52 protein-coding genes, 2 rRNA genes and 1 riboswitch (1 of these 55 running past the window's edge) are annotated in these 57671 nt (G+C 46.3%); of the genes, 34 read left to right on the plus strand and 20 right to left on the minus strand.

Going from position 1 to position 57671, the window contains the following annotated elements; all coding sequences use genetic code 11:
- The 3 genes from QL234_RS06105 to QL234_RS06115 form a co-directional block, all read left to right on the plus strand.
- Nucleotides 1–768: ribosomal RNA gene (locus QL234_RS06105) — 23S ribosomal RNA — on the plus strand; the annotation flags it as partial.
- Nucleotides 769–868: 100 nt separating this feature from the next.
- A 5S ribosomal RNA gene (gene rrf / locus QL234_RS06110) occupies nt 869–983 on the plus strand.
- A 366-nt stretch (nt 984–1349) separates the two neighbouring features.
- Nucleotides 1350–1646: a SymE family type I addiction module toxin gene (locus tag QL234_RS06115; RefSeq protein WP_281556964.1), complete on the plus strand. Its 297-nt coding sequence runs from the start codon at nt 1350–1352 to the stop codon at nt 1644–1646.
- 253 nt (nt 1647–1899) lie between these two features.
- Here QL234_RS06115 and QL234_RS06120 read toward each other — a convergent pair whose 3' ends face one another.
- Nucleotides 1900–2883 (minus strand): pentapeptide repeat-containing protein, encoded by a 984-nt coding sequence (locus tag QL234_RS06120; protein ID WP_281556965.1) that lies wholly within the window; start codon nt 2881–2883, stop codon nt 1900–1902.
- Nucleotides 2884–2987: 104 nt separating this feature from the next.
- Here QL234_RS06120 and QL234_RS06125 point away from each other — a divergent pair, with 104 nt between their 5' ends.
- Nucleotides 2988–3476 carry a GNAT family N-acetyltransferase gene (locus QL234_RS06125; protein WP_281556966.1) on the plus strand — a complete coding sequence of 163 codons (489 nt, stop codon included), beginning with the start codon at nt 2988–2990 and terminating at the stop codon, nt 3474–3476.
- A gap of 119 nt (nt 3477–3595) precedes the next feature.
- Here the strand turns inward: QL234_RS06125 and QL234_RS06130 are convergent, their stop codons facing one another.
- Nucleotides 3596–3979: an RNA-binding S4 domain-containing protein gene (locus tag QL234_RS06130; protein WP_281556967.1), complete on the minus strand. Its 384-nt coding sequence runs from the start codon at nt 3977–3979 to the stop codon at nt 3596–3598.
- A gap of 190 nt (nt 3980–4169) precedes the next feature.
- Nucleotides 4170–4254: riboswitch (cyclic di-GMP riboswitch) on the plus strand.
- Between the two features lie 64 nt (nt 4255–4318).
- On the opposite strand from QL234_RS06130, the gene QL234_RS06135 reads away from it, so the two are divergent.
- From QL234_RS06135 to QL234_RS06145, 3 genes are all read left to right on the plus strand, one after another.
- Nucleotides 4319–4663 (plus strand): DUF3718 domain-containing protein, encoded by a 345-nt coding sequence (locus QL234_RS06135; RefSeq protein WP_281556968.1) that lies wholly within the window; start codon nt 4319–4321, stop codon nt 4661–4663.
- 181 nt (nt 4664–4844) lie between these two features.
- On the plus strand, nt 4845–5678 hold the full coding sequence (locus tag QL234_RS06140) for a PEP-CTERM sorting domain-containing protein (RefSeq protein ID WP_281556969.1): 834 nt from the start codon (nt 4845–4847) through the stop codon (nt 5676–5678).
- 40 nt (nt 5679–5718) lie between these two features.
- Complete coding sequence (locus tag QL234_RS06145; RefSeq protein WP_281556970.1) at nt 5719–6123, plus strand: hypothetical protein; 405 nt, start codon at nt 5719–5721, stop codon at nt 6121–6123.
- A gap of 73 nt (nt 6124–6196) precedes the next feature.
- Here the strand turns inward: QL234_RS06145 and QL234_RS06150 are convergent, their stop codons facing one another.
- Nucleotides 6197–7009, minus strand: coding sequence for a DUF4886 domain-containing protein (locus QL234_RS06150; protein WP_281556971.1), 813 nt, complete (start codon nt 7007–7009; stop codon nt 6197–6199).
- 876 nt (nt 7010–7885) lie between these two features.
- On the opposite strand from QL234_RS06150, the gene QL234_RS06155 reads away from it, so the two are divergent.
- Both QL234_RS06155 and QL234_RS06160 read left to right on the plus strand, forming a co-directional pair.
- Nucleotides 7886–8758 carry an alpha/beta fold hydrolase gene (locus tag QL234_RS06155; protein ID WP_281556972.1) on the plus strand — a complete coding sequence of 291 codons (873 nt, stop codon included), beginning with the start codon at nt 7886–7888 and terminating at the stop codon, nt 8756–8758.
- 222 nt (nt 8759–8980) lie between these two features.
- Nucleotides 8981–9688 carry a hypothetical protein gene (locus tag QL234_RS06160; protein WP_281556973.1) on the plus strand — a complete coding sequence of 236 codons (708 nt, stop codon included), beginning with the start codon at nt 8981–8983 and terminating at the stop codon, nt 9686–9688.
- 40 nt (nt 9689–9728) lie between these two features.
- On the opposite strand, the gene QL234_RS06165 is transcribed toward QL234_RS06160, so the two are convergent.
- Nucleotides 9729–11480 carry a flagellinolysin gene (locus QL234_RS06165; protein ID WP_281556974.1) on the minus strand — a complete coding sequence of 584 codons (1752 nt, stop codon included), beginning with the start codon at nt 11478–11480 and terminating at the stop codon, nt 9729–9731.
- A gap of 439 nt (nt 11481–11919) precedes the next feature.
- On the opposite strand from QL234_RS06165, the gene QL234_RS06170 reads away from it, so the two are divergent.
- On the plus strand, nt 11920–12303 hold the full coding sequence (locus QL234_RS06170) for an STAS/SEC14 domain-containing protein (RefSeq protein WP_337993184.1): 384 nt from the start codon (nt 11920–11922) through the stop codon (nt 12301–12303).
- Nucleotides 12304–12442: 139 nt separating this feature from the next.
- Here QL234_RS06170 and QL234_RS06175 read toward each other — a convergent pair whose 3' ends face one another.
- Nucleotides 12443–13405, minus strand: a complete 963-nt coding sequence (locus QL234_RS06175; protein WP_281556975.1) for an adenosylmethionine decarboxylase — start codon at nt 13403–13405, stop codon at nt 12443–12445.
- Between QL234_RS06175 and QL234_RS06180 the strand changes: the two genes are divergently transcribed.
- Nucleotides 13293–13631, plus strand: coding sequence for a hypothetical protein (locus QL234_RS06180; RefSeq protein WP_281557785.1), 339 nt, complete (start codon nt 13293–13295; stop codon nt 13629–13631). The genes QL234_RS06175 and QL234_RS06180 overlap by 113 nt on opposite strands.
- 699 nt (nt 13632–14330) lie before the next feature.
- Entirely contained in the window at nt 14331–15122 is a 792-nt protein-coding gene (locus QL234_RS06185) for a PEP-CTERM sorting domain-containing protein (RefSeq protein ID WP_281556976.1), read from the plus strand.
- 338 nt (nt 15123–15460) lie between these two features.
- Here QL234_RS06185 and trpA read toward each other — a convergent pair whose 3' ends face one another.
- The 7 genes from trpA to aroF are packed head-to-tail and all read right to left on the minus strand — an operon-like array spanning nt 15461 to nt 23383.
- Nucleotides 15461–16276 (minus strand): tryptophan synthase subunit alpha, encoded by an 816-nt coding sequence (trpA, locus tag QL234_RS06190; protein ID WP_281556977.1) that lies wholly within the window; start codon nt 16274–16276, stop codon nt 15461–15463.
- On the minus strand, nt 16276–17532 hold the full coding sequence (gene trpB / locus QL234_RS06195; RefSeq protein WP_281557768.1) for a tryptophan synthase subunit beta: 1257 nt from the start codon (nt 17530–17532) through the stop codon (nt 16276–16278). The genes trpA and trpB overlap by 1 nt, the downstream gene beginning before the upstream one ends.
- Before the next feature lie 16 nt (nt 17533–17548).
- Nucleotides 17549–18937, minus strand: a complete 1389-nt coding sequence (gene trpCF / locus QL234_RS06200; RefSeq protein ID WP_281556978.1) for a bifunctional indole-3-glycerol-phosphate synthase TrpC/phosphoribosylanthranilate isomerase TrpF — start codon at nt 18935–18937, stop codon at nt 17549–17551.
- Nucleotides 18930–20015, minus strand: a complete 1086-nt coding sequence (trpD, locus tag QL234_RS06205) for an anthranilate phosphoribosyltransferase (protein ID WP_281556979.1) — start codon at nt 20013–20015, stop codon at nt 18930–18932. The genes trpCF and trpD overlap by 8 nt, the downstream gene beginning before the upstream one ends.
- Nucleotides 20008–20724, minus strand: coding sequence for an aminodeoxychorismate/anthranilate synthase component II (locus QL234_RS06210; protein WP_281556980.1), 717 nt, complete (start codon nt 20722–20724; stop codon nt 20008–20010). The genes trpD and QL234_RS06210 overlap by 8 nt, the downstream gene beginning before the upstream one ends.
- On the minus strand, nt 20721–22373 hold the full coding sequence (locus QL234_RS06215) for an anthranilate synthase component 1 (RefSeq protein ID WP_281556981.1): 1653 nt from the start codon (nt 22371–22373) through the stop codon (nt 20721–20723). The genes QL234_RS06210 and QL234_RS06215 overlap by 4 nt, the downstream gene beginning before the upstream one ends.
- On the minus strand, nt 22370–23383 hold the full coding sequence (gene aroF, locus QL234_RS06220) for a 3-deoxy-7-phosphoheptulonate synthase (RefSeq protein ID WP_281556982.1): 1014 nt from the start codon (nt 23381–23383) through the stop codon (nt 22370–22372). The genes QL234_RS06215 and aroF overlap by 4 nt, the downstream gene beginning before the upstream one ends.
- Before the next feature lie 466 nt (nt 23384–23849).
- Between aroF and QL234_RS06225 the strand changes: the two genes are divergently transcribed.
- From QL234_RS06225 to pntB, 12 genes are all read left to right on the plus strand, one after another.
- Nucleotides 23850–24713 carry a PHP domain-containing protein gene (locus QL234_RS06225; protein WP_281556983.1) on the plus strand — a complete coding sequence of 288 codons (864 nt, stop codon included), beginning with the start codon at nt 23850–23852 and terminating at the stop codon, nt 24711–24713.
- A 57-nt stretch (nt 24714–24770) separates the two neighbouring features.
- Nucleotides 24771–25391, plus strand: a complete 621-nt coding sequence (locus QL234_RS06230) for an L-threonylcarbamoyladenylate synthase (RefSeq protein ID WP_044831735.1) — start codon at nt 24771–24773, stop codon at nt 25389–25391.
- Nucleotides 25392–25493: 102 nt separating this feature from the next.
- Nucleotides 25494–26288 (plus strand): ScpA family protein, encoded by a 795-nt coding sequence (locus QL234_RS06235; protein ID WP_281557769.1) that lies wholly within the window; start codon nt 25494–25496, stop codon nt 26286–26288.
- Nucleotides 26285–26869: an SMC-Scp complex subunit ScpB gene (gene scpB / locus QL234_RS06240; RefSeq protein ID WP_281556984.1), complete on the plus strand. Its 585-nt coding sequence runs from the start codon at nt 26285–26287 to the stop codon at nt 26867–26869. The genes QL234_RS06235 and scpB overlap by 4 nt, the downstream gene beginning before the upstream one ends.
- Nucleotides 26870–27006: 137 nt before the next feature.
- A complete protein-coding gene (rluB, locus tag QL234_RS06245) occupies nt 27007–27870 on the plus strand; it encodes a 23S rRNA pseudouridine(2605) synthase RluB (protein ID WP_044831733.1) in 864 nt (287 codons plus the stop codon).
- Nucleotides 27871–27991: 121 nt separating this feature from the next.
- A complete protein-coding gene (rnd, locus tag QL234_RS06250) occupies nt 27992–29155 on the plus strand; it encodes a ribonuclease D (RefSeq protein ID WP_281556985.1) in 1164 nt (387 codons plus the stop codon).
- A 218-nt stretch (nt 29156–29373) separates the two neighbouring features.
- On the plus strand, nt 29374–29661 hold the full coding sequence (locus QL234_RS06255) for a YcgL domain-containing protein (RefSeq protein ID WP_281556986.1): 288 nt from the start codon (nt 29374–29376) through the stop codon (nt 29659–29661).
- A gap of 1 nt (nt 29662) precedes the next feature.
- A complete protein-coding gene (locus QL234_RS06260; protein ID WP_281556987.1) occupies nt 29663–30751 on the plus strand; it encodes a lytic murein transglycosylase in 1089 nt (362 codons plus the stop codon).
- A gap of 96 nt (nt 30752–30847) precedes the next feature.
- A complete protein-coding gene (locus QL234_RS06265) occupies nt 30848–31375 on the plus strand; it encodes a YcgN family cysteine cluster protein (protein ID WP_281556988.1) in 528 nt (175 codons plus the stop codon).
- A gap of 478 nt (nt 31376–31853) precedes the next feature.
- Entirely contained in the window at nt 31854–32735 is an 882-nt protein-coding gene (locus QL234_RS06270; protein ID WP_281556989.1) for a THxN family PEP-CTERM protein, read from the plus strand.
- Between the two features lie 369 nt (nt 32736–33104).
- Nucleotides 33105–34640, plus strand: a complete 1536-nt coding sequence (locus QL234_RS06275) for a Re/Si-specific NAD(P)(+) transhydrogenase subunit alpha (RefSeq protein ID WP_281556990.1) — start codon at nt 33105–33107, stop codon at nt 34638–34640.
- Nucleotides 34641–34656: 16 nt separating this feature from the next.
- Entirely contained in the window at nt 34657–36054 is a 1398-nt protein-coding gene (gene pntB / locus QL234_RS06280) for a Re/Si-specific NAD(P)(+) transhydrogenase subunit beta (protein ID WP_281557770.1), read from the plus strand.
- A gap of 104 nt (nt 36055–36158) precedes the next feature.
- On the opposite strand, the gene QL234_RS06285 is transcribed toward pntB, so the two are convergent.
- On the minus strand, nt 36159–37301 hold the full coding sequence (locus tag QL234_RS06285; protein WP_281556991.1) for a PotD/PotF family extracellular solute-binding protein: 1143 nt from the start codon (nt 37299–37301) through the stop codon (nt 36159–36161).
- Nucleotides 37302–37470: 169 nt separating this feature from the next.
- Here QL234_RS06285 and QL234_RS06290 point away from each other — a divergent pair, with 169 nt between their 5' ends.
- The 3 genes from QL234_RS06290 to QL234_RS06300 all read left to right on the plus strand — a co-directional run bounded on the left by QL234_RS06290 (nt 37471) and on the right by QL234_RS06300 (nt 41102).
- A complete protein-coding gene (locus QL234_RS06290; RefSeq protein ID WP_281556992.1) occupies nt 37471–38916 on the plus strand; it encodes an alanine/glycine:cation symporter family protein in 1446 nt (481 codons plus the stop codon).
- Between the two features lie 122 nt (nt 38917–39038).
- Complete coding sequence (locus tag QL234_RS06295; RefSeq protein WP_281556993.1) at nt 39039–40430, plus strand: DEAD/DEAH box helicase; 1392 nt, start codon at nt 39039–39041, stop codon at nt 40428–40430.
- Nucleotides 40431–40436: 6 nt separating this feature from the next.
- Nucleotides 40437–41102 carry a hypothetical protein gene (locus QL234_RS06300; RefSeq protein WP_281556994.1) on the plus strand — a complete coding sequence of 222 codons (666 nt, stop codon included), beginning with the start codon at nt 40437–40439 and terminating at the stop codon, nt 41100–41102.
- A 46-nt stretch (nt 41103–41148) separates the two neighbouring features.
- Here QL234_RS06300 and QL234_RS06305 read toward each other — a convergent pair whose 3' ends face one another.
- Nucleotides 41149–42045 carry a GGDEF domain-containing protein gene (locus tag QL234_RS06305; RefSeq protein ID WP_281556995.1) on the minus strand — a complete coding sequence of 299 codons (897 nt, stop codon included), beginning with the start codon at nt 42043–42045 and terminating at the stop codon, nt 41149–41151.
- Nucleotides 42046–42251: 206 nt separating this feature from the next.
- Between QL234_RS06305 and QL234_RS06310 the strand changes: the two genes are divergently transcribed.
- From QL234_RS06310 to ggt, 3 genes are all read left to right on the plus strand, one after another.
- A complete protein-coding gene (locus QL234_RS06310) occupies nt 42252–44210 on the plus strand; it encodes a monovalent cation:proton antiporter family protein (protein ID WP_281557771.1) in 1959 nt (652 codons plus the stop codon).
- Nucleotides 44211–44548: 338 nt separating this feature from the next.
- A complete protein-coding gene (locus tag QL234_RS06315; protein ID WP_281556996.1) occupies nt 44549–44767 on the plus strand; it encodes a hypothetical protein in 219 nt (72 codons plus the stop codon).
- A 138-nt stretch (nt 44768–44905) separates the two neighbouring features.
- Nucleotides 44906–46582, plus strand: coding sequence for a gamma-glutamyltransferase (gene ggt, locus QL234_RS06320; RefSeq protein ID WP_281556997.1), 1677 nt, complete (start codon nt 44906–44908; stop codon nt 46580–46582).
- A gap of 163 nt (nt 46583–46745) precedes the next feature.
- On the opposite strand, the gene QL234_RS06325 is transcribed toward ggt, so the two are convergent.
- Both QL234_RS06325 and QL234_RS06330 read right to left on the minus strand, forming a co-directional pair.
- The gene (locus tag QL234_RS06325) at nt 46746–47378 is read right to left on the minus strand and encodes a hypothetical protein (protein ID WP_281556998.1); all 633 of its coding nucleotides are present in this window, start codon (nt 47376–47378) and stop codon (nt 46746–46748) included.
- Nucleotides 47379–47407: 29 nt separating this feature from the next.
- Entirely contained in the window at nt 47408–48604 is a 1197-nt protein-coding gene (locus QL234_RS06330; RefSeq protein ID WP_281556999.1) for an MFS transporter, read from the minus strand.
- A 166-nt stretch (nt 48605–48770) separates the two neighbouring features.
- Here QL234_RS06330 and QL234_RS06335 point away from each other — a divergent pair, with 166 nt between their 5' ends.
- Nucleotides 48771–49742 carry a LysR family transcriptional regulator gene (locus tag QL234_RS06335; protein WP_281557000.1) on the plus strand — a complete coding sequence of 324 codons (972 nt, stop codon included), beginning with the start codon at nt 48771–48773 and terminating at the stop codon, nt 49740–49742.
- A gap of 142 nt (nt 49743–49884) precedes the next feature.
- Here QL234_RS06335 and QL234_RS06340 read toward each other — a convergent pair whose 3' ends face one another.
- Nucleotides 49885–50169 (minus strand): SymE family type I addiction module toxin, encoded by a 285-nt coding sequence (locus tag QL234_RS06340; RefSeq protein WP_281557001.1) that lies wholly within the window; start codon nt 50167–50169, stop codon nt 49885–49887.
- A gap of 425 nt (nt 50170–50594) precedes the next feature.
- Between QL234_RS06340 and QL234_RS06345 the strand changes: the two genes are divergently transcribed.
- Together QL234_RS06345 and QL234_RS06350 are read left to right on the plus strand one after the other, a co-directional pair.
- On the plus strand, nt 50595–51389 hold the full coding sequence (locus tag QL234_RS06345; protein WP_281557002.1) for an MBL fold metallo-hydrolase: 795 nt from the start codon (nt 50595–50597) through the stop codon (nt 51387–51389).
- Between the two features lie 250 nt (nt 51390–51639).
- Nucleotides 51640–51831 carry a hypothetical protein gene (locus tag QL234_RS06350; protein ID WP_281557003.1) on the plus strand — a complete coding sequence of 64 codons (192 nt, stop codon included), beginning with the start codon at nt 51640–51642 and terminating at the stop codon, nt 51829–51831.
- 70 nt (nt 51832–51901) lie between these two features.
- On the opposite strand, the gene QL234_RS06355 is transcribed toward QL234_RS06350, so the two are convergent.
- Nucleotides 51902–53707 (minus strand): winged helix-turn-helix domain-containing protein, encoded by a 1806-nt coding sequence (locus QL234_RS06355; RefSeq protein WP_281557004.1) that lies wholly within the window; start codon nt 53705–53707, stop codon nt 51902–51904.
- A 332-nt stretch (nt 53708–54039) separates the two neighbouring features.
- Between QL234_RS06355 and QL234_RS06360 the strand changes: the two genes are divergently transcribed.
- Nucleotides 54040–56478, plus strand: coding sequence for a hypothetical protein (locus QL234_RS06360; RefSeq protein WP_281557005.1), 2439 nt, complete (start codon nt 54040–54042; stop codon nt 56476–56478).
- Here QL234_RS06360 and QL234_RS06365 read toward each other — a convergent pair.
- Nucleotides 56429–57457, minus strand: coding sequence for a hypothetical protein (locus tag QL234_RS06365; protein ID WP_281557006.1), 1029 nt, complete (start codon nt 57455–57457; stop codon nt 56429–56431). The two genes, QL234_RS06360 and QL234_RS06365, sit on opposite strands and share 50 nt — an antisense overlap.
- Before the next feature lie 25 nt (nt 57458–57482).
- Nucleotides 57483–57671: the final stretch of a tyrosine-type recombinase/integrase gene (locus tag QL234_RS06370; protein WP_281557007.1), read on the minus strand. The gene runs 765 nt beyond the window's last position; only the last 189 of its 954 coding nucleotides appear in the window; its start codon lies off the right edge, out of view — the gene reads right to left on this strand; its stop codon occupies nt 57483–57485.

Below are 57671 nucleotides of genomic sequence, written 5' to 3' on the forward strand. Positions count from 1 at the left end.
CCAGCACGCCAGTGTTGGTGGAGCCAACCTTGAAATACCACCCTTGTATGCGTGATGTTCTAACCTGGGGCCCTGATCGGGCTTGGGGACACTGTCTGGTGGGTAGTTTGACTGGGGCGGTCTCCTCCCAAAGAGTAACGGAGGAGCACGAAGGTTGGCTAAGTATGGTCGGACATCATACGGTTAGTGCAATGGCATAAGCCAGCTTAACTGCGAGACAGACACGTCGAGCAGGTACGAAAGTAGGTCATAGTGATCCGGTGGTTCTGTATGGAAGGGCCATCGCTCAACGGATAAAAGGTACTCCGGGGATAACAGGCTGATACCGCCCAAGAGTTCATATCGACGGCGGTGTTTGGCACCTCGATGTCGGCTCATCACATCCTGGGGCTGAAGTCGGTCCCAAGGGTATGGCTGTTCGCCATTTAAAGTGGTACGCGAGCTGGGTTTAGAACGTCGTGAGACAGTTCGGTCCCTATCTGCCGTGGGCGTTTGAGAATTGAAGAGGGCTGCTCCTAGTACGAGAGGACCGGAGTGGACGAACCTCTGGTGTTCGGGTTGTCATGCCAATGGCATTGCCCGGTAGCTACGTTCGGAACTGATAACCGCTGAAAGCATCTAAGCGGGAAGCAGGCTTTAAGATGAGTTCTCACTGGGACTTTAAGTCCCCTGAAGGGCCGTTGGAGACTACAACGTTGATAGGCAAGGTGTGGAAGTGCTGTGAGGCATTGAGCTAACTTGTACTAATGACCCGTGAGGCTTAACCATACAACACCCAAGTGGTTTTAGGTAGTATAAAGACTGACAAACACGTACACATAGTATTGAATAAGTAAGATATATCGTTTTCCAAGATTGACTGTTTTTGTCTAGCGACAATAGCAACGTGGTACCACCTGATCCCATGCCGAACTCAGAAGTGAAACGCGTTAGCGCCGATGGTAGTGTGGGAGGTCCCATGTGAGAGTAGGACATTGCTAGACTCCTATTTAGAAAAGCCCGACTCATTGAGTCGGGCTTTTTGCTATCTGGAAAAAATCTATATAGCAGTAATCACTGTAGTATTGAAAATCTCGCTAATACTTTTTATGTTTTTTCGTTGCATGGTCTTGTACAGCAATCCATACGTTAACGCATAAATAGTACAAGATTAAATGCAGGCATAGCCTGATTTATCGTGTGAATTGGTCTTTTATTAATAGTGCTATCCAAGCCACAAAGGAGAGCGCCTATTCCAACATTGCTTATCTATTCGCTGTTGTTTTAACAACAGCAACAAAAGTCGCAACCCCTGAGTGCAGCGAACACTCAGAGGTCGCTAACCACAACGAACTAAACAAGAGTACGTCATGGCTGAATATCATCATACGTCAGAGCCAGACTCGGCAAAAGTAAAATATCCCATTTATCGGCAACTTACCGTGCAGGAGACTGTCTGCGGCTCGCCAGCAAGAACCCGCGGTATAGGGATTAACTATGTACCGGTAAAGCTTGAACCTTGTGTTGTTCTCAGGGGCAAGTGGCTTAGGAAGGCCGGATTCGATGTCGGGCAAAAAGTCCGTATTGAAGTAAATCAGGGAGCAATCCACATTATCCCTAAGCAAGTTGATGTTGCGGTCGGTGACAATCGGCAAACTGAGAGTTAGCATTAAAGTGGAGAAACTAAACTGTTGTGCTGAAAGCTGGCATAACCGCTTTAGTTTTTGGCGCAATGTCAAAAATACCAGCCTTTCACACATCCGTTTGGTTTATTGCTAGATTTCTATTTAGATAGGCCCGATTCGAAAGAGTCGGGCTTTTTGCTTTTCTGAACAGAGCTTCTGTCTAACAATAATGTCGTTGGGGCAGCCCTCGACTCCAAGAAAGGGCGTGTAATAGTACTTCAGCAGCCAGGTCCACTCACCTCGTCATTTTCTTTACAAAGACCACCACAAAGAGGGCTATGGTAAAACTGCCGGTAAAAGCCTCTACAGCGGCTACTGTGCGGGAAACTCCTACGGGGGTGAAATCACCATAACCAAGTGTGGTGAAGGTAACAACAGAATAATATAAGCAAGACAGGTATAAGCTAAAGTTATCTGTGAGACTGGCGCTACTGTCAAATGTCTGAATACTGCCCTGATAATTGAGGCCGGTCATGGCGTATATAAAAGCACAGCAAATAATGATTAATATGGAGATACCTATTATGCGTACGGGGGCTTCGCCATAGCCGCAAAATAGATCGATAACTTTTGATGTTAATCGTTTAGTGCTAAATCTGGGCAGTTGCATCCTGCGCATGGTGAGTTCTTTTTGAATAAATTCTCCCGCCATCGCAAAAATACCTTCACGCTCGGCATGTTTTCTTAAATCACGATAAATTTCTTCTGCCTGCTCGAAATAATCATGTGCCTGATCGAGATTTTTTTCCTTTAATGCTTGATGCGCGAGGCGTTCCTGCCTGAGTTTTTTTCCTATCCGTAAATTCTCTACCTTACTGTGACTCCAGCGAACACCCAGTAGGTTGGCCTGCTGTAGTGAGGCACAGTTAAGGTTGGCGTAGCGTAAGTCTGTTTTCATTAAACTGGCGTGATCAAACGTGATATTGAACAGGTGAGCGCCTTCAAGATCTGCCCGGTAGAGATCGGCATGAGAAAAATCATAACCTGTTTTCTTATTATGATTAACCAGATCTATTTCTTTTAAGTTGGCGCGTTTAAGGCTGATCCCCCTTAAGAGTCCGCCACTTTTAGCATATTCTTCTAAAGCCTGTTTAATTTCCGGGCCTTTTTTGTCTGTGGACGGATCATGCCAAAAGCATAAGCCTGATTCATTGGCTTCACAGGAGCACTTATAATTCTCAGGGTCTTCATATTGGCACAGGGGCTTTTCTTGATCCATTAACGCAGGCTTCCTTTTATTTATTAATACAGTATAGTTAGCGAACTTGAAAATGCTGCGTTTGGTATGTTTTTTATACCAAGCATATAAAAGTGAAGGTAATTATGAATATTCAATTATGTATTGCAGACTATAAGGATGAACAACAGGGCAAGGATTTATTGATGCTGTTGAATGCCTATGCGCTCGACCCCATGGGGGGAGAAGAGCCGTTAACAGAGTATGTTAAAGAGAATTTGCTTACAGCTTTGTCTCAACGCTCAGATATGTTTACCCTGCTGTGTTACCTGGACGGTAAACCGGCTGGTTTGATTAATTGTATTGAAAGTTTCTCAACTTTTAGCTGTCAACCTGTGATTAATGTCCATGATGTTGTGGTGTTACCTTTTTACCGGGGTCATGGTTTGTCTGAGAAAATGTTGCAAGAAGTTGAAAATATTGCCAGGGAAAATGGCTGTTGTAAGCTGACCCTGGAAGTGCTACAAGGTAATGCAGTCGCGCAAAAGGCCTATAGAAAGTTTGGCTTTTCAGGTTATGAACTTGATCCTGAAATGGGGCAAGCTATGTTCTGGGATAAGAAACTTACCGGCTAAGACTGAGTTTGCTATAGCCATGGCTCTTAGTCAGAACAAGGCCCCGGAAGTTATATAACCGGGGCTGCTTTACTCGTTATCGTCATCGCTATTCTCGCGGCTGATCTAGCATTGTTTTATTAGAAAGAGATAGGTCTTCTTTTGCCTTGACAGATTTCAGGCTCTGGCGGCTTTTTAGCAGCTTTTTTCTTAGTGGAACGTTTTTGTTGTGTCTGTTTAGTTTTTTTGGGCTGGGGGACTTGTATATCAGTTGCCGGAGCCGGCTGTTCTTGTTCTACTAGGCGGATCTGTATTGCATCGCCGTTAAATTCCACGATGTCACCGTCAAAAACTTTTTTACGCTTTTGATATTCAACTTCATTATTAAGCAGCACATAACCTTCGCTTATCACTATTTTTGCTTCACCGCCGCCGCCAACCATATTGGCTACTTTAAGTAACTGGCAAAGTGCTATTGGTTGCTCAGTTATTTCTACTACCTGGTATTCAATGTCTTCTTGCATATTTTTCTCTAAATCAAGTTTCTAAGGCGGTTTACTTTCATCCTAAGGGGTTATTCTAGCATGTCGGCGGATAAGCCGGTTAGTAGTATCTGTTTTCGGATTTAACGGCGGAAAAGTAAAAAATGAATGTTTTTTAATCTTTTTTCGTAATTTTGCTTGCATCAAATTCATTTCTCTCTATAATACGCCGCGCAAGAAACGGCAAGGTACCTGAAAGGGTATTACGCAAAGCTTCCGGTCTAAGGGTAAATACCTATGATAGCGGGGCCACCTAAGCTGATTGGGTAACGTGCGTCTGTTTCACTACTTCTTATTTGTTTGTTGATGAAAGGTTATCTGATGAAAAAATTACTTATTGTTCCTGCTGTTGCTCTTCTGTCTGTTGCTTCAATTCCTGCTGTTCACGCTGCGGATATCGCCCAATCTATATGTGAGTACGTTCAAGCAGATGATAAAGGCCGTTTACGCTCTTACCTTAAATCAAACAAAATCAAAATCCGTAATGTTTTTGACGGCGTTCAATGTAACGGTCAAAACTTATTAGCTTTTGCTTCAGAGAAAAACTCTTTGGTTACCGGTACTTTGATGATTAACAAATTACCAAGAAAAAAAGTACAAGGTGTTTTAGCTTCTATCCAGTCTCCTGAATTAACTGCTGCTGCTCAAAAACGCATCAATGGTTAATATTAAGCCCTAAAGGCTCGCTGTAAAATCTCTAAGCCCGATGTTCCAAGAACATCGGGCTTTTTTGTTATTATGGTAGTAAGTGTTTGAATTGTGAGCTATTAACTGGCACGAGTTGTGCAGCGTGTCAGTTTGGCAATTTTGCCATTAATTTGACGAACAGAAAGGATTTCCTTCTCTTATGCACAAGTATTACATGCAAAAAACTCACGTGAATAAACTGTTTACCTTGGTTTTTCTTACTATGTTAGTGATGCTGATGTCGGTAAAACCGGTTAAAGCCTCCACCATTATTTTAGATTTTACCTCTAACCCATCAACCAATATCTTCGGTGTTTCCACCAACGCCTTTGACTCTTCTCCCTTTGGTTTTACCGGCTTATCCCACAGCCAGGTGATTGATAGTATTTTTGATACTGTTGTTGAAGACTTTTTTGGTTATGTTTATCCGTCGCTGCCGCCGGGTAAGGAATTAGACCTTGATTTTGAGATCGGTACTATAGGCTCCGGGCCGTTAAATGGCGATACTGATTACTCATATTTTAAAATAGGGGAAGATTACCTTAATCAGACGGGGGCATTAGGGCATGCTTGCTTAAGTTGTGCCTTAACGGATAACTTTACTTATTCGGCAGGGGCCGTGGTTGGTTCTATCTTCACCGATAATTTATTAGGCCTGGCGCAGTTGGCGTTAACGGATGAAGACAGGATCAACCTGATTGCCGGTACCACTTCTCATGAAATTGGTCATGCTTTATCACTACCTCATCCTACAAGTGCAGAAGCCAACCCGGGAGAGTCCAGCTTTGGCTTGATGGGCACCGGGGCATCGCCGACCAGCATGCCAAATGGTGAGCGTATATTAGACCGTGCTTTTTCTTACAGTAACTTTGAGCAGCTGATCAGTGCCGTCGGTCTACGTGACATTGCCGTTGATGTGCCTGAGCCGGGGACGGTTATCTTGATGTTATTAAGCCTGACATTACTGGCTTCACGCAAAAAGTTGAGTAAATAAAGTTTTTATGCGCTTTGTCTCAGTAAAACAAGCAGTTGTTATGATGATAACAACTGCTTTCTTTTCTATCATGGTCGCGCCATCTGTACGGGCGGACCAACTGTTTTTTACCGCCAAAGAGTTGGTTAAAATGGCTGATGTCGCCGTTATCGGCACTTTGGTAGATAAACACCAAATAACACTGCCAGGTGATCAGGCGATTAATCTGGGTGTGCTCCGTATTGAAGAACACTTTAAAGGTGTAGAGAAAACACAGACGACTTTACTGCTTCAGTTAGCCCCCTATCATAAAGCCGGGTTCACCAGTACTGATGTGCTCTTGCCGGATAATGCCCAAGGTTTATGGCTGTTGAAAAAATATCCGTCGGGTTTGTATCGTCTCGAACGTTCTGATGCGTTAATGCCAGAACAAGATGTAGCAGAGCTATTTAAAAGGGATAAATAGTGAGTTGCTGATTGTATCTTGCTCTCTCCTCTAACAGCAGGCCCGCTGGCAGGGGCAATTTTTTACTGTATTCTCATAGGGACTTGGCTGCTATAGCCGATAGCATTTTATCAGCCGTTGACCGGGTAATTTCAACCTTGATCGTTTCATGCATTTTTTTCAGGTTACGCCTGGTTATCACCGTTAGAGGAAGATTTTTCGGCAACTCCCCGAAAATTGCCTGATAGAATACTAAGGCCGTGAAATAGGTGCCTTGGGGAGACGGATGAATTTTATCCGGGGTATGAAGGGCAATATGCGGTGCTATCTTATTCAGCCGTCGCCATGCCTGTGCTACCGGGACGACCTGGCCATCAACAGCTTGTGCCAGCTTGGCATATAATGCATTGGTTTCCTGGTACATTTTGGGCACAAAAGCCTTAAAGGCTGCTTTTTCCTGCTCGTCTTTATAGCTCTCTACCCACCCTGGTATGCCGCTATAAGCCCAGGTATTAAATAGTAACAACCGGCTGTTTTGTTGTTTTGCGACGTCGGCAAACAGTTTGCCGTATTTAAGGGTTTTCTCCGCTTGATCAATAGCGCTGGCACTGGAGTCCTGCAATACCACAAAATCCCATTTTTCAGCGCTGATTTTTTGCCGGGCAGCTCCCCGTTGCCAATGCTCAATTAAAGCTGTGCTGTTTTTTAACTCTGAGCCGATAATCAGTTTTTTGCTATTGGCGCGGGCAAAAGCTTGTAACATATCGGGTAAATAGTTATTTCCGGTTAAGCTATTACCGATAAAGAAAACTTTTAACGGCGTTTTCTCTGAAGAGAGCTGAGCACAAGAAAGTAAGCCGAATATCAAGATTAAGACAGTAAGAAAAAGGCGTAAAGGGTATTTCATGTAAAGGTCCGTTTATAAGTAAACATAAGGCTTATCCCTATTTGAATTGAGGTCCATTTGCAGCGAAACTGATGAGTAATTTGTTATTGTTCTTTTTTATGTTCTTACCCTAACATAGATTTTTCGGCTGTGTATAGGCAAGGATACGCCTTTGATTTTCTGCTTTATGGCGGCCAGATGGAGATACCTGTAAGAGGGCAAGGCAAGAGGCATTTTAATTGAGCGATAAAAATCATACTTTACTTTCCCCGGGGAAATCTATATAGTTCACCGGTTATTTATTCGCCTCTCGTTTATTTAACAGATTATCTTTAGAGATAATTCGTGTTATGTCTTTCCCTTTCACAGTCAGATATTACTCCAAAAAATATTAAGCTTAATTGTTGTCTGATTTTCGAGTATACCCTCGTTAAGCTAGTTATAATTTTATAAAAGATCTGATCAAACAATAATATAGCTTTTCTAATTCATGCGTTGATACGCAAATTTAAAGAGTTTTATTATGTCATATACATATAATGGTGCGGTTTATTCAATAACCGCTCCGGTAACATCTATTTCTGTTAACAAATTCAATGTCGTTGTCAGGGATCAAACAGGTGCCCGGTTATTTACGTTTACTAATGTGAACGATTCTAAACGTTTTTTAGCCTGGGTATACCAGGCTTAATTTCCTTATGATGATGCCTTTGTTCTCAAAGGCATCACTCAAAACGGGCCATGGCGAATAAGCTTTCGCCTTTGCCGAGAATGTTCCTACCTTTTGTTATTCCTTTCCCCACAAACTAAAAATATATCTTCTTTAAGTGGTAAGACCAGGTGTAAGGGTGTTAGTCTGTTACTGCTCACTTTATTTCAGGCTGACGGAAATTTACCATGAAAACTTTTAACTTGGACGATATCACCATTGATTGCCAGGATGGCCAACAGCTTGCTGCTACGCTTTATACGCCCAAAGACGAGGTGAAAGGGGCGGTATTGATAGGCCCGGCAACCGGTATCAAGCGTCAGTTCTATCACAGTTTTGCCTGTTATCTGGTTGAAAATGGCTATGGTGTGATCTCTTATGATAACCGGGGCATAGGGGAGTCATTATCAGGAAAAGTTTGCGCCAGTAAAGCCTCGCTGCAGTGTTGGGGTGAGCAGGATATGCCTGCGGTGCTGGAGGCGTTGAAAAGTTATTTTCCTGACACGTCCTATCATTTAATTGGTCATAGCGCCGGCGGACAGCTCGTCGGCTTGATGTACAACGGCAAAGATTTAAGCTCTATTTTTAATTTTGCCAGCTCTTCAGGGCAATTAAGGAATATGAAACTGCCATATTCCTTAAAAGCCAATTTTTTTATGAATGTTTTTGTGCCGTTAAGCAACTTGTTTTTTGGTCATACCAAGTCCCAACTGGTGGGCATGGGAGAGCCGCTGCCTAAGGGGGTTGCTCAGCAGTGGCGTCTTTGGTGTAACGGTCAGGGTTATGTCAAAACGGCCTTTGGTAAAACGGTTAACCGGCACTGGTATCACGAGCTGACTACGCCTTCTATGTGGGTGAATGCCAGCGATGATGATATTGCCATAGATGATAATGTGGCGGATATGTTGTCTGTGTTTAAAAAGCTTAAGGTTGATACCCTGACCGTATCTCCTCAAGCGCATGGTTTGGATGAAATTGGACACATGAAGTTTTTTAGCCGTAAATCAAAAAGTTTATGGCAGCATGCCATTAACTGGTTAGAGCAACATAGCAGCAGTTAACGCCATTTATTTACCGAGTGTCTGGGGTTGTGGTTTATTGGCGGGATAAATGACTTTGGTGGCGAACAGGCTTAAACCGACGTTAATACCTGTATATCTGCATGGCTGAACAGGGGGAGTTATGGTGATATAAGCAGCGAAAAAGTATGGAAAAGCTTGTTAAATGAGCAGCGAGGCTTTATAAATTAATCATATCGGCTTTTAAAGCAAAAGGATGCAGCTTTGGATTTTTCTACCTTTATCATACTCGTTGTTTTTTTACTGCCGTTTATTATTTATACCGACAGTAAAGCCCGGCAGGAGGAGAATCCGCAGGGCAGTGAATTGATCATTTCCCTGTTACCTTTATGTGCCTTTTTCTATAGTGAGCAATATTGGCACTCACTGTCGATCCTGCTCTTGATGATGGTTTATGGTATCGCATTAAAAATATTGGCCCATAAAAAAGGCTGGTTACATTTTGATATTGCGTTATTAAAAAGCCATTGTATCGGCGTTTTTTTCCTGGCGATCTCGGGTTATTTACTCTACCTGTTGCTCAGCAGCCTTTGGGGACTTTTCTTTGGTCCAGAAGGGATAATGGCAACGGTTAGTGAAAAACGTCTTTACTGGCCTTTCATTATTTATGCCTTGCTTATCGCTGCTATTTTTCTGACCATTTTTACCGATCAGGGGCGAGCGCATGCCAATAAGCTGGCCCCTTATGCTTTATTTGGAGTTTTGGCCGGCTTTGTTATCTTGCCCTGGTTTACCGGGTTTTACTGGCTGTTGATGCTGGCTGGGGCTTTGGTCTTTCTTTTTATTACCGAGTTTATGTGTACCTATAAAAGTGAAGATGTTACCGGCACCGGCGGTATCATGTTTTTTTATGGTTATGTTTATATGATGGCCAGTGTGGTGAGTGTCTTTATTTATTTGATCTTTTTTTAGGGGAACTTAGCGGCGACTTGGTTAAAAGCATTATCAGGTGTTAACCGATCAGCGCCAGGGCTATTTGCGGCAGGGACTGGCTTTGTGACAGCAGGGCAGTGATGGCCTGTTGCTGAATCTGTAATGCGGTTTGCTTGGAGGTTTCCTGGGCAAAGTCTGTGTCCTGGATACGGGAGCGGCTGGCGGTAATATTGCTCTCGATATTAGACAGGTTATTGATGGCGTGATCCAGACGATTAGAAAAGGCCCCGAGACTTGCCCGTTGATCGTTGACATACCCCAGGGCGTCGTCGATAGAGGCTATTGCACTCTGGGAGTCTGCTACCAGGTCGATACCGCTTAATCCCAGGTTATCCGAAGAGAAGCCGCCGACCAGCATCTTGATGGTTTCATCGGCATTGGCACCGATTTGAAACTGGGTGGTTTCTTTTGGTCCGCTCAGCTCAGATTCATAATCGGCCAGCAATACCTGGTTTAAGCCTGTGGCCGCATAGTTGGTGCCGGAGGTAAAGTCATTCGGGTCGGTATCATCATCGCCTTTTACAAAATAAGCGGTAAAATTTGCCGTAGTATTGTTACCGTTGGCGCCTACTATGGTTTCCTCGCGGCTGGAGCCGCCGTCGGCATCCAATCCGCCAAAAGCACCATTATCGGCATTGGCGGTATTGATGTTGGCGGTGATAAAATCTTCAAAAACTGTACCCGCCATCATTTCTGTCTGCAGGGCCGCTTCATTGGCATATGAGGTAGTGGAGTTGAGCGCGGCATCAAAGGTTTGTCCGCCAGCCAGTGCCGCCATAAAATTCTGAATGCCGGCGCTGCCTATTTTGTCTTCAAGGTAGCGCATGGCAATATAACCGCCGGAATAGACACCGGCGATTTCTATGCCTGTAGAGGTGGGGGCCGAGGTATTGCCAAAAATGCCGTTTAATTCGGCTTTAATTGCCGCCACGCCAAAGTTGGCGATGTCGGATGCCACCCTGTCATCGGCGCCGCTTACCGCTTCTGCCGTGCCTTCGCGAAACCAGGTGGGGGTGGAGGCCAGATCCATCTGGTTGGCCATCACTGCATGGGTCATTTCATGAAGCAGGGTTGATTTTAACTGCTTGGTTTTGTCGCCGTCTAAGGTGGAAAAATCATCCAGGTCAATATTCATCATCAGCTCAGTGCCGGCGGGGGCCAGATAGGAGACCGAGGCCAGCACCCCGGAAGCGCCGTCGATATTTTCCAGGTTAATCTTAAAGTCGGCGCCATCACCGGTGAGCCCCAAGACCGACTGGATAATATCTTCCGACTCGGCCAGTACGCCGCTTTGCAGCACATTTAAAATATTGCGCTCGGCTTCATCGGCGCCGCCGGAGCCTATGCTGTCGGTTTGATTAAAGACCTGTTTGCCGCCAAAGGTGGTGGTTTCATTGATGCGGGTTAATTCCTGCTTCAGCTGGCTGAATTCTTTATTCAGAGCATCTTTATCGTCATTGGATAAAATTCCGTTACTGGCTTGCAGTGACAGATCCCGCATACGAAATAACACATTGGTGACCTCTTCCAGGGCGCCTTCTGCGGTTTGGGCAATAGAAATACCGTCATTGGCATTGCGCTGGGCAACCGACAGGCCGCTGATCTGGCTGGTCATACGGTTGGATATCTGCAATCCGGCAGCATCATCCGCCGCCGAATTGATGCGCATGCCGGAAGACAGGCGCGCAAAGGTAGTCGACAATTGATTGGCATTAGCCGTTTGTTGACGGTGTAAAAATAAATTGGTGGTGTTGGTATTTACACTGAGCACATACTCATCCCATATACAGATATCTTTTTCTTTATCGGCATAAAGGCATATTTATTAAGCTAAAAATTGACATTTCTTTACAAAAACAAGGGGGTAATATGTCTTCTAGTTGTAACTTACTGTAAATAAAGGGTAAAAAATGGTAACTTTCGTTGAAAAATTTACATTGGCTTGCCATAAACATCAGAAAGTGAGCCAATTCGTTATTGTTGGGGGAAAATTATCTGATTTTTGATGCGGTTAATCACTTCCTGGTAACTTAGCCCCGGGAAAAGCTGCGCTTTATCTGACAGAAACTCTGCCTGAAACAAGATAACTTGATTTATTGGGTTATATTTAAAAACAATGCCTGAGCGATATTGGAAATTGTCCCGGGATTTTCCCGGCCAAAGGCGGTAATCCATCTGTTTTAGTTTGGGACATTGTACGGAGTTTCTATATGATGATCATCAATCAGCATAGCCTGTCTATTTCCATTAAACGTACCCGTGAAAGATATTTTTTGACCTTTAAGGCGGTGGGGAAGCTGACCCACCAAGATTACGAAATGATCAAGCCTTTGATTGTTTCTGCCTTAAGTGGTTGCGATAAGCCTAAACTCGATCTGCTGATCGATATTACCCAGTTCAGGGGGTGGTCCTTACGGGCCGCCTGGGATGACTTTATCCGCGGCCTGAAACATTGCGGGGAGTTTGAACGGGTAGCGGTATACGGCAGCCAGAATTGGCAGCGGATATTAAGTAAAGCCGGGAACTGGTTTATTGCCGGGGAAGTGCAGTATTTTGAAAACCGCCTCAGTGCCCAGCGCTGGATTGAATCTTAGTGTGATAAGCGAAAAATTCAATCCGTACTCAGGAAAAGCATCCGACTAACGGCAAAGTCTGTCGGATGTTGTCAACTTCTCCTTGTCTGGAAAATTTTTTAAAGGCTAGTTGTAACCCCGTGATATTTTTTCCTTCACTTTACAGTGCGTGGTTATCGCTTGCTATATCCAGCACAACTGCCCGGGAAAAATGGTTTTTCGGCAGAATATAATTGGCGAAATAAACCTGGTAGTTATTGGATAAGGTCTCTTTTACCAGTGACTTACTGATATAGTGATCAGGGATAAAGCGTGAAGTTTGCTGCTGGAAATCGAACTCGTTAAAGCTAAGTAAATCAAAAGAGGCCGGCTGTAAAATGTCCAAAATAAGCGGTGCCCGTTCAATCAGGTTAAGATTGGACTCGACACTGACGTAACTGCTGTTGGCTTGCGGGGTCACATGTATGGTTAAATACTGACGATCGCGTATGGCATTAACAGAATAGCCGTAGGGGTTAAAAACAAAGTCGTCGAGGCTAAACCCCGGCAATAAACGTTCCAGCTGTAAAAACTCTCGTATCTGATTGGCCGTTAATCCCGGTGTGGTTAACTTTTCTGAGGCCTGAGAGCTGATCTGATAAGCCAGCAATTCATAGGTTTTGTGCTCCGGATCGGCCCTAAAGCCATTATCCTGGTGAAAGACATAGTTATGATGACTGTCCATTTCACCAAATCGTAATGCCTTGCCCGCGACATAACGGCTTAGTAACTTGATGTCATCACCAAAACAGCTGGGCTGGGCATGGGAAAAGTATTCGTTTTTACGCTGGTAGGTAACATGCACCAGTTTATCAACCCCTACCTTTTGGATAAAATATTCCACCGAGTTAACCAGCCGGGTTTCGCCGCAGGTGAGAATAACAAAACGATCTGTCCAGACAAACAGGCTCGATTCTGACAGTAAAAACGCTTTGCACTCTTGGTTAGACATAGTGGAGAGGATGCGGGCATTGCAACAATTGACCATTGCCGCCCAAAAATCATCGCTGATATCGGTAAGTAAACAAAGCTGTTTTGGGTCAACGAATACTTCCGCCTTCTTTTCTGAGCCTTCAAAGAACAAGTTTTTTCCTCAAAATATAGGGGTTGCCAGACATAACCAACATCAAATGATGTTGATTTCATCTGCTGCCTTTAATGAAAAATCAGCGCTATTTTACGAGTATCTATTGGGATTTAAAACACCTTTTTGTTTACGAAACGTTACTGCTTTTATTGGGGAAAATAAGCCGGAGTTTTCCTTGTTGATAAAAAACAGCGATTGTCATGCCGTGTTAGTACTGCGGTAAAGTCCAGGCGAATAAAACAGGTTTTTGAAAAGAGGCTGCCGCTGACCGTTACTTGTCGTGAAACAGCCTGATTTTATGATACTGGCCATGAGCCGCCACATGCCGTTAATAAAGGGGTTAAAGATAAAATAAAGATATTAAGAAATATCCACTTTTTCCTGAAAAAGCAGGATAAATAAATATCCATATGTCAGCTGTCGCGATTCCACTAGTTTTAATTATTGCTAGCTTTGACAGGGAAGTCCGTTAACATGAGCACAAACTGTTTGTAGCGAGCAGTCTTACTGTAATTGCTGTCATAAAGGAGGTCTTAGCAGGCGCTATTAATTGCACTATTTAGTGATTAGAACTAATACAGGGCAGCCGTTAACGATATATGTACGCTTTGTTTACCAAAGTGTTGGCTTTTTTTACACTTTCGTGCTTTTTCACTTATTACTTGTTCTATCTGTTTGTATTTTAAACGCTTTTGTTGTTGGCATATTGCTTGCCTTAGTACGTCTGCTCAAGAAAAGCAAATAAAAATATTGAATTATTCATTTAAACGAGCAAAAAGTACCTTGCTTGTAGAATATCAATCGAATTTCTTGACTTCAGAGATTAAATAAAATTTGGTAGCGAAAAATAATAATAACAATTACTTAAATTCATCTGGTATTTCATTTGAACGAAAATACCCTTTTAAGAAAAGGACTGGAAATGAACAAAAATACAATAATGGCTTTATTGGTATCATTTGCCGGCTTTGCCGGTACTGCCCAGGCAAGCCTGATACAAGACAATCTTGCAGACAATTTATATCTTTCCTCCTCCGGAGCTGCTTCGTTAAATGCCAACACGGCATCAGAGGCAGATATTTCCGGGCAATTCGATTTAAACGGCCTTGATTATGATTATGCCAAGCTCTCCTTTTCTTTTGTTGATGATACCTATTTGTTTGACGACCACCATCCTGGGGATTTAGGTGAAGCAGATAATAGCTGGGGAGAGAGACCCTATGTCCGTGAAAGCGGCTTTGTTGCGTCATGGTTTTATGATGGCAGTGAGGTCATGCACTTTCCATTTCAGGATATTATCGAAACTGCCGGTATCAGTATCGGCAATATTTTCAGCGGTACGGCCAGTACCAGCTATATGGACGAACATACCGTATATGTCCATGAGCATGACGAATACGGCCATGAATGGGAACCGATGCCGACTTGTGCGCCGACTTGTCAAGAATACTCATTGGAGCACAGTGTTCAACTTGAAGGTTATACCGGCTATTTCACTTTTGAATCTGTTATTCCTAAAAGAATGATAGATGACAGCCTGATTAACGGTATGCTGAACTTTGATATTAATGCCGTATCCGGTGACTTCCATCTTGCGGCAGCCACCTTGGAAACTTTTGTTACGCCAGCCTCAGTTTCTGAGCCGGCGACCACAGCTTTACTGGCATTGGGTCTATTAGGACTTGGGTTACGTCGCCGTAACCCTGTGGCTTAATTTTCCGGTCAAATTAAGCCAAAAATAAACGATTAAAGAAAAGGCATTGATTGCAAACCAATGCCTTTTTTATATATGGATATATTTTAGCTTTTCTTGTTAATTTAAGTGCTTAATTGTCAGCTTTCTTTACAGTTTACATGCCTTTAGTTGTAAGTTAATTTGTTTTTTTAACTAGTTAATTTATGGCTTGTTATATGCCTGAGGGGAGCGAAAAGCAACATACAGAATAACTTGTTGTTTTTATTTCGAATAAATAAGGCCGGGTAAGCAAATTACTCGGCCTTATTTATATCTACCGGCGCTTCTTTATCTTCTTGAAACGCAGCGCTATGTTATTAAAGCGTTGCCGCCTTCATTGCTTTAACAAAACCGCTTAACGCTTCCAGCATAACTTCCGGTTGTTCCTGATGTTGCTCGATAATTTTTACCACGGCCGAGCCGCTGATCGCTCCGGCTGCACCGCTATCAAGTGCCGCTTTCACCTGCTCCGGTTGGGAGATACCAAAGCCTATGACGGCTGGCGGGGCATCATATCGTGTCAGCGCCGTGATCAAGTGATCACCCGGTACTTCTGCCTGGGTTTCCGCGCCTGTCACGCCGGCGCGGCTTAATACATAGGTATAACCTTCACTAAAGGAAGCTACCTGCTGTAAAGTTTCTTCACTGGCATTAGGGGGGGCGATGAAAATAGGGGCTACGCCATGGGCTAAAGCCGCTTTTCTAAAGGGCTCGCTTTCCCTGATGGGCAAGTCGGCAATTAATACCGAATCAACTCCGGCCTCAGCCATGTCGCGATAAAAATTATTCAGGCCACGGGCAAATACCAGGTTGCCGTAAAGCAGCAAACCTATTGGCATATCCGGGGCATATTGGCGTACCTGGCGCAGGATATCGATACAGAGATCGGTGTTCATGCCCGAATCCAGGGCACGGATCCCCGCTTTTTGTATGGTTTCGCCGTCGGCGCTGGGATCTGAAAAGGGAATACCCAGCTCTAATGCGTCGGCACCTGCATCTATCAGGGTTTTAATAATGGCCAGAGATTGCTCGGCGTTGGGATCCCCTATGGTGACAAAAGGAATAAAAGCTCCCTGGTTGTCTGCTTTTAACCGGGCAAAGGCCTGTTGGTAACGTAAACCTGGCTGAGTCATTATGCTTGCTCCCCGTCTTGTTCTTGTGTTTGTTCTGAAAGGATAGTGTGGACATGTGCCAGGTCTTTATCGCCGCGACCGGACAGGTTCACCAGGAAAATGGTTTCTTCACTGACTTTATCTGCCATTTTCAGCGCCTGTGCCAATGCATGGGAAGACTCCAGCGCCGGGATAATACCTTCGTTTTTCGCCAGCGCCTGAAAAGCGGCCAAGGCTTCATCATCATTAATCGGCACATAGTCGGCGCGACCGCTGTCTTTCAACTGGGCATGTTGCGGCCCGACGGCAGGATAATCCAAGCCGGCGGAAACCGAGTATGACTCTTCAATCTGGCCGTGCTTATCCTGCATGATATAGGTGTAGTTGCCGTGTAGCATGCCTTTGGTGCCGGCGCTTAAGGTGGCGCCGTGCTGATCTGTGTCTATGCCTTTACCGCCGGCTTCAACACCAACAAGTTTCACCCCGTCTTCTTTGATAAAATCATGGAACATGCCGATGGCATTAGAGCCGCCGCCGACACAGGCGATAACATAATCCGGCAACCGGCCTTCTTCTGCCAGTAATTGCTGCTTGGCTTCTTCACCGATCATTTTCTGGAAATCACGTACCAGGGTCGGGAAAGGGTGGGGCCCTGCGGCGGTGCCGAGTAAATAATGGGCCTTGTCATAACTTGCCGACCAGTCGCGTAGGGCTTCGTTGACGGCATCTTTTAAGGTGCCGCTGCCTGCAGTTACCGGGATCACTTCAGCCCCCATCAAACGCATGCGAAAGACATTGGGTTGCTGGCGCTCGCAATCTACTGCGCCCATATAGACCCGGCATTTTAACCCTAGCAATGAACAGGCAATGGCGGTGGCAACACCATGTTGTCCGGCGCCGGTTTCGGCGATAATTTCCGTTTTGCCCATACGTTTGGCCAACAGTGCCTGGCCCAATACCTGGTTGGTTTTGTGGGCGCCGCCGTGCAGCAGATCTTCCCGTTTCAGGTAAATTTTGGCCAGCGGGTTTTTCACCAGGTTGCGGCACAGGGTTAACGGTGTTGGCCGCCCGGCATAGCTGGTAAGTAACTTATTAAACTCTGCCTGGAAGCTCTCGTCCTGCTGGGAGTCGATAAAGGCCTGCTCCAGCTGCTCCAGGGCAGGGACGAGTAATTCACCGACATACATGCCGCCGAACTCGCCGAAATAGGCGGGCAGGGATTTTTTAACGGCACTTTCATTTTGGGCCTGGTCGGCGCTGGTAGTATCTTTGTTCATATCTTGAGAAGTCATGTTAGTAATTCCGGATCCGGGCAAAAACCTGCTGAAGTTTTGCGCTGTCTTTTACACCTGGGCTGCTTTCCACACCTGAGTTGAGATCCAGGCCAAATAAGTCCTGGTTGCAGAGCTGTTTAAGCGCCTGTTCGATATTATCGCTGTTAATGCCACCGGCGAGCAGGGCCTTTGACAGATCCTGTTCGCTTGCTGTTAAGGTTTGCCAGTTAAAGGCCTGACCGCTGCCGGCATTTTTGCCGTCGAGCACAAAATGATCTGCCTGCTCGTTGAGCCGGGGCACTTCATCTACTACGGCAGATGCCTGCCATAGCTGGCACTGCGTAGGCAGTTTATCTTTAAGGGTCCGGATATAATCTGGGCTTTCACCGCCGTGTAACTGCACTGCCGTTAACTTGAGTGAACCGGCCAGTTCGGCAACCTCAAAGAGGTCGTGATTCACAAAGACCCCGACATAATCGAGTTGCGGTACCTGTTCGATAATGGCTTGTGCCTGTGCCACATCGATGCAACGGGGGGATTTCCCGGCAAAGATCAAGCCGCCAAAACGGGCACCGGCATCGGCGGCAGCCTGTGCATATTCCGGGGCGGTTAAACCGCAGACCTTGTTATTGCCAAAGACCAGCTTACGGCAGGCAAGGTCAATGTCCTCTTCTGCCATGATAGAGCTGCCCACCAGGAAACCGTCTACCGCCGGGGCCAATTCCCTTACCTGGGCATTGGTATAGATGCCCGACTCGGAAATGATGATGCGATCATCGGGTATGCTCGGCGCCAAATCAAAGGTACGGCCAATATCTGTCGATAGATCCCTTAAGTTGCGGTTATTGATGCCGATGAGTTTTGCCCCCAGGGTGATTGCCCTGTCACGCTCTTGCTCGTTGGAAATCTCCGTAAGTATTGCTAAGTTATACTGCTCGGCGATAGCGGCCAACTCCTGATATTGCTTGTCATCGAGCACGCTCAGCATCAACAAAATAGCATCTGCGCCATAATAGCGGGCCAGATAGACCTGGTAGGGGTCGATAAAAAAGTCTTTATTGAGCACAGGACAAGTCACGGTATCGGTGACGATTTTTAAATAGTCATAACTGCCCTGGAAGTATTTTTCATCGGTAAGCACAGAAATGCCGGCGGCGTACTTATCGTATTGCCTGCAAATGCTTTTAACATCAAAATCCGGGCGTATCAGGCCTTTTGAAGGAGAAGCTTTTTTGCATTCTAAAATAAAGCCCGCTTCAGGTTTATTGTCACTGCGTTTTAACGCGCCGTAGAGATCTTTTTCACTTGGCACTAAGTCATCAATAAAATCGCTAAGTGGTTTGGCTTTTTTAAGTTCCTCGACCGCTTCGCGTTTATCAAGAACAATTTTTTCAAGAACATTAGCCATTGGTTACCTCTTGCGTACTTGGCTTTTTATCTGCGGAAGGCTCTTGGCTGGCTGAGGGCTCATTAGAAACTTCCACCAGTTTTTTCAGGGTGGTTAGCGCCTTGCCGGAAGCCAATACTTCGCTGGCGAAGCTGGCGGCGGAGGCTAAATCATCACAGCGGCCGTTTAACTGCTCACGGTGCAAATAAAGCAATGCCGCACAATTGATGATCACCGCGGTATTATGGGCGGGTTCACCCTGGCCGGATAAAATAGCTTTGACGATATCGGCGTTTTCTTGCGGGGTGCCGCCTTTAATATCGCTAAGGGCATAAGTGTCCAGGCCGAAATCTGCCGGGCTGACGGTTTTTTCCGTGAGCTGGCCGTCGTTGATTTCGATAACTTTTGAACTGCCGTGGATAGCGATTTCATCCAGGCCGCTGCCATGGACTACCCAGGCCTGTTTTACCCCGGTCAACACTAAGCTTTTTGCCATGGTTTCCAGTAAATCCGGGGTATAGACACCCAACACCATAATGTCCGGGTGGGCCGGATTTACCAGCGGGCCGAGGATATTAAACAGGGTTCTCACCCCCATGTTTTTTCTCACCGGTGCGGCATGTTTAAAGCCCGGGTGGTAGGCCGGGGCATATAAAAAGCAGATATTGGCCTGCTGCAGGCATAAGGCGGCGGTTTGCGGGCTTTTCATTAGGTTCACGCCCAGGGCTTCGAGTAAATCTGCCGAGCCGGACATGGAAGAGACGCTGCGGTTGCCATGCTTGGCCATTTTCAGGCCACAGGCGGCAGCCAATATTGCTGCCGTAGTGGAAATATTGATGGTATCTGCACCATCGCCGCCGGTACCGACACAATCGGCCAGGGTAAAGTCCTGTTTTGGGAAAGGAGTCGCTGAGCCGCGTATGGCAACGGCGGCACCGGCGATTTCCTCTGGCGTTTCCCCTTTGATTTTTAATGCGGTCAGCATTGAGGCCAGCAATTCAGGAGCTGTTTCCCCGCTGATCACCTGCTGGAAAAATTGCTCAGCCTGTACCTGGCTGAGCGATTCACCGTTAACCAGTTGTTCAAGCATATTAGCCATGTGCTGCTCCTTGTTGGTTTGTACTTTGCTCTGTATTTTTGTGCTGTCCGATTAAATAACGAATGCTTTGCGCCAGTAAATGACTGCCGTAGGTGGTCAGGATAGACTCGGGATGGAACTGAAATCCTAAAGCATTATCCTGGCTATGTTGTATCGCCATCGGCAGATTTATTTGCTGATCTGAGGCTGTTGTTGCCGTGAAATGGGCGATCACCTCCAATTGCTCAGGCACGGATGTCGCTACCAGTGAATGGTAACGGGCAACGGGCAGGGGATTGCTGATATTTTCAAAGGCGCCGCTGCCGCTGTGGAATACAGGTGAAGACTTGCCGTGGACTATCTCCGGGGCTCTGCCGACGGTACCGCCATAATGCTGTACCAGTGCCTGGTGTCCGAGGCAGATGCCCAATATCGGGAAGTGTCCGGCGGTTTTGGCGATCAGCTCCATCAGGCAACCGGCGTTACTTGGCTCGCCGGGGCCGGGAGATAAGACTAACAGTACTTGCTGCTCGCAGGCCTGCATTTGCTTAATAATAAAGTCGGCGCTTAAGGTATTGCGGTAAATCACCGGCTCCAAACCCAAAACCCTGAATTCGTCCACCAGGTTATAGGTGAAGGAGTCTAGGTTATCGAGCATAAATACTTTTACACCGGACAGGGGCTGAGCCTGTGTTGTCTGGGAAAGTGTTGTTTGGGAAAGGGATGTCATACCTTGACCTCCTGCTCGCTTATACTTGCTGTGGCGGCGGTTTGTGTTGCCGCTGTTTTAATTGCGCTGATCACCGCCTGGGCCTTTTGCCGGGTTTCATTGGCTTCTGCCTGGGGATCTGAATCATAGACCACCCCGGCGCCTGCTTGTATATAAGCAGTACCGTTTCTGACAAAAGCAGAGCGGATCACGATACAGGTATCCATTTCCCCTTCACCGGTAATATAACCGACGGCGCCGCCGTAACTGCCGCGACGTTTGCCTTCATATTGACGGATCAGGCTAGTGGCGCGTACTTTCGGTGCGCCGGAGAGGGTACCCATATTCATACAGGCCTGGTAGGCATGTAAGGCATCAAGGTCACTGGACAAGGTGCCGCATACCCTTGAGACTAAATGCATGACATGGGAGTAACGGTCTACCTTAAGCAAATCGGCAATATGGCGGCTGCCGGGCTCGCTGACCCGGGCAATATCGTTGCGGGCAAGGTCCACCAGCATGATATGCTCTGCCAGCTCTTTTTTATCTTGGCGTAATTCCAGCTCGATGCGGTAATCGAGATCCAGGGATAATTTTCCGTCCGGGGTTAAACCGCGCGGGCGGGTGCCGGCGATGGGATAAATTTCTACCTGGCGGTTGTGTTGCTGGTATTTGATTGCCGACTCGGGGGAAGCGCCAAAGATGCAAAAGTCCGGGTCGTTCAGGTAAAACATATAGGGGCTGGGGTTGCTGAGCCTCAGCGCCCGGTAGGCGTTAAGGCTGTCGCTGCAGGGCACCCTGAAGGTACGCGAGGGCACCACCTGGAAAATATCTCCTGCCAGGATATGCTCTTTCAGTGAACGGACAATTTTGCAAAAAGCCGCATCGTCCAGATCGCTGGTCACTTCAACTGTCTGAACATCCGCATTTTTGTTGGCCTTATCCTGGCCCTTTGCCATGATGACCGGCTGCTCAAGTATTTGTTTGATATCGGATAAGCGGCGGCTGATCTCAAAATAACATTTTTGCTGTTCAGGGCCGGAAAATACCGCACCTATAATTTCACTCGAGCGTTTTTCGTGGTCAAGTACCACCAGGGTTTCCGCCAGGTAATAAACATAATCCGGGCAGGTATTTTCACCGTCCACCACATCCGGCAGCTGCTCGCTGCTGGCGATCATATCAAAAGCAAAAGCGCCGCCGAGAAATACGGCCAGCGGATGATGGTCGCTGTTGGTGATTTCTTGAAAGACCCTCAGGCCCTGAAAGGGGTTAACCGCTTTTAAGCGGGAATTTTCATCGAGCTCAGTGGCACTTTCGGCAAAGATGGCGTTAAAGCTTTGGTTATCGCCGCTGATATCGGCATAAGGGGCTAATTGTGCTTTGGCAAACGCCAGCGCCGCTTCCCCGTTGACGGATAAGGCGGTGAAGCTGACGATATTGCCGTGACAAACAATTTTTGCCGCAGCATCTGTCAGCAACAGGCTTTTCAGCTGATGTTTTTTATCAATTTCCGCCGACTCCAATAACAGGTTATTAAGTCTGTCGCCGCACAGCTTTTGATAAACCGCCAGCGGATCTTCCTGGTAGCGGGCCGACCCCGAGAGGGTATTGACCGCCCCCGGCTCGGCATTAAGTTTGTTTATGCTTGAAGCTAGGCCATGGCTCATAACTGTTTTCCTGCGGCGGCAACAAAAGGTTTAATATCTGCCATCAACCGGGAGAAGTCATCCGCGGTTAATGCCTGGTGGCCGTCTGATAACGCTTCCTTAGGGTTAAGATGGGCTTCAACGATAATACCGTCGGCGCCAACCGCTACTGCTGCACGGGAGAGGGGGTTGATCAGGGACTTGACGCCTGTGCCGTGGGAAGGGTCGACAAAAACCGGTAAATGGGATTTTTCCTTTAAATAGGCCACGGCATTTAAGTCCAAAGTATTGCGGGTGGCGGTTTCAAAGGTGCGAATGCCCCGTTCACATAAGATCACATTGGGGTTGCCGGCATTGATGATATATTCGGCCGCCAATAATAATTCTTCTAAGGTGGCGCTCATGCCGCGTTTTAATAATACCGCTTTATCTTGTTTACCGACCGCTTCAAGCAGGCGGAAGTTTTGCATATTGCGGGCGCCGACCTGGTAACAGTCGATATAATCATGCATTAATTCGGCATCGCTGGGATCGATAATTTCGGAAACAACCGGTAGCTGGTATTGCTCGCGTGCGGCTTTTAATAATTTTAACCCTTCAAGGCCCAGGCCCTGGAAACTGTATGGGCTGGTACGGGGTTTAAAGGCGCCGCCTCTAAGCAGCGGAACTCCCTGGTCTTTGATCATCTCGGCGACACCAAAGAGCTGGTCTTGTCCTTCTACCGAGCAGGGACCTGCGATCACGGTGAATTTTCCACCACCGACTTTGACGCCGCCGATGGAGATAATAGAGTCATGGGCTTGTAACTCCCGGCTGACGAGCTTGTAGGGGCTTAATACCGGTTTTACGGCATCTACCATAGGGTAGCTGTCTAAATGGAGTTGCTTGAGTTTACGTTCATCACCGAGGGCGCCTAAAACGGTGCGTTCTATGCCCGGCATATAGAGGGGCTTGAGTCCCAGGCTGGCAATTTTATCAAGAATTTCATTGGCATCTGTTTCAGTTGCCTGGGGTTTTAATATTATGATCATGGTTATTTCCTAAATTATTTTTTAAAGGGTTGTCATCCGGCGTAAATGGGCAAAAGCCACCAGATAAACCAGCTTTTTACTTTAGTTGTTAACATCTTTAATTCCTCAACGAATAGCGCTAGTTGTCTTGCTATAAAGTCGTGCCATAAGCGTGCTAGAAACGCGCTATAAATTAGTGTTAATAATATTTTATCTCTAGTGTTTGTTCGAGGTCACTTTTGACTGCATCGGACCTCTATTATTCATGTGAATATCTGCAAGGCTAAAAACGAAAAAACCCGCCTGATAAGCGGGTTTTTAGAAATTTTTTGCATGCAAGCAAAGAACACAACCCACTTATGTAGAGTTATGCCACCACCAAATCAATGAAATAGTTTGTTTTGCTTGTATCATTATTGCCATCTTCACAGTAAAATTGCGTCGAACTAAAATATTATCCCCTATAGAAGAACCCATAATGGACCCGATGTCAACACCCAAGCGCCATGATTTTTCAAATTTACGTGTTGATTTACATAGCCATACTAATTGCTCCGACGGGGCGCTGACGCCACAAACCCTGGTTGACCGTGCGGTAAACTGCCAGCTGGATGTGTTGGCGATCACCGATCACGACACCACCGGCGGCATCGCCATTGCCAGGCAGTATATCCGGGACAAGCAAATGCCGCTGACGCTGATCAGCGGTATCGAAATTTCTACCGCCTGGCACGGCTTTGAAATTCATATTGTCGGCTTGAATATTGATACCGGTAACCCGCAATTGCAGGCCCTGATCACACAGCAGCAGCAAGCACGTGAATTAAGGGCAACGACTATGGGAGCCAAACTGGAAAAGTGCGGTTTTCCCGGGGTTTATGATGCAGCAAAAGCCCTTGCCGGCGAGGGCTCCATTACCCGGGCCCATTTTGCCAAGGTCTTGCAACAGCAAGGCAGTGTCAGCACTATGCAGTCGGCCTTTGACAAATATATCGGTAAAGGCAAGCGGGCATTTGTTAAACCCGGCTGGTGTGAGATAAAAGAAGCGATAGCGGTTATCCATAGCGCGGGCGGAACTGCGGTGATGGCCCATCCGGTACGGTATGATCTCTCCGCCAAGTGGCTGAGAAGGCTGATCGTGCAGTTTAAAGAAGAAGGGGGCGATGCCCTGGAGATCGTGCTGCCACAAATGAGTCCGGATCAACGTCGCCAAATGCTAACTTATTGTTTAGAATATGACTTATATGCATCTATGGGCTCTGACTTTCATTATCCGACCAAGTGGAGCGATTTAGGCCGCCATTTGACCTTGCCGGATAACTGCAAGCCGGTGTGGCAACTGTGGCAATAGGCGCTTTGCTTTTAAAGCAGCAAAAGCCGTTGCAAGAATAACAAACTGGAGTGAGTGATGAGTCAATTTTTTTATGTACATTCGGATAATCCCCAGGGCAGGCTGATGAAACAGGCGGCGGCGATGATCCATGAGGGTGCGGTCATTGTTTATCCCACGGACTCGGGTTATGCGCTGGGCTGTCATATCGGGGATAAAAAAGCCCTGGATCGCATTTGTCAGATCCGTGAGATAGATAAAGAGCATAATTTTACCTTAGTTTGTCGGGACTTGTCGCACTTCTCCGAATATGCCCGTATTGACAATCCCGCGTTTCGCCTGATTAAAAACAATACCCCGGGAGCCTATACCTTTATCTTTAAAGGCACCAAGGAAGTGCCAAAGCGTTTGTTGAACCCGAAAAAGAAAACCATAGGCATACGTTTACCGGATAATGAAATCACCAAGGCGCTGCTGGAAGAATTAAAAGAGCCGCTGATGTCCACCAGTTTGATTTTACCCGGGCAGGAAATGGCAGAGTTTGACCCCGAACATATACGCGATGTCCTGGAAAAGCGGGTGGATCTGATCATCAATGGCGGTTATCTCGGGGAGAAACCAACTACCGTGGTAGACTTTTCCGACGGTGACGCCCATGTTATCCGGGTGGGGGAAGGAGATCCGGCGCCTTTTGAATAAAGAAGTCGTGATCGTTTTTAAGGTTTTCTTGAACATATGAGTCATAGTGCCGAACCCGGTTTAGTCGAGGACAAAACCCAAGGGGAAAAAGAGACCGGGGAAATGGTACAGCAGGTATTACCCCTGGCCTTTATCCGCGGCGAAGCCCTGATTGAAAAACCGCAAGATCTTTTTATCCCGCCGGATGCCCTTGAAGTGATACTGGAGACCTTTGAAGGGCCGCTGGATTTATTGCTTTATCTTATCCGCAAGCAAAAATTCGATATCATGGACCTGCCGATATCGCCGATTACCGAGCAATATATGGTTTATGTCGAGCTGATGAAAGATCTCAAGCTCGAGCTGGCGGCAGAATATTTAGTGATGGCGGCAATCCTGGCAGAAATAAAATCCCGGCTGCTGTTGCCCAAACAAACGGTAGATGAGGAAGAAGAAGATCCCCGGGCAGAGCTGGTCAGGCGCTTGCAGGAATACGAAGTGATCAAGCAGGCCGCCGAAGACCTTGATGAGTTGCCGCGCCTGGAGCGGGATATTTTTATCGCCGATGCTGCCCTGGCGGATAATTTTGTCCAGCGCCAGGTCCTGGCCGAAGTGAGTATGGCGGAGCTGATGGCGGCCCTGAACGCGGTGATCAAAAGAAATAATGCCTTTGAACATCATCATATTCATAAAGAAAGTTTATCTACCCGCGAGCGCATGAGCGCAATACTAGCGCAATTGAAACAGGCGCCGAAACAGGCCCCTTATGTGGAGTTTAGTCGTTTGTTTACCCCGGGCGAAGGGCGCCAGGGGGTCGTGGTGACCTTTTTGGCCATTTTGGAGTTAGTGAAAGAATCACTGATTGAATGCATTCAAAGCCAGGTTTACGGCATGTTACAAGTGAGATTAAAAGGGTGAAGTCGATAACGGATGAAAAACTCTTGTCTTTAGTGGAAGCGGCGCTTTTTATCGCCGGTAAACCCATGACAGTACAAAGCCTGAAACAGGAATTGTTGCTCGATTATCAGGTAACCAACAAACGCATCAAGCAGGTGCTTGAGCAGTTAATACAAGATTACCGGGGCAGAGGCATAGCCTTGGCGAAGGTGGCTTCCGGCTACCGCTTTCAGGCCATTGCCGAGCACAGTGAAGATTTATCGGCCTTGTTTAAGGAAAAATCGCCGCGTTATTCCCGGGCATTACTGGAAACCCTGGCGCTGATTGCCTATAAACAACCCATCACCCGGGGAGAAATCGAAGATATTCGCGGCGTGGCGGTCAGCAGCCATATTATCAAAACCCTAACGGAAAGAAACTGGATCAAGGTGGTGGGTCATAAAGAAGTACCCGGGCGTCCGGCCTTGTATGCCACTACCAATGCCTTTTTGGATTATTTTTCCTTAACTTCCCTGGCGCAGTTGCCGGAATTAATGCCGATTTCAGCATTATCCCTTGGCGATCATGATACAATGCCCGGACAGGTAAGTGAAAACCCATAAAATCTAAGCGTTAATCCGCATCTTTGCTCAGTAAAAGGTAAAAGGGCGGCTTAATTAAACCACAGAGCCAGATGCGTAGTGTTCCCGGATGTTAAACCGGGAAGGTGAAGCAACTGACGAGAGAGAGTTAAAGACCTATGTCTGAGAAGTTACAAAAAGTACTGGCGCGTGCCGGTAAAGGTTCACGCCGTGAAATGGAAACCGTGATCAGCCAGGGGCGGGTCAGTGTCGATGGCAAAACCGCCTATCTGGGAGACAGGGTTGAAGGCAATGAGCAAATCCGCATCGACGGCCATACCGTAGTGCTTAAGGACAAAGAGCAAGATCTCTGCCGGGTGTTGATGTATAACAAACCCGAAGGAGAAATGTGTACCCGTAAAGATCCCGAAGGCCGGCCGACGGTTTTTGATCGCCTGCCGCCGCTGGAAGGGGGCCGCTGGGTGGCGGTGGGACGCCTGGATATCAATACCTCGGGTATGCTGCTGTTTACCACGGACGGCGAGCTGGCGAACCGTTTGATGCATCCGTCTCATAAGGTCGAGCGTGAATATGCGGTGCGGGTTTTTGGCGAAGTGGATGAAGCCATGCTGCAACGTCTGCGCGGCGGGGTAAAATTAGAAGATGGTCCGGCGCGTTTTCAAAAGATCACTTATCACGGCGGGGAAGGGCGCAACCACTGGTTCCATGTGGTGCTTTCTGAAGGGCGTAACCGCGAAGTACGCCGCTTGTGGGAAAGCCAGGATGTACAGGTCAGCCGCTTGATCCGGGTCCGTTACGGCAATATGGAAATGCACCGTCAGTTGCCGTTAGGGGGCTGGACCGAGCTGGGTTTAAAGGAAGTGAACTATTTCCGTAAGCTGGTCAGTTTGCCGCCGGAAACCAAGAGCAAGGTGAAAGTGGACGAAAAAGCCATTGATAACGCGAAAAGCCGCCGTATCCGCCGCTCGGTGAAAAAACACCAACACAGAACCCAGCAGGCCAACCGCAGAAGACGGACCTAAGGGCTGTCAACCAAAGCGCCCGGTGCCAGTGCCGGGGGCAATTTAGTGCAAGCCTCTGGCAACAGGGGCCTTTTCGTTTTATATTAGCGTTTTATTTTAGCCGCGGCTAACAGGAATTTTTGTGCAAGAGAATCAATTACAACAGCATTATATTGAAGATTTTAACTCTCTGACTGATTTGTGCCGGCAACTGAGTAATTCCAAGGTGCTGGCGGTTGATACCGAATTTGTCCGCACCCGTACCCTATACCCCAAACTCGGCCTGTTGCAGGTATGTGACGGCGAGCACCTGGCCCTGATTGACCCGGTGGCCATTGAAGATCTCTCGCCGTTTTGGCAGTTATTGACCAACGGCGATATCGTTAAGGTTTTGCATGCCTGCTCGGAAGATCTGGAAGTGTTCTTATGTGCCGCCAACTGCAAACCCGTTAACCTGATTGACAGCCAGATCATGATGTCCTTTTTAGGGCAGGGGCTGTCTATGGGTTATGCCGCGATGATCCAGCATTATACCGGCATTGAACTGGATAAGTCTGAGTCTAGGACCGACTGGACCAAAAGGCCTTTAAGTGAGCGTCAGCTCAGCTATGCCCGTGCGGATGTGTTGCATCTTTTTCAGGTCTACCCGCAAATACTTGAGCAGCTTCGTGATTCCGGCTGGCTGGAGGCCGCAGAAGAAGAAACCCGGTTACTGATCGAACGTAAATTTAAGCCGGTTGATGAAGATACCCTGTACCGTAACCTTAAAATGAGTTGGCGTTTAAATGCCAAACAGCTCAATAACTTAAAATTTCTGGCAAGATGGCGTTATCAGCGGGCCAAGGTACGGGACCTGCCTTTGGGTTTTATTGCCAAAGACGATACCCTGATCGCGCTTTCGCAGCGTGCGCCAAAAAGTGTCGGCGCCATGGCCCATATCGAAGGCATAGATGTGCTTGATATCAGGCATCAGGGCAAAGCCATGCTGGCGGTATTAAAACAGGCGGATGCGGTGAGCGAAGAGTACTATCCGGATAAGATCATTCGTCTGGATGAATATCCGGGTTATAAGCAGATCTTTAAGAAGGTAAAAAACTTCATCGCAAGTGAGGCCAAAGCCGCCAACCTGGCGGTGGAGAATCTGGCGTCCAAAAAACAAATCAACCAGTTTCTCAGCTGGTATTTCAAAATTAACGGCGCCGGGCAGGATACGGCTTCGGTGGATATCTTGTTGAACTGGCGTTTGAAATTGTTCGGCGAGAAGTTGCAGCGTTTTGCCGAAACGGGCTTTGGCGGTGAAAAATAACGTCAAAAGCACTTTTACAAGACAGTACCGGCTTATTTTACCTCAGCGGATCTGGAAAAGTTGATGGAAAATAAGCCACCCCCTACCTTGGCGTGTTAGCCGCGATAGAAAAAACGTGAATTCGTGGTAATTCACATGCTATATTGGCGGTCTGTTTTTTCATATTTTCAATATTGAATTTTCATCTTCAGCCGATTTTTGATACTAAGGTCTCCATTATGCTATGTGCGGTTTATAGAAGCCCGAAAAAAGAACAAACTTATCTCTTTGTCAAACAACGTGACGACTTCTCCGATGTACCCGCTCCCCTGATGTCTACTTTTGGTACCCCGCAGTTGGTTACCCTGGTTAATTTAGCCACCAAAGATAAGCTGGCCCAGGCAGATATTGAAAAAGTAAAAACGAATTTATCCGAGCAGGGGTATTATTTACAGTTACCACCGCCGAAGGAAGATTTGTTGGCCGAGCATAAGGCGATGCAAAAACAACAGCAGGAGCAAAACTGATATGACAGCAAACCTTCTTTTAGGAAATAAAGTGAAAGCGGTCCTGGTTTCTTTGGCATTAAGCGCCGGTTTGTTATCGGTGAATAGCTTTGCGGTTGCGGCCGAGACATCTGAGGCACAAAAGCCCAGTTTCGAAGCTTATGTTGAACAGCTAAAAGCCGAAGCGCTGGAGAAAGGTTTTACTCAGGACTTGCTTGAGAGCAGTTTTGCCAATGTGACCTTTCACAAACGTGCGGTTAAAGCGGATCGTAACCAGCCGGAAAAAGTAGAAACCCTTGATACTTATTTACCTAAACGGGTACCGGACTGGAAAGTTAATCGCGCCCGGGAAATGTTTCAAACCCACAGGGAATTGCTGAGCCAGATAGGAGACAAGTACCGGGTGCAGCCAAGGTTTATCGTTGCCTTATGGGGCCTGGAGACCAACTTCGGCCGCATCATGGGCAATTATAATGTTATCTCTGCTTTATCAACCCTGGCCTATGAAGGCCGCCGGGAAGCTTTCTTTAAAAAGCAGCTGTGGGCAGCGCTGACCATTTTGGATCAGGGGCATATTAGCATAGACAAGATGAAGGGCTCCTGGGCCGGCGCCATGGGGCAAAACCAGTTTATGCCGACTTCTTTTGTCAGTTATGCGGTCGACGGTGACGGCGACGGCAAAAAAGATATCTGGGGCAATCATGCCGATGTCTTTGCTTCGATGGCGAATTATTTAAGTAAGGAAGGCTGGAGCGATGAACTTACCTGGGGACGCCAGGTGAAATTACCTGAGAACTTCGACCATTCGCTGGCAATCCCGAAAAATACCGGCAGCCGGAAAAACTGGCTTAAAGCCTGGGCCGAATCGGAAAAATCACTGGCAGAATGGCAGAAACTCGGGGTACGGCGCAGTGACGGCACTAACCTGCCTAAAGTCGATATTAAGGCCGCCCTGGTTTTTCCCGATGATGAGAACGGCCGGGTGTACCTTGCTTATGATAACTATAAGAGCTTGATGCACTGGAACCTTTCTTATTATTTTGTCAGCTCGGTGGGGCATTTGTCAGACAGGATCAAGTTTCCGCCGCTAAAAGCGGCAAAAGAAAAGTAAATCACGGCAAATTTTTGTTATAATGCAGCGCCCGGACAGTAAACTGCCCGGGCGTTTTTCATTCTATAACGCAGTTAAACGGTAAATCAGTTGAGCATGAGCAGTAACAAAAACGCAGCAGTACAAGTCCCTTTCTGGGAAAGTAAAACCCTGGCGCAAATGACCCGGGAAGAGTGGGAGTCCTTGTGTGATGGTTGTGCCAAATGTTGCCTGCACAAATTTATCGACGATGAAACCACAGACGAAACCACTGAGCTGTTGCCGACCGATCATATCGCTGAAGATGAGCATATGGTCTATTCCAGCATTGCCTGTTTTTTATTAAACGATAAGACTTGCCAGTGCTCCCAGTACCAAAAAAGAACCACCTTAGTGCCTGATTGTGTCAGGCTGACCCAGGATAATCTTGATGATGTCTTTTTTATGCCGCCCAGTTGCACTTACCGACGTTTAAATGAAGGACGGGGTATGCCTTCCTGGCATCCTTTACTGCATAAAGGGAAAAAGTCTGCCATGCATAAAGCCGGCATGTCGGTGCGGGGGAAAGTCATTAAGGATGATCAGGTGAGTTTGGATGATTTTGAAGATTATATTGTGTTGTGGCCATTGGATGATATTGATTAACTGGAGTAACTCCAGACAATGAAGCTATTGCACAACAAAACCTGAGTGAAGACAAAGTGGTGATTTAAGATATTCATTGCTTTGTCAGGTATCTTTACATGCGTTCCGCATTGTTTTTGCTATTTCTTTATCTTTAATTTTTACTGCTAGCCGATAAAAAGATTTATCTTCATTTTAATCAGTTTGTTGCCATGGCTTTCTTCTTAAGGTTCCGATATAAAATATATTTTACTCTCCTGAATTTCCAGATCAGAATAATCACCTTTCTGTATGAAAAACACTCGAAAATCGTCTGTTTTTTTTACATGTTATTGGGGGGGTTATAAATAGCTAATTATAAGTATTTGTTTTTGTTTGTTATTTAATGTTTGGCGTGGTTGATGCTTAGTAGCCAGCAGTAGTTCGTAGTTTTAGGCAGTAACTAATTGATAGGTGTACATAATTAAATAAACTTATATAACAAAGATAAGGAAACTCTATGAAATATCATGGACTGATGAAGAAAATCACGCTCGGTATCCTGGCCGGCGTTCTATCTGCTAATGCAAACGCTACATACCTGTCTATCGCCGCTGAAGGCGGATTCAACCATTATACTGAAGATCTGGCGCAAGGTACTGCCTCCACTGAATATGTTAGTCAAATGCCTGATGGTACCCTGGTCAGAGATGCCGATCAAAGCGGCGGGGCCACTGTTCATGATGGATTGCGCTGGGGAGGAAACGGAACTTATAGCTCGTTAGTTCTGGAAAATTTTGCCCCGGATATTGATGCTTTAGATACCGCTTACGCCGTTTCAGCCATTACCCATAATAATTTTGATATCAGTGCACAATTTGCCTGGTTGGTGACGGCCTCTATTGCCGGCTCTCTGGAATTTAGCAGTACCCATTCCGGCGGGATAGCGGCTGGCTTTGGCAGCACTACTGTGGTAGATGACTTTACCAGTGACGTCAGCACAGAATTCAATATTGATTTCAAGGAAACCTATAATACCAGTTCTACTGATACCTGCGAACGTGTCAGTGATGATGTTGACCCGAGCAGCGGCGACCATGTGTACGTTTCGGCTTGCGACGACTACTTTGATTTTTCCGTTGATAACCCGGATCCTCTACCGGATTCCTTGCCGTTCTCAATTCCTTTTTATATTGATGGCGAGCATTTTGCGTTAACGGTTTTCTTTTCTGAAGACGGTGCTACCCCGATAGACCGTGATCGTTTATGGACGGAAGAAGAAAAGACATCCACTTTTTATACCATGGTGAGCTTAAGCCGGGTGCCTGAGCCTGAAACCTTATTGTTACTTGGTATGGGATTGTTAGGACTGGGCTGTAAGCGAAGAAATAAAACGGCTTAATATTAAGCTGAGTTTACGAATAGATCACCTCAAGCCCCGTTCAGGGGCTTTTTATTTTATCGGCAAAATTGTTGAGTGAATTTTAAACACCTTCAAGCCGGTATAGTTCTCACTAATGTCCCCTCTGCTCCTGCCTGTTAGATGAAATCGGCCGATAATTTCCAGCAAAGGCAATAATTTTCAGACATTTATATAAGGTATTACCAATTTGAATATTCAAAATAGCCCCAATCTCACTTTTTGCTGTGTTATCGCGTTGCGATAAGTGGTACAACATTAAAGGGACAAAAGAAAGTCTAGGAAATATAACGCAGTACTTAGTATTTCATGTGTTCGCTCTTGCTAATTTTACTTTGTTGAAGGTGTTTTATGATCATAGGAATTCCCTCGGAGTCACAAACGGGTGAAAATCGCGTTGCCGGTTCACCGACCGCAGTGGCTGCATTAATTAAATTAGGTTTTTCGGTGCAAGTGGAGTCGGAGGCCGGCACCAGGGCCAGCTTTACCGATGAAGAATTTATCAATGCCGGGGCCACCATAGTTGATGCCAAAACCAGTTTCGCATCGGATCTGGTGTTAAAGGTAAATGCACCGACACAGGAAGAAGCCAGTTTATTAAAACCGGGCAGTACCTTAGTCAGTTTTATTGCCCCTGCGCAAAATAGTGAATTACTCGAAACCCTGAGCAATAAGTCTGTCACCACCTTGGCCATGGAAATGGTGCCGAGAATGACGCGCTCGCAATCCATGGACGCCTTAAGTTCGATGGCGAACATTGCCGGATACCGGGCGGTGATAGAAGCCACCCATCATTTTGGCCGTTTCCTGACCGGGCAGATCACCGCCGCCGGTAAAATGCCGCCGGCAAAAGTGATGATCATCGGCGCCGGTGTTGCCGGACTTGCCGCCATAGGCACTGCCGGTAGTTTAGGGGCAATAGTACGCGCCTTTGATACCCGTCCCGAGGTAAAAGAACAAATTGAAAGTATGGGGGCGGAATTTCTGGAACTGGACTATGAAGAGCCGGAAGATACCGGCTCCGGGGACGGTTATGCCAAGGAAATGAGCCAGGCCTTTATTGATGCCGAAATGGCGCTATTCGCCGCCCAGGCCAAAGAGGTCGATATTATTATCACCACGGCGATGATCCCGGGTAAACCGGCGCCGAAACTTATTACCGAAGAAATGGTACGCTCGATGAAACCCGGCTCTATAGTGGTAGATTTAGCCGCTGCCGGGGGAGGCAACTGTGAATTAACCCGGGCGGGAGAAATTACCGAGGTGGCGGGAGTGACGATTATCGGTTATACCGACCTTGTCTCCCGTTTGCCAAACCAGGCGTCACAACTTTATGCGAATAACCTGGTTAACCTGCTCAAACTGCTTTGTCCGGAAAAAGACGGCAGTTTGAATATCGACTTTGACGACCAGGTTATCCGCAATATGACGGTGGTGAAAAACGATGAAATCACCTTTCCGCCACCGCCTATCCAGGTGAGTGCGGCACCGGCTAAACCTCAGGCGGCTCCGGTCGCAGCAGCTGCTGAAGAGGAGCAGCCAAAGTCTAATACCAAAAAACATATCGGCATGTTAATCGGTGCCGGCTTATTTGGCTGGGTGGCCAGTGTAGCCCCGGCGGATTTTCTTTCCCACTTTACCGTGTTTGTGCTGGCCTGTGTTATCGGCTATCACGTGGTCTGGAATGTTTCCCATTCGCTGCATACGCCGCTGATGAGTGTCACCAATGCCATTTCCGGTATTATCGTGGTCGGTGCGCTGTTGCAGGTGGGGCAGGATAATCTCCTGATCCAGATATTGGCAGGCATTGCCGTGCTTATTGCCACCATTAATATTGTCGGTGGCTTTGTTGTCACCAACCGTATGTTAAAGATGTTCAGGAAATAAGGGGTCAGTCATGGAAATATCGATAGGTTTGATTTCGGCCGCTTATGTTATTGCTGCTTTATTGTTTATCTTCAGTTTAGCGGGCTTGAGTAAGCAGGAGTCCGCCGAGTCGGGCAACTGGTACGGGGTGATCGGCATGATCATCGCCCTGGCGGCGACCATTGCCGATGAGCGGGTGTCGAACATCCATATTATTGTCGGCACTATGATCGTCGGTAGCCTGATAGGGTTACGCCTGGCAAAAAAGGTGGAAATGACAGAAATGCCCGAACTGGTGGCGATATTACACAGTTTTGTTGGTTTAGCCGCGGTCTTGGTGGGTTATAACAGCTATTTTGAGATGCAACACGGCCCGGGCCTGAACCTGACGGCAGAGCAGCAGATGGCGACCAATATTCACTTGGTCGAGGTGTTTTTAGGGGTCTTTATCGGTGCGGTAACCTTTACCGGCTCTGTGGTCGCCTTTGGTAAATTAAGAGGGGTGATTAACTCGGCGGCGCTGATGTTACCCCACAGGCATAAAATGAATTTGCTTGCCGGGGTCGCTTCTGTGGTCCTGATGGTGATTTTTGTCCAAGAGGGCGGCAGCGATCTGCATCTTTATATTATGACCGGCATTGCCCTGGTGTTTGGCTGGCATCTGGTGGCCTCTATCGGCGGTGCGGATATGCCTGTGGTGGTCTCTATGCTTAACTCCTATTCAGGTTGGGCGGCAGCGGCAGCCGGTTTTATGCTCAGCAATGATTTGCTGATTGTTACCGGCGCCCTGGTGGGCTCATCGGGGGCTATCCTGTCTTATATCATGTGTAAGGCCATGAACCGCTCCTTTATCAGTGTTATTGCCGGCGGCTTCGGTACCGATGTCAAAGTCGACAGTGAAGCGGACTATGGCGACCATGTGGAAATTCAGGCAGAAGCGGTAGCGGAATTACTTTCCGGCGCCAAGTCAGTCATTATTACCCCGGGTTATGGTATGGCAGTGGCCCAGGCACAATATCCGGTTTATGAAATGACCCAGCAGTTAAAAGCCAAAGGGGTGGATGTGCGTTTTGGCATACATCCGGTGGCGGGGCGTTTACCCGGACATATGAATGTCTTACTGGCGGAAGCCAAGGTGCCATATGACATTGTCCTGGGGATGGATGAGATCAATGATGATTTTTCCGATACCGATGTGGTCCTGGTGATCGGCGCCAATGACACCGTTAACCCGGCGGCAGCCGAAGATCCAGCCAGTCCGATTGCCGGTATGCCGGTACTGGAAGTGTGGAATGCGAAAAACGTCATCGTCTTTAAGCGCTCTATGAATACCGGCTATGCCGGGGTGCAGAATCCGCTGTTCTTTAAAGACAATACCCAGATGTTGTTTGGCGATGCCAAAGAGTCGGTGGAGATGATTTTCAAGGCGATGTAGTTTTTTGATGTTCGTTTAGAAAAGCGAAAACTTATTCAGGCCAGTCATAAATGACTGGCCTGTTTTTTTGTGTTTCACCCTAACAGAGGAGACAAATTAAAGCTTTAATTCTGGCTAGTTGTTCTTTGCATTCTTTTAGCACCGGCCAGCGCCCGATCGGTCAGCGTGGTCACGACATTGCCTGAGACGGTATCGTATGGGGGAACAAAGAGATCATTTTGGAAAAATGCCGGGTTATTATCTATGATAGGATTGCTGTCTACCAGGCTGGAGGCCGCCACCATAGATAAGGAATTGACGATACGGTTTTGTACTTGTTTGCCGATAAAGTAGTTGGCAAAAATTTCCGCCGCTTCGAGCTTTTTGCCTTTTAAGGAATGGACAAAGTTAATGGTGTCCAGCCACACCATGCTGCCTTCTTTAAACTGGATCAACTGCCAGTTGTTGCCTTTATTGTTTTCCCGCATGATCTCCGGTCCCCAGCTGCTGACAATATGCAAATTCTCGTGAAATACCGGTCCGCTATGCCATAGATGGCCGGCATTGGCGTAAAGGCGGGTGAGTTTGGCTATCAAGTCACTGTTTTCGGCTTTAAGTTTGATCAGCTCGGCATGTTGGTGATTACGCACCAGTTCATTGATATAAAAGGGAGATTTTCCCATCGACATCAGGGTAATGCCGATGTTGTACCATTCCTGGCTGAGGTTATAGGAAACTCGCCCTTGCCATTTCGGCAGCCATAAGTCGTTCAGGGATACGGGAATGTCTTGTTTCTTTACCTGATTGCGGTTGACATAAAAGCCATAAGCACCGCCGCCCCAGGGAATATAGAACTTTTTATCCTCGACCATACCCATGGGAATATCGGTCAAGCTCGGCTCCAGTGCTTGATAGTTGCTGAGCCTGGGGGATTGGGTATTGATGGGCTGTAATAAATGCAGCATACGTTGGTGCTGCATTTTAATAAAAAATAAGGTAAGAAAGGTAACATCTGCCTTGCCGGCGCGGATGACATTGAACATCTGATCGGCATCATCGGCAAAGGGGGTGATCACTTTGGCTTCAATGTCATAGTTTTGCTCTGACAGCAGTTTGTTCACCCGGGTTAAGTCCTGCTCGGTGACGTAACCGTCCCAGGTAAAGATACGTAAGCTTTCCTTTGCCCACAGCTCCCCGGCGCAGCAAAAACATAACATAAGCCCTATGGCTATTTTTCCGGGTCGGTTAAGCAAGCTGTTGTGCCACACGCCTTAATAAATCCTCATGCTAGGCCGGTGTACCTAGTATAGAAGTGATCTTTAGCGCCAGCTAACAGGAGCAAAAGCTTTTTTGCTATTCCTCTCTTTTGTCGGTAGCATGTTTTTTCTTATTTTTTAATATGTTTTGTATTTGTTTGGCATTAATGGGGAGTAGTCTGTGATAGAAGCCTGGCTGGGGACGATAAATGGTTATTTGTGGGGCAGCATCTTAATCTATTTGCTGACCGCCTGCGGCTTGTGGTTTACCTGGCGTCTTAAGGGCATACAGTTTCGGCACTTTTTTCATATGTTTTCCCTGTTGGGGTCGAGCAGGAAAGCCAATTCAGGGACCGGTGGCGAACAAGGTGAAGCGAAAGTGCCGTCACCCCAGGGAATTTCTTCGTTCCAGGCGCTGTGTACTACACTTGCGGCGCGGGTAGGAACGGGCAATCTCATGGGGGTGGCGGTGGCCATTTCCCTGGGCGGTGCAGGTGCCGTGTTCTGGATGTGGCTGATAGCCTTATTGGGTATGGCTACCGCTTTTGCCGAAAGCGCCCTGGGGCAGCTTTATAAAGAAAAAGACGGCAATAATGCCTTTCGCGGCGGTCCGGCTTATTATATGCGCAAGGGCTTAAAAAGCCCGGCGCTGGCGGTGACTTTCTCTTTGTGTCTGTTTTTCGGTTACGGCTTTGTCTTTAGCTCGGTGCAGGCCAACTCCATCACCAGCGCTTTTTATGGCTCTTTTGGTGTGCCGCCTATCACTACCGGCATTATTATTACTATTTGTGCTGCCCTGGTTATTCTTGGCGGTTTACGAAATATTGCCCGTTTTGCCGAGCTTACCGTACCTTTTATGGGCATAGCCTACCTTTTGGTGTCTATCGCCATCGTGCTGCTCAATGCAGAGGCCATTCCGGGCATCATCACGGATATTATTGCCTCGGCCTTTGGCCTTAAAGAAGCAGGCTCTGGCCTGGTAGGAGCGGCGATAGTGCAGGGGGTCAAACGCGGGCTTTATTCCAATGAAGCAGGTATGGGCAGCTCACCCAATGCTGCGGCGGCGGCCATACCTTATCCGCCCCATCCGGTGTCCCAGGGTTATATCCAGATGCTGGCGGTTTTTTTCGATACCCTGGTGATCTGCTCCTGTACCGCCTTTGTTATTTTGCTAAGCCCGGTGCAAGGGGATAATATCCAGGGGATTTTATTAACCCAGCAGGCCTTTGCCAGCCAGGTCGGGGCCTGGGGCAGTGATTTTATCACGGTGGCGATTTTGCTGTTTGGTTTTACCTCTATTGTGGCCAACTTTGCCTATGCCGATAATAACCTGAAATATTTAAAGCTGGATCATGCTGCCGGTCACTGGTTTTTAAGAATTGGCTTTTTAGGCATGCTGGTGTTTGGCTCCGTAGCCTCCCTGCCGCAGGTGATTGCCATGGCAGATTTAGCCACCGGGTTGATGACTGTGGTCAATGTGGTGGCGCTGTTTTTACTCTCTAAAGTGGTGCTGGTGATCAGCCAGGATTATCACAGGCAATTACAGCAGAAAAAAGTCCCGTGCTACCGGGCCAGTCAGGAGCAGCAGCAAGGTTTTAATTTAACCGCCAAGATCTGGTCAGATTGATAGTGATTGCTGCTGATTTTGCTCGTGAATTTAAGTCAGCGGCGAACAGATAAATTAATTCTGTAGTCAAAAGATAAAGCTGTTATAATCCGCGCCCCTGTTTTGGTTATATTGGTGATGTGATGAGTGTTGATGCAATTGGTTTATCTGCAGAGTTATTAAAGGCGGTAAAAGCCTGTGGTTATAAAAATTTAACACCTGTCCAGCAGCAGGCGATCCCGGTGATCCGCACCGGCGTCGATCTGCTTGCCAGTGCGCAAACCGGTACCGGGAAAACCGCCGCATTTTCCCTGCCTATTCTCGATGCCTTGGCCAAAAAGAGTAAAAATACCGAAGCGATCGGCACACCTACGCTCAAGGCCCTGATCCTGACGCCAACCCGGGAGTTGGCGATACAGGTAGCGGACAATATTGACAGCTACAGCGAATTTTTACCGCTAAGCTGCGGCGTGATATACGGCGGCGTTAACATGCCGGGACAAACCCAGATGCTGAAAAAGGGCGTTGATATCTTAGTGGCGACCCCGGGACGGTTATTGGAGCATGTCGGCTTAAGAAATGTCGATCTCAGCCATGTGAAATTCCTGGTCATGGATGAAGCGGACCGTATGCTGGATATGGGCTTTTTAACCGATATTGAAAAACTGCTCGGCCATATTAAACAAAAACATCAAACCCTGATGTTCTCGGCAACCTTTTCCAATAAGGTGAAAACCCTGGCCAAACAGATTTTAACGACACCGAAAACATTGGAGATTTCCCGTCAAAATTCCACCTCCGGCAAGGTGAAGCAGTCGGTATACTGGGTGTCTGAGCAGCGTAAACGTGAACTGCTCTCTGAACTTATCGGTGTCAATAACTGGCAGCAGGTGCTGGTGTTTGCCGGTACCCGGGAAAGTGCCAATGTGCTGGCGAAAGAGCTGAAACTTGACGGTATTAAAACCGCGGTTTGCCACGGCGAGAAATCCCAGGGCTCGAGAAATCAGGCGCTGGAGAAATTTATCAGCGGCAGTGTCCGGGTATTGGTGGCCACGGATGTCGCCGCCCGCGGTTTGGATATCGCCGATTTACCTTATGTGGTCAACTTCCACCTGCCGTTTTTGGCAGAAGATTATGTCCACCGCATCGGCCGCACCGGCAGGGCGGGTAAAGCGGGCACGGCTATCTCCCTGGTGAGCCCCAAAGATGAAAAGTTCTTAGGTAACATCGAAGCCCTTATCGGTCGCCAGTTTGAACGTATTATCGTACCTGGATATGAACTGGATCGTCCTTTGCCGCTGCAATACGGCGAAGAAGCCGGGCAGGTGCCGGATAAAAACCGTTACCAGAAAACCCGCGACAAGAACCGGGAAATTGCCCGTAAAAATGCCGGAGAGCAAGCGCCTGGCGGTAAACGTGGCGGCAAGCCTGCCTCGGGTAAAAAAGCCGTGCGCGGTAAAAAAGTTGTCGGCAAAAAGCTCAGCAAAAAAGCCATTGCCGGTAACCAAAGGGCTGCTGAGAAAAAACGCAGGTAGCCTTTGTTGGAAACCGGGTTAAATCAAATAGAAATACCTTTTGATTTCAGGCATCTCTGCTGGTTTTGCGGGGAGCCTGCCGGTCATACTTTTACCTTTCCAAATAGTCAACACAGCCGGGTGACTTGTAGCCACCCGTCACTGGCCTTGCCGGGCTGTGATGAATGCTGCAAGCTTGCTGCTAAAGCAAATAAAACTTCTATCTGGGCGGTAGCTGAGGCCGTAAAGTCGAAGCTGATCCGTCGCTATCACAAAGATCTGGCCATAGGGGTTAACTGGACTGAGGAAAGTCTGGCGCAAAGTCAGTTTGAAGGGGGAAATTTTGCCGGTTTCCAGAAAAGCGCCTGGTTTATGTACCAGGTAGCTCAAGGGCGCGTCAATTTTCAGGGTTGGCCGCTGGTGGTCAACGGTGTTGAATTGTTTGATGAAATAGAGCAGGAAGCCTTTACCTTTGACGGTATTTCATATCCGTCGCTTAGCGATGCCATCAATCATTATTGCCAGATATTTCACCTGGATAAGCACTTTTTTATCTCGGTGTTAGAAATCTATACCCGGAACAGGTTTGCCGAAGCGGTAAGGTTTTGCCGCTTAACCCTGGGGGAGTCGGCAAAAGATCGCGCAGCTATGCTCAAGTCGTTAAAAACTGCTGTTGAGGCCGAAGTAAAGTAACAGCAGTTTTTATTTTATGCTTAAGCTTAGCGGCTATTCTTTGCTGTTAAGCTTCTACCAGGCTCAGGTGGTGCGGCAACCCCATTTTTTCATGGTATAGCGCCTGATCTGCCCGTTCAAACAAACTTTGCTCATTGTCGGCGCGGTTCATCAAACTGCTGCCTAAAGCGCAGCTGATCTCATATTTTGCCAGCAGGGCATCGTCGGCGGTTGCCTGATTGATCCTGTGTTTGATCAGGGTTAATGACTGCTCTGCGGCATTTTCCACTAATACGGCAAATTCGTCGCCGCCGAAGCGGAATAAGCTGTCCGAGTCGCGGATACTGGCGCGCAGCGCATCGGCAAAATGTACCAGCACCTGGTCGCCGACGGCATGGCCATGGGTATCGTTGACGGCTTTGAATTTGTTGAGATCACACACCACTAGGCCGACATGGGAACGGTGACGGTTGGCGTGGTGCATGGCCCTTCTTAACTGTTCGTCAAAATATCTGCGGTTACCCAGGCCGGTTAAGCCATCCTGCATCGCAAGTTGCATCGCCCTATGATATTCAATGGCATTACGCATCGGGTAGAGCAGGTACTGATGTAACTGATTTAGTATTTTGCTGTTAGTGTGGTTAATGGGGGAATTTACCGCATAGGTCAGCATGCCAATAAACTCATTATTGAGTTTTAATTCAAACTGGTGTTCATTCCTGGCACTGCGACTACCACGTATCGCTTTTCTTATGCTACCATGTTTAAAATAAAGACCTGAAAAATCGACATATTTCGCAGCCTCTATCGCAAATATATTTAGCAGCTTTTCCAGGTCTAAAGTGACCTGCAGCTGTTCTAACAGCTCTGTACCTCGTTTTTTATTTTCAAACGAGGAAGAATCAAAGACTTTAAAAGCATTGAATGGTGAATAACGATTTTCGAGGATATTTATTGTTTGCATTTCGACCCCTTACAACTTCGGCTAACGGTTTTAATAAAGCAATTACTGTGCCCGATTGTTTTTATTTTTCTTTGTGTTGTAAGGTGCTGATTTTTATTGAGTTAAAATATAGTTTGACTAAGTTGTTATTGGTGTCAGCTTTTTGGCGGCAAGCAATTGCCGCCCGGCCAACAAGGTTTTAACGATAAGGAGCCACTTTGACCGGTATGTTTGATATTCTCGCCATTTTAACCAGTGCGGTATTTATTGTCTGGATTTTCAGACATTTGAAGTTGCCAGCAATTCTGGCTTACCTGGTGGCGGGTATGCTGGTGGGTGAGCACGGCCTTGCCTGGACCCAGGCCCAGGTGGATTATGAGCATTTTGCCGAGCTGGGTATAGTGTTTCTATTATTTACCTTAGGGCTGGAGTTTTCCTTGCCCAAACTGGTGGCCATGCGTCACCTGGTGCTGGCGGTGGGCAGTTTGCAGGTGGGCATATCCCTGGTGCTGTTTATGTCGCTGGCGCTTTTATTCGGTCAAAGCCTGAGCAGCGCTTTTGTCATTGGCGGTATTCTGGCGTTATCCTCTACCGCGATTGTTATTCGCCAGCTCAGCGAAAGCGGCGCCACCAAAAGAAAATCAGGCCAGCTGGCGGTGGCGGTATTGCTGTTTCAGGATGTCGCCGTGGTGCCTTTATTGATCATCACCCCTATGCTCACCCAGGAAGGGGAGTCTTCGATGATGTTTGCGCTGATCGTCGCCTTAGTTAAAGGGGTGTTCGTGGTCGGCTTATTATGGTTTATCGGCAAATGGCTGCTGCCCAGGGTGTTTAACCTGGTGGCGCAGGTGAGAACCGATGAGCTTTTTGTTTTGACCACCTTACTGGTGACTTTGCTGGCCTCCGCCCTGACCCAGTGGTTTGGCTTATCAATGGCACTGGGGGCTTTCCTGGCGGGCATGATGCTCGGGGAAAGCCAGTATAAACATCAGCTGGAAGCGGATATCCGGCCCTACCGGGATATTTTACTGGGGCTGTTTTTTGTTACCGTCGGCATGAAACTCGACATTAAAGTCCTGATGTCCGAACCGGTATTGATTGTCGGCTTAATGATCTCCTTTATGGTGATCAAGGTACTGGTGGTGCGCTTCTTGGCGGTGCGGGCGGGAGAGTCGGTGAAAGATGCCTGGGCGGGGGGCATTATGTTATCCCAGATGGGGGAATTCGGTTTTGTGCTGATCGCCCTGGCGAGCCAGATGTCGCTGTTGTCGGTGGAGGTTGCTTCGGCTTTACTGGGCTCGGGGGTTATCTCCATGGCGATGACGCCATACCTTATCAATAACGCCCGGCGCTGGTCGGTGTGGTTAAGCCATGATCGGAAAATTGATACCCATGAACTTGAGCATCTGCCGCAGGAAAAACAGCTCAAGGATCATGTCATTATCTGCGGTTTTGGCCGCATCGGGCAAACCGTCAGCCGCTTTTTAAAACAAGAAGGTATAGATTTTGTTGCCATAGATATCGACCCCTTGCGGGTCAGCACTTCCAGGGAAGCCGGCGAAAAAATCCTTTTTGGCTCCTCCCGGCAAGCGGAACTGCTGCATGCCGCCGGGTTGGATAAGGCAAAACTGGTAGTGATTGCTTTTGGTGAAGACAAGCAGTCGATTGAAGTGATCCAGAAGGTGCGTTCGCTCTCGCCCAAGGTGCCGATCCTGGTCAGAACCCGAAACGATGACCAGCTGGACCAAATGCAGCAGGCAGGGGCCAATGAAGTGGTGCCGGAAAGCCTGGAAGGCAGCTTGATGCTGGTGTCCCAGGTACTGTCTTTATCCGGGGTGCCTTTTTCCCGCATTATCCGCCGGGTGCAAAGGGAGCGTAAAAACCACTATAACCATCTGCATGGTTTTTTCCAGGGCGAGCATACGGATATGAGCTCAGGGGCTAAGGGCAGAATTGAATTTGCCCATGCCATTTTACTCACCGACGATGCCTACGCCATAGGCCACACCTTGCTATCCCTCAACCTGGCAAGCCGCCGGGTGCATATTATTGCCCTGCGCCGGGGAGAGCAGGAAATCGAAGAGCCGGATGAAAAAACCGTGCTGATGGCGCAGGATACCCTGGTGTTGCGGGGCAAACCAAGAAGAATAGAGCGCACCGAGCGTTATTTACAAAAAGGCGAGTAGGGTGCTAAAGCACCCTGCCGTTTTACCTGTCTTTGGGAAGTCATTTTTCCGGCGTTGCCTGAGTTAAGCCGATAGCTTAAGGTTATGCACTGACCTTTTACCAGCCCTTTTAACAATTACTTAAGCTTCATTTCTCACAAAAAAGCAGGGGCAGGCGCAAGTTATGCATTGCTTTTATCGTCATTTACGGCATTTACCCTGTTTGCCACGAATGATGCCCGGATAACCCCGGGTAAGCATAAGTTTCACCTGATAACTTATGACTTTTTCTTTGCGGCCGATACAGGGGGTAGCAGAGAGTGTCATTTATCAGTGAGCTGCCAAAGGAGAGCTGCGCCATGATCATGCAAATCTTTGTCTTAATTGTTGCCATTTTAGTGACTTATTATCTGACCCGCTATCAGGTGATCAAAGAGGCCAACCGCAGGTTATTGCTGCGGGGTGAGCACCGGAGAAAATCAATAGAGCTGCATAAGATGGAAATTAAGTTCTTTATCGCCAAGCTGGTGATCGGCTTATTAATCTTGTGCCTGGTATTGAGGTTAACCCAGGGATAATGGTGCTTTGCGGCGGGTTGTATTTTTAATTCATTGATCTTGAAAAGCTTTATTCTATTCTCGGTTTAACTACGAAAACTGCTGGACTTTCGTCTGCCTGACTTTTATGCTGAACGCTTCTTAACCAGGAGTAACTTAATGTATAAAAGAATAATAACCTTCGTTTCCCTGATTTGCATTTCTACGACAATTTCAACCACTGCCTTTGCTGCTAAACAACAGGCGGGGGTTGCCATGCCCGACAGCTACAGTGCCGATGTCGCCGCCAGCATCCTGAGCAAAGGTGGCAATGCCATAGATGCCGCAATTGCTGCCCAGTTTGTGTTAGCCGTGACTCTGCCGGAAGCAGGTAATATCGGTGGCGGTGGTTTTATGCTGGTGCATACCGACAAGCAAGATGATTTTATCGATTACCGGGAAGTGGCGCCGTTAAAAGGCCACCGGGATATGTATCTGGATGAGCAAGGTAATGTCGTCAAAAACAAATCGGTTTTTGGCGTGTTCTCCGCCGGCGTGCCGGGCACTGTTGCCGGTATGTGGCTGGCCCACCAAAAGTACGGTTCACTGCCATGGAAATCCCTGCTGGAGCCGGCGGTTGTATTGGCGGAAAAAGGTTTTGTTGTCCACCCTAAGCTGGCGGATAATGTCAGCCGGTATCTGGATTATTTAAAAAAGAAAGACATCAAAGTGAATTTTGCCGAGTTTTTCGGCGGGCTCAAAGCCGGAGAGGTGTTTAAACAGCCGGCGCTGGCGTTGTCGCTACAGCGTATTCGGGATGAAGGCAGCGATGGTTTTTATAAGGGAAAAACCGCCGATATTATCGTTGATTTTATGAAACAGCAGGGCGGTTTGATATCTCATCAGGACCTGGCCCAGTACCAGGCGGTATCGCGCAAACCTATCAGTCAGCCATGGCAGGGCTACCAGGTATTAACCTCACCGCCGCCAAGTTCCGGCGGTATCGCTATTTTGCAATGGCTGAACATGTATCAGCAACTGGCGCCCAGGGTTAAGGATAAAGTAGCATTAACACATAACTCCAAAGAGTATGTCCACTTGTTGGCGGAAATCGGTAAGCGGGTCTTTGCCGATCGCGCCGACTACTTGGGAGATCCGGACTTTTACCCGGTGCCGGTTAAGCAGTTGCTGAATGAAGATTACCTGCAAAAACGGGCTGCAGATGTCGACCTGGTGGCTATTTCTAACACTGAGCAGGTAAAGCCGGGCTTATACGAAAGTGAAGATACCACGCATTTTTCTATCGTCGACCGCTGGGGGAATGCCGTAGCCAATACCACCACCATTAACCTGACCTTTGGCAGCGGGGTAGTGGTACCCGGTGCCGGTTTTATCCTTAATGATGAAATGGATGATTTTAGCGCCAAACCCGGCGTTGCCAATGCCTTTGGTGCTTTGGGGGGCAAGGCCAATGAAATTCAGCCGGGAAAACGCATGTTATCTTCGATGACGCCAACCATCCTGCTTAAAGATGATCAGGTGGCGTTAGTGACCGGCTCTCCCGGCGGCACCACTATTATCAGCTCGGTTTACCAGTCAATTCTCAATGTCACCGAATTTGGCATGAGCGCCGATGAAGCGGTTAACCGCCCCAGGTTCCATCACCAGCTATATCCTGAAAATGTTATTCGCCACCATAGCGGGCTAAAAGGCGAGGATAAAAAAGCCTTGCAGCAAATGGGCTATATCCTGGATAACCGCCATTTTGGCGATGTCCATCTTATTATTAATGACAATGGCAAGCTCGATGCCGGTTCCGAAGCTCATGGCCGGGGTAAGGCGCTGGTGCTACCTTAGGGGTATAGTAGCGGATATTGTTGACTATTTGTCCTGATCTTCTCAAGCCGCCGGCTCGATAAGATCAGGCACTGGCACTTTGCTGAGCTGTTAGTGATACTAAGCTGCCCAAGGTAGTATCAGCCAAAGTTATCAAGACCAATAGCAGTCTTAGCGTGCTGTGTTAAATCTTTTCTTCTCCCCCAGCCGGTATTGAGCACCGTGCAGGTGTCAGAGATAAGTCGTCCACCCTGATTTGGCTGCAGGTTTTACCGTACCCTAAAGTATATTTCAGTGCCGGATAAACCCGGGAAGAGCTGATAGCATAGCCGACGGCGATCAGCCCTTGAGTACCCCACAAGGCTTGTATTTTTTCTCGCAAGTCATCCGCTTTCAGATCGTGAGCCAATACCAGCTCGGTAAATTGCACCACCAGGGCGGTATTTTCAGGCAGTTTATCCAAATCTCTGTCGATAATTGCGCGTACAATCTCCGGGTTTAGCCCGGCTGCTAATGCCATATTCACCAGTAATTGCGTGCACGGGCCGCAATCATCCCAGATAATTGCCCTTAACCTGGCGGCATAGAGCGGCTCGGCGGGCAAATTCCCGGTGTGGGATGACATGGTTTGAAAGCCCATCAGTTTTAGAAACGCTTTTGTATCGCTTTGCAGGATATCCTGCATATAAGCTACGTCGTAATCGTATCGTTTTTGCATGGATAACAGCATTTTGTTGAGCATATATTTTAACATCTTGAGTACCTTAAGTGATTGGGCTAATTCTTTGCTGATCATGACAACCGGGGGGGAAGTCATGGTTCATTTCATTCCCTGCAAAGCTGAAGTCAGGATGGCAATAGCGCTGCCCCGGTTTTTTCTTGTGCCCGTACAGGTTTGAGTAGCAGCAGAAAACTCAATAAGAAAATCATGGCGCAGCTATAGAGCATGACGGAATACTTGCCACTTCCTGGCAGGTCAGAAGTCAGCAGGCTGGAAGCAAGTAGTGGCCCGGTCGCCAAAGCGACAGAAGAGACAAGTGCAGCTATGGTTGAAAGCCTGCCGCTGCCGTCCATTTCGGCGGTTATTGCCAACAGGTATGATTGCACCGCCGGCCAGGAAAAAAACAGCAGGGCCATTGCGCTAATGTAAGCCGGGGAAGCGTGGGAAAAATTGAGCAAGAGCGCAGCAAAGGCCGACAAAAGGATACCGCCGATAAGCCAATAGCTACGGCCAAAACAATCACCTGCTATTACAGGCAACATGGCTCCAGGCAAGCCTAATAAACCGGTTATTGCGATATAGGTACTGACATTTTCAGGTGTAATACCGGCACTAAGGCCAATCAGCCCGACATAGGCCCAAATGGCGCTGGCGGCAATGAGATATGAAAGGATAGCCAGCAATAATAACAGGGCCTTGCCATTGTTTTTGGAAAAAGGCCTGGCTTGTTTGCTTGATTTCTTGTCCAAAGGAAGTGGCGGCAGAAACACCACCATGACCAGGCTTAACAAGACAATACTTGCCATTACATAAAAAACCGCATAGACGCTAAGCAGGCGCTCAAGTGCCGGCAAGAGGTAAATAACTAAAGAGCCGACAGCAAACTGAATAAAGACTAAGGTGCCAAAGGCGCGATCCGGATTGTTTAACCTGGCCAGCACCGAAAAACCAATCCCCAGGCTTAGGCCGCCAAATACCCCGGCCAAAAAACGCCAGCCAAGCATAATACCGTAATCTTCAATCCTTAATGTGGCGATATCCATGAGTGCGAGCGCAGCTAAAAATATCAAGATCGCAGGTCGCCAAGCGATGCGCCGTACTAAAAAAATAGCCATGGTGCTGCCGACAAGGCCGCCATAGCCATTGAATGCAACGATTTGTCCCGCCCGGGTATCACTGAAACCGATACCGGTTGCCAGCGCATTAACAACGCCCGGTAAAAAGTTAATGTAGCAAAGCCCCGACATGGCGATAAAAGCAAGAAAAAAATAGGCAAGGGGACTGGTTGCGGAGATTTTTCCTGAAATAAAGTGCTGCAACATAATTCCTGATACTCCTTATTTACGTAAAAGGGGTTGTTGTGTTTTTGTCTCTTTGGGCATTTTATGGCCCTGAAAAAACTAAGAAAATAGGCCAATCTCCCTATCAGTCGTGAATATTATTCATGAGTTTTCCATGTTATATTCAGGCCACGGATAAACGGTGTTTATGAGATACGTCATGGATAAACTGCGCTCATTAGAAATATTTTTAGCCACTTGTGATGGCGGCAGCTTCGCGGCAGCGGCAAGAACTTGTAATACTGACCCGTCCACAGTCAGCAAGGCCATCGCTCGTTTGGAAGCTCAGCTGGGGTTGACCCTTTTTCAGCGCTCAACCCGGCAGTTGCGTATCACCACACCGGGTAAACGTTATGCCGATACTGTGCGCAAGATGATGCAGGACCTCAGCACTTGTGAAGACGAGCTCAAGCATTTAAATGACTCTCCCGGCGGTACCTTACGTATCAGTTCGGCCGCCTGTTACGGGCACCTTTATCTGCGTCCCTTGTTGCAGGCTTTCTGTCAGCGTTATCCGGCGATTAAGCTGGAGCTTGAGATCAATGATTTACACGTAGATATTATTGAAAACGATATTGATATCGCGCTGCGTACCGGCTATGTGAAAGACAGCCGCCTAGTGGCCCGGCGGCTCAGTCCGATGGACTTTCTTACTTGCGTGTCGCCGCAATATTTACAGGCACATGGTACGCCGCGTTGCGCCGAGGATTTTCATCAGCACAGCTGGATAGGTTTTCGTATCAAAGAGACACAACAGCTACAGCCTGTTTTTTTACCCGATGGCCGGGGTGAATACCAGCCCTGTGAATTAGCGCGCAGCCATATCACAGACGATGGTGAAGCCATGGCCTACATGTGCAGCGATGGTTTGGGCTTTGCCCAATTACCTCATTTTCTGGCGAAACAGGGCTTGAACAGTGGCGCTTTAGTGTCCCTTTACCCTTATTTCAGGCCGCCACAGCCAGATAATGGGGTATTTGCCATTTATGCCAAGCGTGATTATTTGCCCGCCAAGGTCAGGGTGTTTATTGAATTTATCACATCAGCGTTAGAGGTGATGGGGGAAAGTAGCAATCACACCTGGGCGGAAGACTGGCCTTCGCTGATCCATTTTCCTTGATAATCATGGTGGCAGCTTCAGAGAAAAACTCCCTTCACTGTGTTTTAGGTAAACCACAGTGAAGGGAGGCTAAGGTTATCAAGCCGGCGGTTTTTTTAGGCGCAACAGCCTGGCTTGTGAGCGGTTAACACAAGTTCAGAGCTTACTCTTCAAGGTTTAGGTTTAAAGAAATTTGCTTCGGGGTGATAACAATTTCTTTCGGGTTTACCCTGATACTGACCTTTTGCCCGATGGGAAAACCGGCTTGTCGCAGCCACTTTCCCCTGAGCACAACACAAGGTTCAATATTGACAGGTACATAGTTAATGCCTATGCCGCGGGTTTTTGCTGCCGAGCCGCTGATGGTTTCCAGCACGGTAAGTTGCCGATAAATCGGATATTTTACTTTTGCCGAGCTTGGCTCTGGCGTATGATGATATTCAGCCATGACGTACTCCACGAAGTTCGTTGTGGTTAGCGACTCCTGGGTGTTACTGCACTCAGGGGTTGCGACGCTGTTACCGCCTTTTTAAGGGAAGTAACGGTTGTTATTGCAATAATTTATTGATGAAAACTATTGTAATACTGCGCGCCTTTTTGAGGGGAGCGCATCATTAATGAAAGACTAATTTGCTGGATATATCAACAGTGAAGGGGTTCTTTTGCGGATAAATTTTAGAAATTATCTCCTGGTGCAGATCCTGTTGTTCATAGAGATAAAAAGGGCCTTTCTCTCAATAATAAATAAGCCCCGGCAACTTTTAATGCTGTGCTCCTTTCTATCCGTTTTCTATATGGCAATAAAATAGAAATTGATTAAGACTTCACTTCTGCCAATTTCATAATATTTCCTCATCAAGCTACTAAGGAGATATGATGAAAAAATTACTCGCCACTTTAACCATATTAAGCAGTGTTAATGCCTGGGCAAATACCAGCCCGGTAAAGCCTGTGTCGGCAGAGCTCGTTGTTGAACATGTTGCCAATGCCGGGGTAAAAATTATCTCGGGTGATAAGGTTACCCTGATTGATGCGCTGTTTGGTCCGCATAGCCGTTTCAGCTTTCTGGATGAGCAGGAATTTCAGCAGTTATCGGAAAAAGGCGCTAACCTGGCGTTAACCACGCATGCGCACAGCGATCATTTTCATCCAAAACAAACTACGGCATTTCTTAAAGAGAACGATGAAACGCTTCTGGTTACCACGCCTCAGACGATTAAACATTTAGGCCGAATTACTGACTCGGCCCACATTCTCTCGCCCGAATTAACCGGCTTTCAATCTCAGCAGTTTAGTCATGACGATATTAAAGTGTCGGTGCTCAGTTTTCCCCATATGGCTCCGCAAACTCAGACGCAAAATTATGCCTATTTAGTGGAGGTCAACGGCTGGAAAGTGCTTCATGTCGGTGATGCGGATATCAATGCCGAAGTTATCGCGGCGCATCAGTTAGCGAAGCAGAACATTGACCTTTTGCTGATACATGATTTGTTTCCTTTGATTAAAGAAAACTACCGTGAGTTGCTTGAGCAAATAAATGCCGGGAAAGTGGCTTTTGTCCATGTCATGGATAATAAAGTTAAACCACTTACCCTGTGGCTGAAAGACAACTTACCGGATGCGACTTTGCTGGCAACAGGGCATGAAAACCTGGTGCTGAAACGCTAAGCGCAGGCTTGTTCGAGATTTTTTTAGCCTTGGGTACTAAATCTGATTTTTATGCAATTCTCTGATTTTGATTGATTTATTTTCTATCCGTTTTCTATATGTCAATAAAATAGAGTTTGATTAAGACTTGATTTCAGCCCATTTCATAATATCTGGCTATTAATCCAGTAAGGAAATGTTATGAAAAAAACTTTCGCGGCTTTAACGGTATTTTCAACGGTGCTGGGCAAGTTCGGCCCCGATAGAGCCGGTGTTAGTTGCTATAGCCGACCCGGCTCAAAATATTGATGTTCTGATCGGCAAATATGAAGTGACGGTTGCTGAGTTTACCCGTTTTGTTAATGCCACTGATTATAAGGTTGCGGGTAACGGCTATTTGTATAATGCGAAACATTTACCTTTTGATCAGGACGGCAGCGGGCTTGAGCTGCATTACCGCTAAGTTAACCGGCAGTGTGATGCCAGGCGAAGGGAAGCGTTGCCTGGCATTGTTTAAAGGTGAGATAAGCCCCTTACTTGCTGGCTAAGATGTCCATCTGTTTTTTTAGCCACTTCTTATTAGCGTTACCTTGCAAATAGGCCATGTATTCTGCCTGTACTTCAGGTTGATGTGCATTAAGTTGGAACAGCATCAGGGCTGAATCTATAGCGATACGGGTTTTGTATTGCAAACGCGCCAATTCAAAGGCTTTTTCAAGATAGGGGCGTGCTTTTTCCTGTGCCTGTTGGGCATGATAGATTTTTGCCAGCAATAACATATTTTTGGGCGACTCTAGCTGAGTATCGATTGACGACAGGGCTAAGTCATACTCTTGTTGCTCGATATAGTGATCGATGAGCATTTCAGAGGCGTGGTCGATAATCCAGCCATTGCGGGCCGTTCTCGGTAACGCGAGAATTTTCTCCAGATAAGGCAAGGCTTTGTTATTATCCTGGGTGAATATCGCAAAATGATAAAAGACAACCGCAAAATTTGATTCATCGAGTTCGTGCTTAAGCAGCAAGGCCTGTGCTTCATTGAGGTGTGCATATTTTTTGTGGTCATCGCCACCTTTTCTTGCCAGTATCGAATACATAATATGTAATTCAAATAAGGTTAATGGCTCGCCTTGTTTTTGGCCAAACTCAATGGCCTGATCCAACACTTTAAACATAGTGTCAAAGTCGTGTTGCTTATAGGCTAACCAGGCCTTAGCGCTAATATTCTCATAGCTTAATGCCCATAACGGCGTATCGGCTAAAGTCGCCGACATCTTGTTTAAGCTATTGCTCGCCAGTTGATATTTGTGACGCTTTTTATAGAGTTCAGCGATAAGCCAGTGCGCTTTCGCCCGATAAGGACTAAAGCCGTAAGACAGATCTAAGTTAGTCAACTTTTGCGCATAAGTCATAGCAACGTCAAGTTGTTGTACTTCAAGATAATAATTAGCCAATAGCAGCAATAAATCGGGATCATCCGGGGCTATTGCCTTCATCGAGGTTAACGTACTGATATCTAATTTGTTATTCGATTGAGAAAACAAGCCGAGCTGATGTAGCTGTGTTAAGCGTTCGGATAACTTTTGGCTAAGCTGCTCATGTGTTTCTGCATAAACATAACCATGCCAGTACCTGCTGTCTTGCGATAAGCCGTAATTTAAGAAAATGCCTTTGTCAGAGCTGAAGGTGTCAGTCCATAACAACCATTCACCTTCTGGAACGTTAGATTGTTGCCATGCTAACTTGGGGGCTGCAAACAATTGGCGGGCCGAGTGGCTTTTCTGTGTGGGCTCTATGGTAAAGATATCATCTTGTGTAATTGCCCGTGTGCTTAACTGAGGCAATGTTTTTTGCTGAGCCGTTGTTGAGTCGCCACTTTGTACAAGATGTAATGTCACTTGCTCATTTGCTGTCAGCGCCTGTAAAAGGTATATCCCTACTGCAACCAGAGCGCCAAAAATAAACGCTGCCCAGTGTGAGCGTTTACGCACTTGAGGTGTTTTTTCAGTGAAAACTGTGTCTGCAGGCTCGCTGTCGATAGCGGAAGCCAAGTGCACGGCTAACTGCCATTTATAACCTTTTCTTGAAAAGGTTTTGATGGCATCAGTGCCAAAAATGGCCCTGAGCTGGCTGATGGTTTGAAAAACAACCTGTTCAGATACCACCTTGTTTTGCCATACGGCGTTCATAATGGCGTCTTTACTGTGAATACCGTCAGGATTGGTGATAAAGAAATTTAACAGTAGCGCCTGGTTACGTTTGAGCGGGATGATTTCTTTATGTTTGTACAGGATGAGTTGATCGCAGGCAAAGCGATATTCGGCAAATCTAGCTTCCATAAAATTCTTGTGTAGGGAGTTACAATTGTAGATGGTTTTAATGGGGGCTAGCTTAGCATAGAAATGTAAATAGCTAGAAAAAGTATTGATAAATGTTGTGAGGGTAATGGATGCTTGATTATCAACCACCAGTAGCTGCCTGTGTTTTTTGATAGGGGGCAAAGAAATACAAAATAGGCCACCCATGTTCAACTTTGCTTTCGAATCTATTTGATTAGAGTGACCATATAAGCCCTGTCTTGTTTTTGAAAGGAAATTAACAAACTTATTGACGATGCTAAAAAACTAAGAGAATATTATTTGCACAAGGAAAGTAACGATAACTAGGAATTATGAGTAACGATATATTCATAAACAGAGTCGAAGAAAAAGCACAGCTCACAAAAGAGCTGATTGAACCCTCAGCTGGCTCAAAGTTAATTATATTAAGTGCTCCCTCTGGGCGGGGGAAAAGCGCGCTTGTAGATCAAGTAATTGCTAATTGTGAGATTACAAACTTTGTTCGTGTTAAAATCATGGATCATGAAAAATACAGGGATGTTGATGGATCCTTTGTTCTTGAGTTAGGACGTTCTTTAGATAAGTTTGCTAGAGAGAACTCACCTTCAAATCAATCATCAACAACGATAACAAAGCATCATGTTGTTGAGGCAATAATAGATACTGCAAGGGTTGCATTCATTGACTACATAGAAAAAAAAACAGGTTCAAAGAAGTTATCAAACTCTATTAGTGATTTAATTGGGAAGTTCAGCAAAGACAATTCGGATGCAATTTTTTCTGGTCATGATGAATTATACGAGCCTATTAAAAAATATATTAATGCATTTTTAAAAAACTATCCTTTTACTGTTGTACTCGAAAATATTCAAAATATTGACAAAGACTCCCTTGAGTTTTTTAAAGTGTTATTGAATGAACACTCTGACCTTAACATAGTGGCAGAGTTCACTAATTCAACAAACGAACTATATAAAGAAAATCAACTTTTTGATTATCTGGGAGGTGACTCTGTATTTAAAGCGATGCACCGACTTGGCGTCCTTCCCGTAAAAGATATAATTAAATTCCTAAAACAAGATGAATTGGCTTTAGCTGAAGTATTCGAAAGTAGTTACAGCTCTTCAGATGGAAACCTATACAAACTATCATTTATACTAAAATCTGCAAGAAAAGATACTGTTTTCTCTTTGAAGGATGATGCCTATCAAACTTTTGAAAACACAATCAATTCACTCAATGAGCAGCATAAATTATTATTAGCTATTATAGCGACTCATGGAGGTAGGGTATCTTTAGAAATACTCAATAGATTAATGAACTCAACCCCACAATCAAAAAAAATGGGATTACACTATAAAGATCTACAAGCAGCTACACTTCAGCTTAGTAATAACGATCTATTGAAAATAGCGTTAGAAGAAATTTGTTTAAAACATGATAGTGCTTTACAAATAATTTTTTCCAATGAAAGTTATTTTCGTCATCTAATGATTGCGAATGATCTTTGGTTTAAGTTTTATGTTTCACTTAAAGCCGAATCTACTCAAGATTTTTTATTACCATTGTCTGAAATTTTAGGGTGGGAATTATATTATAGAAGCCAACTAGATTTAGTCGATGGTCTCATAGATACACTTGAGAAAATATATACGTTGTGCTTAACAAGCAGGGCTCCAAGAAGAACTATCAGGTTTGCTCAAAACCTTCGCTCAAGACTTATAGCGTCCCCGAACTCTTCTGAAGAAATAATAAAAACTATAGATTTGTATTTAGCACGAATCTTTTATCGACTATCTATGTTTGAAGAAGTTATCGAATATACAAAATCACATTTAGAAGAAACAGAACCTCTATTGATGTGTTCGACTTCAACTTTACTTTCTGGAGACTCTGTAGCAGCTAGTAGTCTTTTAGATAAATATGTAACTACACCAGATGAGGATAAAATCAGGTGGCTTGGAAGCCAACTGGTTCGTATAGCCATCCTGCGAGCTTCTAATCAATATGACGAATGTTCTGAGTTATGGTGGGAGCTGCATGAAAAACAAGCATTTAAAAATTCAAGTTTAGAACCTTTATTTAAACGCTCATCTGATATGGCGCTCATAGGAGGAGGGGAAAGAAGAATTCAATTTTTATCTGAAGCGATTTCAACTTTTCAAAATAATAATGAGTCAATACAGGAAATGGGGGCGAGAATAGCATTAAGTCAGCACTTAGGTTATGGGGGGTTGCTAGATAAAGCTGAAGAGGAACTAAAAAAGGCAGATGAAATAATTAAAGGGACTATTAGCAACTCTTTCATTTTAAGTAATAATTTTGCCGTCATTTCTTTGTATAAAAATAAAGCAAATGACCAATGCTTAGCACAACTTGAAGAAGCAAGTGAACACTGCAATAATCACCTGTCTAAATTAATTATTTTAAATAATTTACTTATCTGGCATTCAATAAATGAAACTTTTGATGCCAAACTATCAATTCAAGAAAGTATTGAAGAAATATTATCTAAATATAAAGATATTGATTACGATTTAACTCGAATTGCTTTTTTTAATATAGCAATGTCCATTGAGCAACCTAAAGCAAGACAAGAATATATAGAAAGAGCTAGGTCTTTACCTGTCAATGCGGACTTCGAGTATTGGCGAGTAAAGCTATATGATGAATTACCGCAAAGGGACGATTTCCGCTATCAGTACAAGTATTATCCCGTATTTATTTCAAGTTGGAGTTTAGATTTTGATATCGCATTAAAGAATTGTTGACCATGAGAGAAAGTATTTCTTTATATGTTAATTCTTCAAAAGCCAATGTACCACAAAACTCAGCATTAGCCCCTAAATGGGTTTCAGGAGTTAATTCTAAAACGGTGAACACATTATTGTGTAATTTTCCATCTATACGAATATATTCAACCTTATCTAACCAAGAAAAGATCCTTTGGCAACTTTGCAGAAGAGGTGCATCAATATCTTTTTTAACAGAACGTAACGCTAAATTATACTCTTTGGATTTTTTTTCATGGTAGCCATAGAGGTGTGAATAAAAGTAGTTTTCGTCATCTTTTCTATAACGTTCTGCAGCATGCCAATGAGATATATGCTCTTTCCAACCAAGTAAGCAAATTGATACTTCTTTTCCAGCAACAAATTCTTCAACTAATATTGGTTGAGAAAATTCTTCAAGTAGTTTAAGGGATAGGTTAGTCGCAGAATCAACATCTTCAACTAAATTCTTCTGGGTAATACCCAAAGACGTTCCTTCAAAAAATGGCTTTACGACACAAGGATAATTGAGCAAAGATAGTTTTTTTATATCATTTAGATCATATATCGTGACATCATCAGCTACTCTTAATCCTGCTTTTTTACACAAGATTTTTGATAAGGCTTTGTCATTACAAACGGTTTTAGTGTATATATCTCCCCCCATATAGCGAATGTTATTAGTCTCACAAATTGCAGGGACTAATGCATGTCTATTTCGTGAATTTTCACCAAACCAATAAGGCAATACTAAACTTTGATAATGCTTCTCAATATTAGCTTGAAAATCAATAGGATTAGTATATAACGTTACGTTTTGGTAGGATGATTGTAAAGCCTCTATCATTTGTTTTACATAATGTTTATCTGGCCGATCTATTCTTCTATCTAGCCAATCAAGATCTGCTCCTTTGTAATCAAGAGTATCTGCAACTACTACTATCTCTAAGTCATTCTCATTACACACTTTCAAAAACATTCATAATTCCTAGTTATCGTTACTTTTATGCAATAGCCCCCCGTGTATTAGCCTTAGCTATTTTCTTTTGTAAAACATTATCATTTACGTGTGTGTACAGCTGGGTAGTTAAGATGCTTTGATGGCCCAATAAGCGTTGGACAAAACGAATATCGACACCTGATTCTAATAACTGGCATGCCGCTGAATGGCGATACATATGTGGAGTTATTTT

The organism is Thalassomonas sp. RHCl1, from assembly GCF_947387555.1.
Classification (GTDB): domain Bacteria; phylum Pseudomonadota; class Gammaproteobacteria; order Enterobacterales; family Alteromonadaceae; genus Thalassomonas.

What these genes read in the sequence shown, in the direction of transcription:
- QL234_RS06115 (WP_281556964.1), top strand. Translation starts at nt 1,350, where the DNA reads ATGGCTGAATATCATCATACGTCAGAGCCAGACTCGGCAAAAGTAAAA.
- QL234_RS06120 (WP_281556965.1), bottom strand. Translation starts at nt 2,883, where the DNA reads ATGGATCAAGAAAAGCCCCTGTGCCAATATGAAGACCCTGAGAATTAT.
- QL234_RS06125 (WP_281556966.1), top strand. Translation starts at nt 2,988, where the DNA reads ATGAATATTCAATTATGTATTGCAGACTATAAGGATGAACAACAGGGC.
- QL234_RS06130 (WP_281556967.1), bottom strand. Translation starts at nt 3,979, where the DNA reads ATGCAAGAAGACATTGAATACCAGGTAGTAGAAATAACTGAGCAACCA.
- QL234_RS06135 (WP_281556968.1), top strand. Translation starts at nt 4,319, where the DNA reads ATGAAAAAATTACTTATTGTTCCTGCTGTTGCTCTTCTGTCTGTTGCT.
- QL234_RS06140 (WP_281556969.1), top strand. Translation starts at nt 4,845, where the DNA reads ATGCACAAGTATTACATGCAAAAAACTCACGTGAATAAACTGTTTACC.
- QL234_RS06145 (WP_281556970.1), top strand. Translation starts at nt 5,719, where the DNA reads ATGATGATAACAACTGCTTTCTTTTCTATCATGGTCGCGCCATCTGTA.
- QL234_RS06150 (WP_281556971.1), bottom strand. Translation starts at nt 7,009, where the DNA reads ATGAAATACCCTTTACGCCTTTTTCTTACTGTCTTAATCTTGATATTC.
- QL234_RS06155 (WP_281556972.1), top strand. Translation starts at nt 7,886, where the DNA reads ATGAAAACTTTTAACTTGGACGATATCACCATTGATTGCCAGGATGGC.
- QL234_RS06170 (WP_337993184.1), top strand. Translation starts at nt 11,920, where the DNA reads ATGATGATCATCAATCAGCATAGCCTGTCTATTTCCATTAAACGTACC.
- QL234_RS06185 (WP_281556976.1), top strand. Translation starts at nt 14,331, where the DNA reads ATGAACAAAAATACAATAATGGCTTTATTGGTATCATTTGCCGGCTTT.
- trpA (WP_281556977.1), bottom strand. Translation starts at nt 16,276, where the DNA reads ATGACTCAGCCAGGTTTACGTTACCAACAGGCCTTTGCCCGGTTAAAA.
- trpB (WP_281557768.1), bottom strand. Translation starts at nt 17,532, where the DNA reads ATGAACAAAGATACTACCAGCGCCGACCAGGCCCAAAATGAAAGTGCC.
- trpCF (WP_281556978.1), bottom strand. Translation starts at nt 18,937, where the DNA reads ATGGCTAATGTTCTTGAAAAAATTGTTCTTGATAAACGCGAAGCGGTC.
- trpD (WP_281556979.1), bottom strand. Translation starts at nt 20,015, where the DNA reads ATGGCTAATATGCTTGAACAACTGGTTAACGGTGAATCGCTCAGCCAG.
- QL234_RS06210 (WP_281556980.1), bottom strand. Translation starts at nt 20,724, where the DNA reads ATGACATCCCTTTCCCAAACAACACTTTCCCAGACAACACAGGCTCAG.
- QL234_RS06215 (WP_281556981.1), bottom strand. Translation starts at nt 22,373, where the DNA reads ATGAGCCATGGCCTAGCTTCAAGCATAAACAAACTTAATGCCGAGCCG.
- aroF (WP_281556982.1), bottom strand. Translation starts at nt 23,383, where the DNA reads ATGATCATAATATTAAAACCCCAGGCAACTGAAACAGATGCCAATGAA.
- QL234_RS06225 (WP_281556983.1), top strand. Translation starts at nt 23,850, where the DNA reads ATGTCAACACCCAAGCGCCATGATTTTTCAAATTTACGTGTTGATTTA.
- QL234_RS06230 (WP_044831735.1), top strand. Translation starts at nt 24,771, where the DNA reads ATGAGTCAATTTTTTTATGTACATTCGGATAATCCCCAGGGCAGGCTG.
- QL234_RS06235 (WP_281557769.1), top strand. Translation starts at nt 25,494, where the DNA reads ATGGTACAGCAGGTATTACCCCTGGCCTTTATCCGCGGCGAAGCCCTG.
- rluB (WP_044831733.1), top strand. Translation starts at nt 27,007, where the DNA reads ATGTCTGAGAAGTTACAAAAAGTACTGGCGCGTGCCGGTAAAGGTTCA.
- QL234_RS06255 (WP_281556986.1), top strand. Translation starts at nt 29,374, where the DNA reads ATGCTATGTGCGGTTTATAGAAGCCCGAAAAAAGAACAAACTTATCTC.
- QL234_RS06260 (WP_281556987.1), top strand. Translation starts at nt 29,663, where the DNA reads ATGACAGCAAACCTTCTTTTAGGAAATAAAGTGAAAGCGGTCCTGGTT.
- QL234_RS06265 (WP_281556988.1), top strand. Translation starts at nt 30,848, where the DNA reads ATGAGCAGTAACAAAAACGCAGCAGTACAAGTCCCTTTCTGGGAAAGT.
- QL234_RS06270 (WP_281556989.1), top strand. Translation starts at nt 31,854, where the DNA reads ATGAAATATCATGGACTGATGAAGAAAATCACGCTCGGTATCCTGGCC.
- QL234_RS06275 (WP_281556990.1), top strand. Translation starts at nt 33,105, where the DNA reads ATGATCATAGGAATTCCCTCGGAGTCACAAACGGGTGAAAATCGCGTT.
- QL234_RS06295 (WP_281556993.1), top strand. Translation starts at nt 39,039, where the DNA reads ATGAGTGTTGATGCAATTGGTTTATCTGCAGAGTTATTAAAGGCGGTA.
- QL234_RS06305 (WP_281556995.1), bottom strand. Translation starts at nt 42,045, where the DNA reads ATGCAAACAATAAATATCCTCGAAAATCGTTATTCACCATTCAATGCT.
- QL234_RS06310 (WP_281557771.1), top strand. Translation starts at nt 42,252, where the DNA reads ATGTTTGATATTCTCGCCATTTTAACCAGTGCGGTATTTATTGTCTGG.
- QL234_RS06315 (WP_281556996.1), top strand. Translation starts at nt 44,549, where the DNA reads ATGATCATGCAAATCTTTGTCTTAATTGTTGCCATTTTAGTGACTTAT.
- ggt (WP_281556997.1), top strand. Translation starts at nt 44,906, where the DNA reads ATGTATAAAAGAATAATAACCTTCGTTTCCCTGATTTGCATTTCTACG.
- QL234_RS06325 (WP_281556998.1), bottom strand. Translation starts at nt 47,378, where the DNA reads ATGACTTCCCCCCCGGTTGTCATGATCAGCAAAGAATTAGCCCAATCA.
- QL234_RS06330 (WP_281556999.1), bottom strand. Translation starts at nt 48,604, where the DNA reads ATGTTGCAGCACTTTATTTCAGGAAAAATCTCCGCAACCAGTCCCCTT.
- QL234_RS06335 (WP_281557000.1), top strand. Translation starts at nt 48,771, where the DNA reads ATGAGATACGTCATGGATAAACTGCGCTCATTAGAAATATTTTTAGCC.
- QL234_RS06340 (WP_281557001.1), bottom strand. Translation starts at nt 50,169, where the DNA reads ATGGCTGAATATCATCATACGCCAGAGCCAAGCTCGGCAAAAGTAAAA.
- QL234_RS06345 (WP_281557002.1), top strand. Translation starts at nt 50,595, where the DNA reads ATGATGAAAAAATTACTCGCCACTTTAACCATATTAAGCAGTGTTAAT.
- QL234_RS06355 (WP_281557004.1), bottom strand. Translation starts at nt 53,707, where the DNA reads ATGGAAGCTAGATTTGCCGAATATCGCTTTGCCTGCGATCAACTCATC.
- QL234_RS06360 (WP_281557005.1), top strand. Translation starts at nt 54,040, where the DNA reads ATGAGTAACGATATATTCATAAACAGAGTCGAAGAAAAAGCACAGCTC.
- QL234_RS06365 (WP_281557006.1), bottom strand. Translation starts at nt 57,457, where the DNA reads ATGTTTTTGAAAGTGTGTAATGAGAATGACTTAGAGATAGTAGTAGTT.